Here is a 57,473-nt window from a genome sequence, read left to right as displayed (position 1 = left end):
GCCAATTGGGTCGCAGCCCTTGCCGCGGCCCCGGATACCCCCGCGCAGCAATTGGATGCCCTGATCCGGGCCGATTTCAACCCCGAGATCTGCACCTCCGCCCGCTTGGCCGCATGGTGCGCCTACTGGGGCGAAGCGCAATGCCGGCCGCTTTACCAGGAACACTGCGGGTCGAATGACGCAGAATATTTCCGCGCCATGCTGGGCATTTGCGAAAGGCTCGCCTCGGAAGGGCGCTACGGCTACAACCCCACGCTGGCGGCCCGCGTGCTGCGGGTGACGCTGGAAGGCGTGTGGCTCGACATGATGACAATGAACACGCCCTACAGCCGGGCCGAGGCACTGACGACGGTCTACGCCTGTGCGGCCGCCTTCTTCCCCCATCATTTCACGCTCGATGGCCCAAAACCCGCCGAGGGCGCTTGACCCCCGCCAACGCTTGACGGACCTTCGCCCGCGGGACGCACTGCCGCGCCCCGCGGCGCCCAGTTGCCCGAGGTTCTCATGCGTACGTCAAAGGTCATCCACACCATCAGCTGCCACGCCGAGGGCGAGGTCGGCGACGTGATCGTTGGTGGGGTGGCGCCGCCGCCGGGTGAAACGCTATGGGAACAGCGCCGCTTCATCGCGCGCGACGAAAACCTGCGCCAGTTCATGCTGAACGAACCCCGCGGCGGTGTGTTCCGGCACGTCAATCTGCTGGTGCCGCCCAAGCACCCCGAGGCGCAGATGGGCTTCATCATCATGGAACCGGAAGATACGCCCCCCATGTCTGGGTCGAACTCGATCTGCGTGTCGACGGTGCTTCTTGACGCCGGCATCCTTCCGATGACCGAGCCCGTCACCGAACTCACGCTGGAGGCGCCGGGAGGGTTGGTCCGCGTCCGCGCCGAATGCCGTGATGGCAAGGCAGAGCGGATCACCGTTCGCAACCTGCCTTCCTTCGCGGACAGGATGGGCGCCACGATCGAGGTCCCGGGGCATGGCACCCTGACCGTCGATACAGCCTATGGCGGCGACAGCTTCGTGATCGTCGACGCAGCCAGCCTTGGCTTTTCGATCCGGGAAGAGGAAGCCCATGACATCGCGTGCCTTGGCGTCCGAATAACCGCCGCCGCCAACGAACAGCTTGGCTTTTCCCATCCGGAGCAGCCCGACTGGGACCACATTTCGTTTTGCCTTTTCGCTGGTCCGCTGGAAGAGACCGAGAACGGCTATGGCACCAGTTCCGCCGTCGCCATCAGGCCGGGCAAGATCGACCGCTCCCCCACCGGGACGGCCGTTTCGGCGCGCATGGCGCTGCTGCATGCGCAGGGCCGCATGCGGGAGGGGCAGACGCTGACGTCGCGCTCGATCATCGGTTCGCAGTTCACTGGCCGCATCGCGGGTCTTGCCGACGTCGCCGATCGTCCTGCGATCGTGCCTGAAATTTCCGGCCGCGCCTGGATCACGGGAACGCACCAGCACATGCTCGACCCCTCCGATCCCTGGCCCAAGGGCTACCGGCTTTCGGACACCTGGGGCGCGCGCGGGTAACGGCCCGCTTCAACCCGCGATGGGCACCGGTCGATTAATCGACGTGGCCGCGCCAAGGCACGCGGCGTCCGATCAGCCGTTCCGACCCTTATGGCCGATGTTGTAGTAGTTGCCCGTCCGCGTCGCGAGGTAGGGCGTGAGCGGGATCTCTTCCTGCTTGAGGAAGCCCTTGGCAGGCAGCGCGCCGCCGCGAACCATCTCGATCACCGCCACGACCGAGGCCGAGGTCGTCCACGCGATCGCCGTGCGCCGCCTGCCGCCGATTTCCAGCGGGTAATAGGCGCGCACGAATTCCCTGCGCTTCAACTGCCCCTCGACCCAGCCTTCGGCCGCGACGTGGACATAGACCACATCCTCGTCTACCGGCGGCTTCGCGTGCGTCAGGATCTTCCCGGCCATCTCCCGGTTTTCCCGCATCAGAAGCTCGTGGAAGAAGAAGTTCATGAGCTGCACGTGACCGGGATAGCGCATGGTCTTGTAGTCGATGTTTTCCACCCGCCCTGCATAGGTCTCGCACATGGTGCCCAGCCCGCCGGATGTGGTGAAGGCCTCAAGGTGCACCCCGTCGATGTAGATCGTCTCGATCCACTCCATCGCCGAAACGCTCTTGTGCACGCCCTCCTCGATCACCTCGCAGTCGTTGAGGTATTCGTTGACGACGCCTTCGGGCGACCAGTTGAAGGCATAGCCCAGAAGCCCCGTCGGGTTCTGCGGCAGCGCGCCCACGCGCAACCGGATCGAGCGGACCTTTTCGAACTGTTCCGCAAGATGGGCGCCGACGATGCCCACGAAACCCGGGGCCAGCCCACACTGCGGGGCCATGATGCCCTTCGCGGTCGTGGCGAGTTCGCGGATGTGCTGGGTGGTGGGCACGTCCTCGGTCAGGTCGAAGTAGTGCAGGCCAAGGCCGTGGGCAACGGTCGAGACGCCGATATTGAGGTGATAGGGCAGGCAGGACAGCACGGCCTCCTGATCCTTCAGGATGGCCCGGAGTGCGTCCTGATCGGAAAGGTCGGCAGTCTTGACCGGGAACGGGCAGCCCGAGACCTCACGCGCATCGATGCCGGTGACTGCAAAGCCTGCCCCGGAAAGGAGTTCGGCCGCGAGGTGACCGACCTTGCCCAGACCCAAGACCGCGACCCTGGTGAACGACATTGCTGAATTCCTTTCTTCTTGCGGGATCTCCGGGCAAACCCCGGCTGCGCCCAGATTGACCTGCGCGCCGGGCGATTTCGCCAATCATTCCGGCGGTTTCGCCGCCCGAACGAAACAAAGTGACGGCCCGGTCGATCATTCTGCCGGTGGGGGCGAATATAGGGTTGGAACCTTGGGTCAGTAGTCTGGTTCGAGCCCAAATTGGACCTTCTTCGCCAAATATTCCGAGGAAAACCTCGGACTCTCTTCGCGTTGGTCCAAGTTCAGTCGCGGCTCTCAAACTTGACTGGCGGCATCTTGCTTCTGTTGACCGAGAGTTGGAAAATATCCGGCCTTGAATAGTGCCCCATCACATCAAACGCACGTCTCGCCTCTCGGACCCGCCCAACATCAATATCTGCCGTCAATAAGCCTTTCTCCTTTGGCATTGGACCCGCAATTATATCCCCCATAGGATCGCAGATAATTCCGTTGCCAGTCGCCACCCAATCATCATCTCCTGCGTACTCAGCATAGGATGGAAGGTCTTTGGGTAAGTCTGAGACTTCAACCGTTGGCGCCACGCTCACGACAAAGCATGACCCCTCTCGACCGATATGGCGCATTGCCGAATGCCAGACACCACCCTCAGCGGCAGTTGGCGCACAGTATATTTCGACATTTTGTGCATACACGGCAGCCCGAGCAAGCGGCATGTAGTTTTCCCAGCAGAGCAAGCCTCCTACACGTCCAACTGCCGTATCAACAACATTGATACCGGTAGCATCGCCAAACCCCCAGACCATGCGTTCCGGACCTGTAGGCATTACCTTTCTATGGACATTCAGTATTTTTCCGGTGGCGTCTATAATCACCATAGTGTTGTAAAGTGTACTGGCGCTCATCTCGCTTTCGCGTTCGTTGACAGCCATAACGACAACGATCCCATGCTCCTTGGCTGCGTCACAAACTGGTTTCAGGTCGTTTCTGGAAAGATCAACGGAGTTTTCAAACATCCTTCGATAAATATCGCTCAAAATACCAAAGCCGTTTGTCGGCAGGTAATTCCAGACGAGAATGGGATAGCCAGTCAGCCAAGCCTCGGAAAATACAAGGCATTCAATTCCGTCCGATGCGGCCTCTTCAATTATTTCAACGGCACGCTCGATGCCTTTGGCAAGGTCGTAATAGACCGGTGGATACTGAACTGCAGCTATCTTGGTCATCTAACTGTCCTGCGGCTTGTTAACCATGTCCGACAGTAGCATTTTGGCCACCCGCCGGGAAGTTTGGATCGCTTGAGCAGCTTGCCCGATGTGAAGCCGGTTCAGTTGGGAGTCGTGATCAGGAATCGTTTCTTCCACAATGGCCGACGAAGTTGGGAAAAAATGGAACCAGCCAAAGGCAGCTTTGTCCGCAAAGCGGACGTTGACAATTTGGCAATGGTATTGCGTCAACGAGTTGTCACTCTCATCATACGACGAAGCCCCGGACTTGGTCCGGGGCCTCGTGTTTCGGCAGAGGTCCCGGATCAGGTCCGGGATAACCTCAAAAGTCGAACTTCACCCCCTGCGCCAGCGGCAGTTGCGCGGAATAGTTGATCGTGTTGGTCTGCCGCCGCATGTAGCCCTTCCAGGCGTCCGAGCCGCTTTCGCGGCCGCCGCCCGTCTCCTTCTCGCCGCCGAAGGCGCCGCCGATCTCGGCGCCCGAGGGGCCGATATTGACGTTGGCAATGCCGCAGTCGGAGCCTGCGGCCGACAGGAACGCCTCGGCCTCGCGCATGTTCAGCGTGAAGATGCAGGATGACAGCCCCTGCGGCACGTCGTTCTGGATCGCGATCGCCTCCTCCAGCGTGTCATAGCCCATGACGTAAAGGATCGGCGCGAAGGTCTCGGTCCGAACGGTGTCGGTCTGCTTCGGCATCTCGGCGATGGCCGGTTCGACATAGGCGCCCCCCTGCGGCACGCCTTCGGCCACGACCTTGCCGCCGTGAACTGTGCCGCCCTCTGCCTTGGCCTTCTCCAGCGCCGCCTGCATGCGGTCGCGCGATGCGTGGTCGATCAGCGGGCCGACGAGCGTCGTCGACTTGCGCGGGTCACCAACAGGAAGCGACGCGTAGGCCTTGGTCAGCTTCGCGACGAGGTCATCCTTGATCGAGTTGTGGGCGATCAGGCGACGCAGCGTGGTGCAGCGCTGTCCCGCGGTTCCGACCGCCGAAAAGACGATCGCGCGCACCGCCATGTCGATATCCGCCGAGGGTGCGACGATCATTGCGTTGTTGCCGCCAAGCTCCAGGATCGGCTTGCCGAACCGGCCCGCCACCTTCGGCCCGACGATGGAGCCCATCCGGGTCGAGCCGGTCGCCGATACGATCGGCACGTCCTTCGAGTTGACCAGCGCCTCGCCGATGGCGGGACCGCCGATCACCAGCTGCACCAGCCCCTCTGGCGCGTCGCCGAAACGCTTGAGCGCGCGCTCCATGATCTTCATCGAGGCCATGGCGGTCAGCGGCGTCTTTTCCGACGGCTTCCAGATCACCGGGTCGCCGCAAACCAATGCCAGCGCGGTGTTCCACGACCAGACCGCGACCGGGAAGTTGAACGCGGTGATCACGGCGCAGGGGCCCATCGGGTGCCAGGTTTCCATCATCCGGTGGCCCGGACGTTCGGACGCAATGGTCAGCCCGTAGATCTGGCGGCTGAGGCCCACGGCGAAGTCGCAGATGTCGATCATCTCCTGCACCTCGCCAAGTCCCTCCGAGGTGATCTTGCCCGCCTCAAGCGTCACCACCGCGCCAAGTTCAGCCTTGGCCGCGCGCAGTTCCTCGCCCAGAAGGCGCACGAGTTCGCCCCGGCGGGGCGCTGGCATCTGGCGCCACGCCTTGAAGGCGTCTTGCGCTTTCGCGATGATGGCGGGCATGTCCGACGGATCGGTTTCGCGGATGCGCGCAATCTCGGCCCCGTCGATGGGCGAATGGACGGCGAGCGTGCCGCCCGACAGTTCGCCCCCGGTCAGGCCCGCGGCCTTCAGGATGTCTTCGTGGTTCATCTTTGGTCTCCCTTCGTGACAGCCGCCCGCTGATCCTCCATGCCCATGGAGACCAGCACTGGCCCTGTCTGTTGCCGTGTCTGGAAATCGGTCTTCGACCCCATGCCCCGCCAATCCGACAGGATCAGAGACTGGGCCACCGCCCCGCCCAGCGTCGTGCCGGGGCCGGTGACGATGAACAGGTCCGGCGCGAATTCGCGCGCGGCGATGCGCATGGCATGGGTAAAATCGTAGGTTTCGGTCACCTGGTGTCCAAGTGTGTAGTCCCAAAGCGCGTGGGTGTCCGTGGCACCGGGCCACCAGATCGCGCCACGCCCGTCGATCATCGGCAGAGCCGGCTGGCCGAAAAGCGACGGCGACAGCAGAGCGCGGCCGCGCTCTGCCACCGGCGCCTGCAGGGTCGAATGGAAGGCGGCATGGTTTGCCAGCCGCATCGGGAAGCGCCCTTGCACCACGGGAACGGCGGCCTCGAACGCGTTCAGCCCCTCTTCGTTCCCTGCAAGCACCAGCATCCCGCCCAGGTCGATCGACAGGGTCAGCACATGACCCGCCGTGGCTCCGATCCTGCCGACAAGCGCCAGAAGGTCGGCCTTGCGCGCAGGATTCGGACGCCAGTCCTCATCCACGAAGGGGTAGATCAACTGCCCGCCGATCAGCGCCTGCTGCATCAGCGTGCCCATGGTGTTGACGACCTCGAATCCCGCCTCGGCAGTCAAGGCCCCGCCGCAGGCAAGGGCGGAATACCAGCCCATGGAGTTCCCCGTGACGGCGACAACCTTGACCTGTTCGCCGTCAATGGCGCGAAAATCGCCCAGCGTAGCGGCGTAGATCAGCGCAGAGGCATTGTCGCCACGGGTATGCTTCGATACCGAATAGCTCGAAGCCCCGTCCAGCGCGCCCAGCGTTTCCTGCCCCAGCGATGCTCGCAGCCCGTCGAACGCGTTCAGCAGCGCGCGGTCGCGGAAGTGCCTGCCCAGATAGCCAAGCTCGGTCTTGGTATAAGTTCCGCGACCGGGGCATACGACGACGGCAGTCTTCATTTCGCCCCTCCGATCAAGGCCATCGCCGCATCATGGATGCCGTCCGCCGATGGCATCGTCGCGGCATAGGCAGGTCCCGTCGCGATGAAACTGTCCTCGGCGGTCAGGCGTGCCGTCGGCACATCCGTGCGTTCGGCAAACAGCGCCATCAAAGCCTCGGCAAGCCCCCCCGACCGGCGGGTTTCGTCCACGATCAGGATGCGCCCCGCCCCACTGACCGCCTCGACCAACGCGTCGCCCGGCAGCGGCGACAACCAGCGGATGTCCACCACCCGCGCATTCACCCCCGTCTCGGCCAGGCGCCTTGCCGCCTGACGGGACAGGTAGGTGCCGTTGCCGAACGTTACAATGGCGACATCCTGCCCGTCCCCGTGCACGCCGACCTCGCCCAATGCGATCGTCTCGGATGGATCGGGGTAGCGGCACATCCAGCCGCCGTCCTTTTCCCCGTGCAGGTCGCGCATCGGGTATAGCGCGATCGGCTCAAGGAACACGACGACCCTTTGTTCTTCCCGCGCCAGGCGCACGCATTCGCGCAGCATCTTTGCCGCGTCCGCCCCGTTCGATGGGCAGGCAAGGATCACGCCCGGAATGTCGCGGATGACCGCGACCGAGTTGTCGTTGTGGAAATGGCCGCCGAACCCCTTCTGATACCCCAGCCCCGCTATCCTCAGCACCATCGGGTTCGTGTATTGCCCGTTGGAAAAGAAGCTGAGCGTCGCGGCCTCGCCCCGGATCTGGTCCTCGGCATTGTGCAGGTAGGCCAGGAACTGGATTTCCGGCATCGGGATGAAGCCGTTCTGCGCCATGCCGATGGCCAGGCCCAGGATCGACTGTTCGTCCAGCAGCGTGTCGATCATCCGGTCCGGCCCGAACCTGTGGATCAGTTTTTGCGTGACGCCGTAAACGCCACCCTTGCGGCCCACATCCTCGCCCATCATGACGATTTCGGGGTGTTCGAGCATCAGGTCGGTCAGCGCCCAGTTGATCAGCCGCGACATGATCTGCGGCTCCTCCATCGCCTTCGCGTCGCCGCCGAAGGCCGCCGCCCGCGCTTCGGCTGAAGGGCCGTTCGTGGGTCGGCAGGCGCGCTTCGGCGGAATGAGCGAGGCCATGACATCCGAAGCCGTCTTCAGCCTTGGCCGCTTCACCGCGTCGGCGGCGACGCGCGCAACCCGGTCGCAGGTTTCCTCGTAGATCCGGAGCGCCGCATCGGGCGCCAATGCCCCCGCCTGCTCAAGAAGCCGGACCGAGTGCAGAAGCGGATCGTTCGCCTCTTCCGACTCGACCTCTTCACGGGACAGGTAGGTTGTCGGCACGTCCGCGCCGGCGTGACCGTAAAGCCGGATCGTCCCCATATGCAGAAAGGCGGGCTTGCGGCGCGTGCGCACGTAGGCGGCCGCCTCCTGCGCGACGCGGTAGGTGTCGTAGATGTCCAGGCCATCGCAATGGAAATACTTCAGCCCCGCTCGGTTCCGGAACGTCGCCGCGATCCAGCCCTTCGGCGTCTTGGTCGAGATGCCGATGCCGTTGTCCTCGCAAACGAAAAGCAGCGGCAGAGGAATCGACTGATAGGACGTCCACTGCGCAGTGTTGAAGGCCCCCTGTGCTGTCGAATGGTTGGCCGAGGCATCGCCGAACGAACAATAGACGATCGCATCATCCGGCAGTTCCCGATGCTCGGGCCGATGACGGCGCGCCGCGCCGATGGCATAGGCCGCGCCCACTGCCTTGGGCAGATGCGATGCGATGGTGGATGTCTGCGGCGGAATGTTGAGACGCTTCGACCCAAGAACCTTGTGCCGACCGCCAGAGATCGGATCCTCGGACGAAGCCGCGAAGCTCAGCAGCATGTCCCAGGCGATCGACTGCCCCGGCACCTGCCCGGCGCGCGCGATCTGGAAGGCCGCGTCGCGGTAGTGCAGGAAGGCCATATCGGTGGGGCGAAGCGCAAGCGCCACCGCCGCCAATCCTTCGTGCCCCGAAGAACCGATGGTATAGAATCCCTGGCCTGCCTTCTGCATCGCCCGGCTCTGCCGATCCAGCGCCCGCGTCAGGCATCCCGCGCGGAAGGCCGCCACGGCATCCGCCTGTGCAAGCGGCCCGGTGGGGGCTGCGCCGGCGGGCAGGTCGTGCGCCGCAACCCGGCGGAGGAAATTTTCGTGAACGATTTCGGCCCGATCCATCGCCAGTCTCTCACTTATCCCTTCTTCTTTTTCCAAGTATCCCCGCCGGAGGCTCCCGGTCGATCCGCTGGAAGCCTCCGGCGGGGATATTTTCGAAAAGAAGAAACTAGAAGAACGCCTGAAGCCCGGTGACGGCACGGCCCAGGATCAGGGCATGAACGTCATGCGTTCCTTCATAGGTGTTCACCGTTTCCAGGTTCACCATGTGACGGATCACGTGGAAGTCCTCCTGGATGCCGTTGCCGCCGTGCATGTCGCGGGCCCAGCGGGCGATGTCCAGCGCCTTGCCGCAGTTGTTGCGCTTGATGATCGAGATCATCTCGGGCGCGGCCTTGGCCTCGTCCATCAACCGGCCGACGCGCAGCGATCCCTGAAGCCCCAGGCTGATATCGGTCAGCATGTTGGCAAGCTTCAGCTGGAACAACTGCGTCTGCGCGATCGGGCGGTTGAACTGTTTGCGATCCAGCCCGTACTGGCGCGCGGCGTGGAAGCAGGCCTCGGCCGCGCCCATCACACCCCAGCTGATCCCGTAGCGGGCGCGGTTCAGGCAGCCAAAGGGGCCCTTCAGCCCTTCGACATTGGGCAGAAGCGCATCCTCGCCCACCTCGACGTTGTCCATCACGATCTCGCCGGTGATCGAGGCGCGCAAGGACAACTTGCCGCCGATCTTCGGCGCGGAAAGCCCCTTTGTGCCCTTGTCCAGAACAAAGCCCCGGATCTTGCCGCCATGCGCGTCGGATTTCGCCCAGACAACGAAGACATCGGCGATCGGCGCGTTCGAGATCCACATCTTGGATCCGTTCAGGACGTAGCCGTTCGCGGTCTTCGTCGCACGCGTCTTCATACCCGCCGGGTCCGACCCTGCATCCGGTTCCGTCAGGCCGAAACAGCCGATGAATTCACCCGAGGCAAGCCTGGGCAGATATTTCTGCCGCTGCTCCTCTGAGCCGTAGGCATAGATCGGGTACATCACCAGCGAGGACTGCACCGACATCATCGAGCGGTAGCCGCTGTCGACCCGCTCCACCTCGCGCGCGACAAGGCCATAGGTGACGTAGGATGCGCCCAGTCCGCCGTATTCCTCGGGCACCGTCACGCCCAGAAGCCCCATTTCGCCCATTTCGCGGAAGATCGCGGGGTCGGTATGTTCCTCGCGGAAGGCGGCGGTGACGCGCGGCATCAGCTTTTCCTGCGCGTAGGCGCGGGCGCTGTCGCGCATCATGCGCTCATCCTCCGACAACTGGTCATCCATCCGGAAGGCATCCTCCCAGTCAAAGCGGGACAGGTCGGGGGCGTCTTTGGGTTTCAGGGCCATGGCGGTCTCCTCAGGCAAGCGATTGGCAGAAGCGGGCGATGCGGGCGCAGGCTTCGGTCAGGGAAGTGCGCGAATAGGCGTAGGACAGGCGAAAATGGCCGGGAAGCCCGAAGGCGCGTCCCGGCACAAGGGCCACGCCCTCGGCCCGCAGAAGCGCGGCGGTGAAATCGGCGTCCCGTTCGATCCGCGTTCCGTCCGGCGCCGTCTTGCCGAAGGTCGCCGTGCAGTCGGGAAACAGGTAGAATGCGCCGTCGGCTGACCCGCAGCGGATCAGGCCGGTCGCGTTCAGTGCAGCCTGCACGATGTCGCGGCGGTCGCGGAAGTCGTCGTTGCGTTCCGCAAGCAACTGCTGGTCGCCCGAGATAGCCGCAAGCGCCGCAGCCTGACTGACCGAGGACGCGCCAGAGGTCACCTGCCCCTGAACCGCCGCCATGGCGTCGATCAGGCGCCGCGGCCCGATGCCCCAGCCGATGCGCCAACCGGTCATCGCATAGGACTTGGAAACCCCGTTCACGATCAGCGTGCGTTCCGCAAGGTCCGGCGCGACCGTGCGGAACGAAGCGAAAGGAACGTAGCAGATGTGCTGGTAGATTTCGTCCACGAGGATGCCGACGTGCGGCGCATCGCGCAGCACCCCGGCCAGCGCCGAAAGCTCGGCGGGCGAATAGACCGCGCCCGAGGGGTTTCCGGGCGAATTCAGCAGCACCCATCGGGTCCGCTCCGTGATCGCCCCGGCAAGCGCGGCGGGCGTCAGCTTGAACCCCGCCTCCGCCCCGGCAGCCACGATGACCGGCGTGCCGCCGCAGACGCTGATCATGTCCGGGTAGCTGGTCCAGTAGGGCGCGGCCAGGATCACCTCGTCCCCGGCGTCGAGCGTGGCGAAGAAGGCGTTGAAGATGACCTGTTTCGCCCCGGCGGAAACGATGACCTGGGCCTGTTCGGGGCGGTAGCCGTTTTCGCGTTCGCAAGCCGCGGCGATCGCCGCGCGCAGGACGGGCGTGCCGGCGGTGGGCGTATAGGTTGTCTCCCCCCGCATCGCGGCCTCATGCGCGGCGGCGACAACATGCTGCGGCGTCGGGAAATCAGGCTCCCCAGTCCCCAGGGAGATCACGTCACGACCTTCGCGCTTCAGGGCTGCCGCAGCCTCGGAAATCTGGATGATCTCCGACAGCTCCACCTCGGAAATCCGGGCGGCGCGGCGAAAGGGGTCAAGCGACATGAACCGGCTCCGTTTGTCACGTCTATGCTTTATGCGCCTTTATTGCCCGGCTGAATACTGATATTGCTGCTGCATAATATGCATGGAGCGCATACATGGCGATTCCCCGCCGGCTTATTCCCTCGATCAGCCTGCTGACCGCGTTCGAGGCGGTGTGCCGCACCGGATCGACGCTTGCCGCGGCGCGCGATCTTGACCTGACGCAGGGCGCCGTCAGCCGGCTTATCCAGAACCTCGAGGCGCAACTGGGTGTGCAGCTGTTCCTGCGCGAAGGGCGCAGGCTGCGCCCGACGGACCGGGCGCTGGCCTACGCGCGCGACGTCGGCAAGGCGCTGGACCTGATCTCACGCGGGTCCATGCGCCTGCGGGCGGGAACGGGGGGGGGCACGCTGGCGCTGGCGATACTGCCCACCTTCGGCACGCGCTGGCTGGCGCCCAGACTGCCGCGCTTTCTGTCCGCGCATCCCGGCATAACGATCAACCTCGGCACGCGACTGCGTCCCTTCGACTTCGAGGAGGAAGGATTCGACGCGGCGATTCACTTCGGCGCCGACAGCTGGCCGGGCGCGGGCGCGATCAAGCTGTTCGACGAACGGCTGGTCGCGACCTGTTCGCCCGAATTCCTGGCGGCCAATCCGGCAGGCGACGCCACCGAACTGACGCGAATGCCGCTCTTGCAGCTTGAGACGCGACCGAACGCCTGGGCAAGCTGGTTCCGCCAGCATGGCGTGGACGGGACGCCCGCTCAGGGCATGCTGTTCGATCAGTTCGCCCCAATGATTCAGGCAACGATCCACGGACTTGGGGTCGCCCTTCTGCCCGAATTCCTGGCCAAGGCCGAACTGGCGGACGGCCGGCTGGTCGCGGCCTGGGGCGCGCCGGTCGCCGGCGAAGGCAGCTATTATCTTGTCTGGCCGCGCGTGGGCGAATGGTACCCGCCCTTGCAGGCCTTTCGCGATTGGCTGTTGTCGGAAGCAGCCGATCCAGACGGCGAAGACATGCTGCCCCGTTGACCTTTCGCGCGCATCGCACCACCTTCGAGGCATGAACACGCGCCCCGACATCCACGACCGCCTTGCCGCCTCGCTCAAGCAGGCGCGCCGCGCCAAGGGGCTCAGCCTTGATGCCGTCGCGAAGCTGTCGGGCGTCAGCCGCTCGATGGTCAGCCAGATCGAACGCGGCGAATCAAGTCCGACCGTCGCGACGCTTTGGAATCTGACACAGGCGCTGCAGGTCGATTTCGCGGGGCTGCTTGAAGGACGAACCGCGCCGGGGATCGAGGTCATTCGGGCCGAGGCCGCGCCGGTCATCGCCGGGCGCGGCAAGGGTGTGCGCATCCGCATCCTGTCGCCCGCCGAAGCCGTGGGCGAGACCGAGGTCTATGACCTGAGTTTCGACGCGGGCGGCATCCTTGACAGCGACCCGCACGGGCCTGGATGCCGGGAAAGCCTGACTGTTCTGGAAGGGACATTGGGGGTCGTTTCCGGTGAAGACAGCCAGCTGCTGCAAATAGGTGACACGGCCCGCTACTTCGCCGACCGCCCCCACCGCATCGCGGCCGAAGGTGCTGCGTCGCGGGCGATTCTGATCGTTCAGAATTCCTGAGCGCGCTAACTGAAAGGGCACCGGGAGCCAGGAACAAGGATGCGGATATTCCGTGATTTTGGATCAATATCCGCTATGTTGACTTTTCCGTAATCGCGGATATGTTTCCGCCATATAGGAATGGAGTCTGTCATGTCGGACACGCGCGGGTTTCTGGACCACATCAAGGGCACCCTTGAAACGATCGAGGCCGACGGGCTGATGAAGCGGGAACGGCTGATCACCTCGGCGCAAGGCGCGCATGTGACGGTTGCCGGGCGCGACATGCTGAACCTTTGCGCCAACAACTATCTGGGGCTGGCCGATCACCCGGCGCTGATCGCCGCCGCGAGGACGGCGATGGACGATCATGGCTACGGCATGGCCTCGGTCCGCTTCATCTGCGGCACGCAGGACCTGCATCGGGATCTTGAGGCACGCATCGCCCGCTTCCTGGGCAAGGACGACGCGATCCTGTTCGCGGCCTGTTTCGACGCAAACGGTGGGCTGTTCGAGCCGCTTCTGGGTCCCGAGGACGCGATCATCTCAGACGCGCTGAACCACGCGTCGATCATCGATGGCATTCGGCTTTGCAAGGCGCGGCGCTACCGTTACGCGAATTCCGACATGGCGGATCTTGAGGCGCAGCTGCAGGCCGCGCGTGCGGATGGCGCGCGCTTCGTCATGATCGCGACGGACGGCGTCTTCTCTATGGACGGCTATCTGGCCAAGCTGCCCGAGATCGTGGCGTTGGCAGAGAAATACGGCGCGCTCACCATGGTCGACGACTGCCACGCGACGGGCTTCATGGGCCCAAAGGGGCAGGGCACGCCGGCCCACGCGGGTGTTGCTGTCGACATCCTGACCGGCACGCTTGGCAAGGCCCTTGGCGGGGCGCTTGGCGGTTACATCGCCGGTCCCCAGCCCGTCATCGACCTCTTGCGCCAACGTGCGCGGCCCTATCTGTTCTCGAACGCGCTGCCACCCGCCGTGGTCGCCGCCGGAATCGCGGCGATCGACCTTGTCGAGGCCGCGGATGACCTGCGCGCTGCGCTGTTCGACAACGCCCGTTACTGGCGCGCGGGACTGACCGACGCGGGCTTCACCCTTCTGCCGGGCGAACATCCGATCATCCCGGTCATGCTGGGGGATGCCAAGCTGGCGCAGGGGATGGCATCGGCGCTTTACGAACGCGGCGTCTATGTCTCGGGCTTCTTCTTCCCGGTGGTGCCCAAGGGGCAGGCGCGGATCCGGACGCAGATGAACGCGAAGTTGACGAGGAACGATCTGGATATCGCGCTCGACGCCTTCCGTGGCGCGGGCAAGGCTGTGGGGGCGATCTGATGAGAAACGACATGAAGGCACTGGCGAAGTCGAAACCCGAGATCGGGCTCTGGATGGAGCACCGCCCCGTGCCCGAGATCGGGCCGGACGACGTGCTGATCCGGATCCGCAAGACCGGGATCTGCGGGACCGACATCCACATCTGGAACTGGGACGACTGGGCGGCGAAGACCGTGCCGGTGGGCCTTGTCACCGGGCACGAGTTCGCGGGCGAGATCGTCGAGATCGGCCGCAACGTCGAAGGTTTGACCATCGGCCAGCGCTGTTCGGGCGAAGGCCACCTGATCGGCAAGCAGTCGCGCCAGAGCCGCGCGGGCAAGTTCCACCTTGACCCCGCCACGCGCGGCATCGGCGTCAACGAACAGGGTGCCTTCGCGGAATATCTTCGGCTCCCCGCCTTCAATGTCGTGCCCCTGCCCGACGAGATCGACGATGAGATCGGCGCCATCCTCGATCCTCTGGGCAACGCGGTCCATACCGCGCTGTCCTTCGACCTGGTGGGGGAGGATGTGTTGATCACCGGTGCGGGCCCGATCGGCATCATGGCGGCCGCGGTTGCCCGCCATGTCGGGGCCCGGCACGTCGTCATCACCGACGTGAACCAGGACCGGCTGGACCTGGCAGCCCAGGTCACCGACGTCGTCCCGGTCAACGTCGCGAAACAGGACCTGCGCGAGGTCGAGGGCGTTCTGAAGATGAAGGAGGGCTTCGACGTCGGGATGGAGATGTCGGGCAACCAGGTCGCACTGGACCAGATGGTCGAAAACCTGGTCATGGGCGGGCGCATCGCGATGCTTGGCATTCCTCCGGGCAAGTCGCCGGTGGACTGGTCGCGCATCGTCTTCAAGGCGATCACCATCAAGGGCGTCTACGGACGAGAGATCTTCGAAACCTGGTACAAGATGATCGCGATGCTGGAAAACGGGCTCGACGTTCGGCGGGTGATCACGCACCGTTTCAGGGTCGAAGACTTCCGCGACGGTTTTGAGGTGATGCGCTCGGGCAAAAGCGGCAAGGTTGTGCTGGATTGGGGCTAGCGGGCTTCCCTTGCCGCGCGCCGGTGATAGGCTTTCGCGAAAACGGGGGTGATCGGTGGCGCGCGGCCTGAAGCATCTGTTTACGCTCGATCCATCGGTCACATTCCTGAATCATGGCTCCTATGGCGCCTGTCCGCGGCCGGTGATCGCGGCACAGCGCGCCTGGCAGGACGCGCTGGAACGTCAGCCTGTGGCGTTCATGGACCCGCGACATCTGCGTGAACGCTTCGAGGATGTGCGCAATGCGCTCGCAGGGGAACTGGGCGCGCGCGCGCAGGACCTGTTCTGGTCGACGAACGCCACCGAGGCGCTGAACCTTGTCGCACGATCCCTTCCCTTGGGTCCGGGGGACGAGATCCTGACCTCCGATCACGAATACGCGGCGTTGGACAAGACCTGGGACTTCGTCTGCCGGCGTACGGGCGCAGCGCTGCGCCGCGTCACCGTGTCCTTGCCCCTGTGCTCCGAGGCAGAGCTCACCACGGCCATCCTGGACGGCGTCAGCGACCGGACACGCGTCCTGTTCCTGAGCCACGTCACCTCACCGACCGCGCTTGCCCTGCCCATCGCCCGCGTCGTCGCCGAAGCGCGCGCACGCGGGATCATCACCGTCATCGACGGCGCGCATGGTCCGGGTCTGATCCCCCTGGCACTGGATGCGCTTGGCGCGGATTTCTATGCCGGCAATTGTCACAAGTGGCTGATGGCGCCCAAGGGCGCGGGGTTCCTGCATGTCCGGGATGAGGCGAAACGGTGGCTTGCACCCGGCGTCATCAGCCACGGCTGGGCGCCCGATCTGGCGCCGGGGGATCCCGGTCCTCTGGGCGACGACGCCTTCCTGGACGCTTTCCAGTTCCGGGGAACGCGGGACGCCTCGGCCTGGCTCTCGGTCACGGCGGCCCTCGCATTCCGGCAAGACCAGAATTGGCCGAAGATCGGCGACGACTGCAGGTCGCTCGCCTTGGCAACGGCCCGCATGATCGCCGGGTCGTACGGACAGGTGCTGCCGGGCGCCGATGAGTTTCTGACGCAGATGGTCGCAATTCCCATCCCGCCCTGTGACCCGCTTCGACTGCACGATGCGCTTCTGGCCGAGGATGGGATCGAGGTTCCGGTCATCCGTTGGCGGGACAAATGCTTCGTTCGTCTGTCCGTGCAAGGCTACAACACGCCGGAAGAGGTGGACCGGCTTGCACGGGTACTTGCCCGCCGCTTCCCGCCACGGCGTCACGCGCGCATTCGTTTGCCTTCGGGATCGTAAAGCGGGCGGGGTTGCAGGGCGGCCGCGCGGTGGCGCCCCAGCACCTCGACCGTGTAGGGGGCGTCGTGGTGCCAGGCGTCAGGCAAGACATAACCCATGGCGATGTGCTGCCCGACCGCCGGACCCCAACCGCCCGAGGTGACATATCCCACCGGCTCACCCTCAAGAAAGATCGCCTCTCCGCCCCAGACGGCATCTGCGCCCGCATCGACGGTGAATGTGGCGATGCGCTCGCGCAGGACCGGCCCCGCACTTAGTGCCGCGCGGCCGACGAAGTCGCCCTTGTCCACGGCGACATGGCGCATCAGTCCCGCTTCTTGGGGCGTATAGTCGGCCGAAAGCTCCAGCCCCCAGGCGGGGAAGGACTTTTCCAGCCGCGTCATCATCAGGCTGCGGCTGCCGACCAGCGCCAATCCGCGCCCGCGCCCCGCGGCCAACAAGGCATCGAAGACCCGCGCCTGCCGGTCGCGTGGCATGTAAAGCTCATACCCGCGTTCCCCCGTGAAGGACACGCGCAGCACGATCACATCCGGCACCCCCGCGACGGTCATTTCTGCTGCGGACAGGAATGGAAAACGCGCGCTGTCCAGGTCGCCCTCGGTCACCTCGGTTAGCACATCGCGCGACAGAGGCCCGCACAGGTGCAGGCCCGCCAGATCGACCGAGCGGTTGACGATTTCGACGCCGGTCGCCGGCAGGTCGCGCCTGAACCGGCGCAGGAAGGCAAGTTGCATCGCGTCCGATCCAAGCAGCACGAACCGGTCGGGTCCAAGCCGCGCGGCGGATAGATCGCCCGCGATGCGCCCCCCTTCGGTCAGCATCGGGTTCAGGGTCAGGCGACCGATTGCCGGCAGTCGGCCCGCAAGGATCCGGTCCAGCCAGGCGGCGGCGCCCGACCCCCGGACCTCGAATTTCGACAGGGCCGTGTACTCCATCAACCCCGCCGCCTCGCGAATACGTCGCCCCTCGTCCGCGACGGGCTGCCACCAGTTCGGCTGGCGGTAGGTCAGGGTATCACGCTGCCCCGGACGTGGCGCGAACCAGTTCGCATGTTCGTTCCCGAACGAGAAACCGAACACCGCACCGGCCTCGTGAAGCCGGTCTTGGATGGGCATCGGCCGGACCGGGCGCCCCGCGTCGACTTCCTGTAAGGGATACCCGCGCTCGCACCTGTGTTCGTAGAAGTAGCGCACCCGCGCCTCGGTGAAGGCGCCCGGAGCCCAGTCTCCGAAGCGGGCGACATCCCAGGACAAGGCGTCGACACCGGGATCGCCCTCGGTGATCCAGTCTGCCAGGATCTTGCCGACGCCGGGTCCCTGGTTGAAGCCGGTCATCACGCCGTTGGCGCAAAAATAGTTGCGAAGCGCGGGATGCGGACCAAGAAGCGGGGCAAGGTCGGGGGAAAACATCATCGGCCCGTTGATCGCGCGCTTGACGCCCGCCGTGGCCAGGCACGGCATCATCCCGACCGCTTGTTCGAAGTTCCAGTCCATGCGCGACAGGTCGTCGGGCAGAAGCTCATGCCCGAAATCGGCGGGCGTGCCCTCGCGCGACCAAGGGGTGCAGCGTCCCTCGTAGGCGCCGAACAACAGGCCCCTGCCCTCCTGCCGGGCATAGCAGCCGATCTCGTTGTCGTTGATCTGCGGTAACTCGAAGCCAAGGGCGGCGATTTCGGGGATGGTCTCGGTCACGAGGTAGTGATGCTCGACCGGCATCAGCGGCAGTTCGACCCCCGCAAGCCGGCCCACCTCCCGCGCCCAAAGCCCGGCGGCATTGACGACATGTTCCGCATGAATCGTGCCGTGCGGGGTTTCGACGTCCCAGGATCCGTCCGCGCGCGGCCGGGTTGCGGTCACGGGCGTCTGCCGTTCTATGACCGCGCCCAGCTTTCGGGCGGCGGCGGCAAAGGCCTGTGTCGCAGAGGCCGGATCGACGTGGCCGCCCTCCTCTTCCCAAAGCGCGGCGGTCATGCGGCGGGCGTCAAGGATCGGGCAACGCGACGCGGCTTCTTCGGGCGGCAGGAAATGGCTTTCGATGCCAAGCCTGCGGCAGGCGGATTGCAGCCTTGTGTGGGCCAGGACCTCGTCTTCGCTGCGGCAGATGCTGATCCCGCCCGTCAGGTGAAACCCGACGGGCTGGCCGCTTTCACGCTCGATGTCCCTGTAGCTGCGGAAGGAATAGAGCTGCATCTGGGCGGCCAGGTTCGGCTGGGTCAGCGTGAACAGGCTTCCCGCCGCGTGCCAGCTTGATCCCGATGTAAGCTCCTGCCGTTCCAGAAGCACGAGGTCCCGCCAGCCCGCCCTGGCAAGATGATACAACACCGCGCAGCCGACGATCCCGCCCCCGATCACCACCACCCGCGCGACTTGCTGCATGACGCTTCCCCGGTCGATACCCTTGTGTAAGTCGTGCCGCCCGTCATCCCCGGATGACGGAGAGCGCCCTTGCATGAAGTTCTGCCGACGCCGCTGCGACGACCGGAACATTCTGGCCCATGCCCAGGGGGCGTCCTTCCCAATCCGTCATCACGCCCCCGGCTTCTTCCACCAGCAGGGCGACGGGGTGATAGTCGTAGGGCTGAAGGTCGAAATCGATGACGACATCGGCGTGACCCATCGCCAGAAGACCGTAGGGATAGCAGTCATAGGACAGCCGCCGCGTCTTTCCAAACTCCATGATGCGGGCAAAGACGCCGCGATTCGCGCGCCAGATCTTTTCGCCCTCGTTGATGTAGACCGACGCTCCCTCGGCATCCGTGCGGCCCGAGGTGCGAATGGGCGCGCCGTTCAGGAAGGCGCCCTGCCCCTTTTCTGCGGCAAAGACCTCGCCTGTCGGCGGGATGGAAACAACGGCAAGCTGCGGCTTGCCCCGGTGCAGCTTTGCCAGAAGGAAGCCGAACAGCGGATGGCCCGTGATGAAGCTGCGCGTTCCGTCGATCGGATCGACGATCCACAGGTCATCGCGTTCCGCGCCCTCGATTCCATGCTCTTCCCCGAAGATGCCGTGGCCGGGAAATCTTTCGGCGATGATCGTGCGCACCTCTGCCTCGACAGCCCGGTCTGCGACGGTCACCGGGCTTTCATCCGCCTTGAACTCGACCCCGAGGCGGGTACGGAAATGGGACAGCGCCACGGGCCGGGCCGCCCTGGCGATCGCGATGGCATCTTCCAGTGTCGCGCGGGCAACCATGGGCTAGTCCTTCCTGCGGGCGATCAGGGTGACGACTTCAGCCAGCGCGAGCGCGCGGGCGATCGGCTCTGGCGGGGCGCGGTCGCTGACCATCAGATCGACGTCTTCGGCCGCGACCGTCGCCACCGGGGCCTGCCGACCGAACTTTTCATGGTCGACCCCGACGATTCGGCGGCGCGCGCGGCTGGCGGCGAGCCGCGCGATGCTGGCCTCTGCCGGATTGAAGACCGTGAAGCCCGTCCGTTCCGTCAAGCCGTTCGCGGACAGGATCACCGCATCGAAGGAAAAGCCGCGAATGGCGGCCTCGGCCAGCGGGCCATAGTTTCCGCGCTCTTCACCACCCAGTTCGCCGCCGGTCAGGAACACCCGGTTGTCGTTGTGGTTTGCCAGGACCTGCGCCGCCATCAGAGAATTGGTGACGACCATCAGGCGATGCCGCTCCCTCAGCGCCTCGGCGGTCAGGCTGGTGGTGGTCCCCACGTCCAGGAACACGCACATTCCGTCCTGGATCTCCTCTGCGACAGCGGCTGCGATCTGCCGCTTGCCATCGGTGTTCTGGGCGATGCGCTGATGAAACCCCGGCTCTGCGCCGACAAGCAGCGTGCCGCCGTGCATGCGCTCGGCGCGCCCCTCCCGCTCAAGCTGCTTTGCAAGCCGGCGCACCGTTTCCTCGGATACGTCCAGCGCGCGCGCGATTTCGGCGTTGCGGGCCGATCCGCCGTAACGCCGCAGGACTTCCAGAAACTCATGTTCGCGATGCGTTGCCTTGACCGGCTTGCTTTTCGGCATGGAATCCCTCTGGGAAAACACTTACACATATTTCCACACATAAAACCACACGATAAATCGCGAGGGGAACCCGTGATGACGCAGCCGGACAATGTGCTTTTCGTGGTGATCGACCAGTTGCGCGCAGACTGTCTTTGGGGCGCGCTTGCCGATCATGCAGTGCTTCCCAACATCCGTGCGCTCGCGGCGGACGCGATGGCGTTCCGCAATCACCATTCGGTCGCCAATCCCTGCGGACCCGCGCGGGCTTCGCTGCTGACCGGGCAATATGCGATGAACCATCGCTCAGTCCGCAACGGAACGCCGCTGCCGCACGACAAGCCAAACCTGGCGACCGAGGCGCGCAAGGCGGGCTATCAGCCGCTGCTGTTCGGCTATACCGACATTGCCAAGGATCCCCGCATCCATCACCCCAACGACCCGGCACTGAAATCCTATGAGCAGGTGATTCCCGGTTTCGACGAGGTTGTCGAAATGCGGATGGAACTGAGCACGCCGTGGCGCGCGCACCTGATCAGCCGGGGCTACGACGTGCCGGACTATCCCGACATCTTCCGCCAGAGCGGCCCGAACCTCACCGACCCCGCCCTTTACCGCGCCGAGGACAGCGACACCGCCTTTTTGACCGATCAGGTGATCAGCCACCTTCGTGCCACCCGTCCGGGCTGGTTCGCGCATGTGACCTATCTGCGGCCCCATCCCCCGCTTGTCGCGCCAGAGCCGTGGAACCGCCTGATCGATCCCGCCCGCCTTCCCTTGCCTCTGGTGACCGAAAGCCGCAGCGCGGCGATGGCCTCGCACCCCTTCGTCGCCCCGGCGCTTGCGGCCGCGACGGCATCCGACATGGTCGAGGGCTTCCCCGGCCTGGAACCAACGGACGACACGGTCCGTACCCTGCGCGCGCTCTACCTTGGCCTTGCCGCCGAGGTGGATCATCACCTTGGGCGGATCCTGACCTGGCTGAAGGACAGCGGGCAATACGACCGAACCCTGATCGTCGTGACCGCCGACCATGGCGAGATGCTGGGCGATCATCACGGTTGGGGAAAGATGCACTATCACGCGCCAGCCTGGCACGTTCCCCTGATCCTGCGCGACCCAAGGGCCAGACGCGCGCGCGGAATCGCGACCGATCTGCCGACCGAGTCGATCGACATAACGCCGACGATCCTTGACTGGATAGGCCAGGCGCGCCCTCCGACGATGGACGGGCGCAGCCTTCTGCCGCTGCTGACGGGCGCGGCGCCGGATGACTGGCGCGCGCATACGGTGTCGGAACTGGATTACGCCGACCCTGTGAAGCCGACGGTGTGGGAAGCTTCGCTCGGCCTGGGCGCCGAGCGATGCAACCTGGCGATCCTGCGGACCGAGACGCATGTTCTGGTCCATTTCAACGGCGGCCTGCCACCCCTGCTGTTCGATCGGCGCGAGGGACCGCACGCGCGCAACCTCGCAACCGATCCGGCGCAGGTCCCGCTGCTTCTTGCGCTGACGCAAAGGCTGCTGGACCACCGGATGACCCATGCCGAAGGGCTGTTCGCCCGCACACGGGCAACCCATGACGGGTGCCTGACGGCCTGAGCGCCGTTTGCCGCAATCAGCCCACAGCGATGCGCGGACGCCCCTGGGCGGTGACCCTCAACCGTGCTTCGATGAACATCGGTTGGCCCTCGATCTCGATCTCCCGGATGTCGCGGTCGACGGTCAGCCGCAGCTCCTCGACCCCCGAGGCGCGGGCGCGGCTGGTCGCCTCTTCCGACAGCGCCGCCTCAAGTGCCGCGATGGCCGCCGATTGATCGGCAAAGCGGGCGGGGCCGGCGGGCAGATGCGCGGAAAATATGCCAGGGCCGGGGCTGGTCACAATCCCTTCGGAATGCATCGCGATCTGGCCCACGACGGCGCCGATGGCGTTCGCGACGCCCGCGTGCTCTGGCAGGATCATGCGGGCACCGACACGCTCGCCCACCGCGCCGTAGTAGGACGGCGCAGAAGCGCCAAGCCCAATGACCGGAACGCCCAGGCTGGCGTTCAGCCGAACCACGCCGGAATGCACGGCGAAAGCGGCCCGCGTCAGCGCGTGGCGGGCCAGAACCTCGGGCGCCTCCTGCGGCCAGGCTGCACCGTCCTCGGCGAAGGCTGCCTCAAGCAGGCACTCGACCGTCTGCTGCGTCAGCTGATCGACGATGCGGCCCGCCAGCGCCTCGGGCGCCGGGGCGATCCGGTCGCCGCGCCCATTCCGCCGCCTGGCGAACAAGGTCAGCCCCTTGCGCGCCGCGTCGGCATCCCAGCTGTCGAGCCGGCCAAGGACGTGGGCCGCGTCCGAGGGCGTGACGCCCGCGATCATCACTGCGCCCCGCGACACGAGCTTCATCAGCGCGGGAAACTCAAGCCGGGTGCGAACCGCGTCGACAACCCGCATCGGACCGGCAAGCAGACGTTCGGCGACCGCCGCCTCGCGCGGGGCCAGACCCGCGGGCGGGCCGTCCTTCCACATCGGGATCGCGAACCGGCCATCCTGTTCGCTGGCCATATCGGTGCCCAGCCAGGAATCCAGCGCGCCGTGGACCAGTTCGGGCCAGTCGCGCGCCGCAAGGGACAGCGGCATCAGGCGGCGCGGACCCAGTCTCAGGCTGGTCTCCAGACCGTCGATCAGGTGCACCTCGCTGTCGCCCCCCAAACCCGTCGTCCGCATCGCCACGGCCTCGACCATGGTGCGGTAGGGACCGACCCGCGCGCCCAAGGGGTCGATTTTGGGTTTGCCGTCCTGCAGCAGGCAGACATCCGTCGTCGTTCCGCCGATGTCGGAGACCAGCGCCTCGGTTTCGCCGGACAGCCAGCTTGCCCCCGCGATCGAGGCCGCGGGACCGGACAGGATCGTCTCGATCGGCCGCTCGCGCGCGAGGTTCGAGGACACCAGCGCGCCATCGCCCCGGACGACCATCAGCGGCGCTATGATTCCGCGTGCGGCCATATGCGCCTCGCACGCCGTGATAAGCCCGTCGATCATCCCGATCAGACGGGCGTTCAACACCGCCGTCAACGCGCGCCGGGGCCCGTTCAGGCCCGCGCTCAGTTCATGCGAACAGGTGACCGGGCGATGCGCCAGACTGCGGATGGCATCCCGCGCCGCGATCTCGTGCGCGGGGTTGCGGGTCGCGAAGGCAGACGCGACGGCAAAACCCGTGACCTCCGGCCCAAGGCGCAGTGCGGCGGCCTCGACCGCGACCATGTCCAGCGCCGTGGCCTCGGCGCCCGCATGGTTGTGGCCTCCGGCGATGCGCACGACCGGGTCGCCCTTCATCGCCTCTTCCAGACCCGCGCGTGCAAGCTCTGCCGCCTCGAATCCGATGAAGATCAGCGCGACGCGACCGCCCTGCCCCTCGACCAGCGCGTTCGTCGCAAGCGTGGTGGAAAGCGAGACCATGCCGACCTGTGACGCATCGATGCCGGCCTGACCCAAGGCGGCGTCAATGGCACGTCCGACCCCCAGCGACAGGTCCGGCCGAGTCGTGAGCGACTTTGCCGAGGCGATCACGCGGTCCTCTGCCTCGTTCAGGATCACCGCGTCGGTGTAGGTACCGCCGGTATCGACGCCCAGAAGATATGCCATGCCTTTTCCCTCAACCGGCGTCCCTGAGGATCCGCCCCGCCCCGATCCATCCCGTCAGAATCGACGGCGCATTTGTATTCCCGCCGATCAGCGTGGGAAAGACCGACGCGTCACAGACCCTGAGCCCCTCGACACCCCGGACCTTCAGATCGGGATCGACCGCCGAGGCCGCCGGATCGCGGCCCATGCGAACGGTGCAGGACGGATGGAAGACCGTGCCCGATCGCGCACGGAAATCGGCGATAAGATCCTCGTCCGTGTGCACCTCGGGACCGGGTCGCAGCTCTTCGGCAATCAGGCCGCGGATCGGATCCTGCGCCGCGATGTGGCGCAGGAACTTCACCGCAAGCAGCATTTCGTCGACATCGTGATTGGTCGAAAACGCGTTGGCGACGATCTTGGGCGCCGCGAAGGGATCGCCCGAATTCAGCGTGATTTCACCCCTGCTGGTCGGACGGCAATTCGAAAGTCCGATCGACAGCCCCGAGAACGGATCGGGCGTCAGCAGCGGCCGTTCCCCGTCGCGGGGGATCAGCGTCGAGAACGCCTGGAAGTAAAGCTGCATGTTCGGGCGCGGCAGGTCAGGCGAGGTGCGGAAGAACCCGCCCGCGTGGTTGATCGACTTGGCCAACGGACCCGCGCCGCCCATGAAGTACTTCATCCCCGCAAACGCCTTGCCCCACCACGGGCGCAGAAGGTCGTTGTAGGTCGGCACCTTCATCCGCCAGGTGTAGTTGATGCCCTGGTGGTCGTTCAGGTTCTGTCCAACCGCCGGAAGGTCGGCCAAGACCTCGATGCCGTGGTCCTTCAGGTGCCCGGCCGGGCCGATGCCCGACAACATCAGCAACTGGGGCGAGTTGATCGCGCCGCCCGACAGGATCACCTCACGACCGGCGCGGACCTTGTGCAGCTTGCCGGCATGGTAGTACTCGACCCCGACCGCGCGCCGCCCCTCGAACAGGACGCGCGTGGCGTGTGCATGGGTCCGCACAGTCACGTTCTTGCGCTTCATCGCGGGGCGCAGGAAGGCACGCGCCGTCGAATTGCGGCGGGCCCCCTTTATCGTCATCTGGTAGATACCGACGCCTTCCTGTTGGCCGCCATTGAAGTCCTCCGTCCTCGGCAGACCGGCGGCCTCGGCGGAACGGACGTAGCTGTCGACCAGCGGATGCAAGTCGCGCCGGTTGGCCGAGATGAAAAGTGGGCCACCTGCGCCGCGCAACTCGTTCCCCCCGGCCTCGTTGTCCTCGATCGCGCGATAGGCTTCGCGCGCCGCGTTCCAACCCCAGTCGGCGCCCGCCTCTGCCTCCCAGTCGTCGTAGTCGCTCTGATGTCCGCGGATCCAGACCATCGCGTTGATCGAGCTCGATCCGCCCAGAATCTTGCCACGCGGCCAGAAATCGCGGGTTCCCGCCAGCCCCGGATCGGGCTCGGTCCGATACATCCAGTTGACGTCGGGGTTGAAGAACAGCTTGCCGTAGCCCAACGGAAGGTTGACATAGAAGCGGCGGTCCGATCCGCCGGCTTCCAGCACCAGCACCCTGTGGCGCCCGTTCGCGGACAGCCTTTCGGCCAGCACGCAACCCGCAGATCCCGCGCCGACAATGATGTAATCGAACCCGTCCAACTCAAACTCCCCAAGGCGTGGCAAAAGCCCTGATGCACCCGGCCACGCCCGGTTTCAGTCCGATCCGCGACGAAACATGTCGCTTCGGGATTACTCAAGCCGGGCGGGAAAGCCCGGCGCGCGAAGATCGGTGCCCAGAAGGTCCTCAAGCAGCTTGGCGATCATCGGGGACTGGGCCTTGCCGCCATATGCCGCCTTGGCCGCCACATAGGTCTGGTTCGTCATGCTGGCGAGGTCGAGCGGCACGCCGAATTCCTTGCCGAACCCAAGCGCGAAGCCAAGATCCTTGAGCGCAAGGTCAATGTCGAAGGCGATGTCGTAGGAGCCGTTGAGGATCAGCGCGCCCTCGGTTTCGTGCACGAAGGAATTGCCCGACGACGCCTGGATCGCGTGCCAGGCCTGTCCCAGGTCCAGCCCGCCGCGCTTGGCCAGCATCAGTGCCTCGGAGCAGGCTTTCAGGTGGATGAAGGCCAACATGTTGGTGATGACCTTGATGATCGAGGACGACCCCAGCGGCCCCATGTGGAAGATGCGATTGCCCATCGCCTCGAACGCCTTCCAGTGCAGGTCGACAAGTTCCTTGTCCCCGCCCGGAAGCATCGTGATCTCGCCCCGCGCGGCCAGGTGCACGCCGCCTGTGACAGGCAGTTCCAGCATCCGGATGCCGCTGGCCTCGGCGATCTTGGCAAAGGCCAGAACGTCGTCGCGGCCAAGTGTCGACATCTCGATCCAGGTCGCGCCGGGCTTCATCACGGGCAGGATCTGGGCAAGCACCTTTTCCGTAACGGCGGGCGAGGGAAGGCAGGTGATGACGTGATCCGCGCGTGCGGCGGCATCGGCGGCGCTGTCGGCCCACTGTGCGCCCGCCTCGATCAACGGATCCGCGGCGGCCCGATTCAGGTCGAAGACCGTAAGCTCGAACCCCGCCCGGAGCAGACAGGCGGCGCAGTTCGCGCCAAGGTTTCCAAGGCCAATGTAGGCGTAATGCATTTCGCGCTTTCTCCTTCGCCGTCGAGGCGCAGGCCGCGCCCGCGCGGCCCCGCACCGGCGTTTGCGTGACTAGTCGTTGAAGTACATGTTGAATCTGGTGCGGATCGCACGGTCCAGATCGGGCGTGATCTGGCATCCCGAGGCCGCCAGGATCTCGTTCTTGCGCCGGATCGCCTGGTCCAGCAGCATCGGCCGCCCGGCCTCGACCCATTCCTTCGGGCTCATCCGGTTGCCGATCGCCGGGTAGACATACTCCGTCTGCATCAGGCTGAGCGTCTGGCCCGATCCAAGATAGTGGCCCGGCCCGCCCAGGCAAACTTCCTTCATCGCCTCGATCGAGGTCGAATCCTCGTTCACGTCGATGCCGCGCACGCAGCGCAGGACCTGGCCCAGGATGTCGTCGCCCAGCACCAGCGATTCCAGGCAGAACCCCAGCAGCGAGGCGTGCATGCCGACCGATTCGTAGACCATGTTCAGGCCCGACAGGCCGGCCAGCGTGTTGGTGATGGCCTGTTCCCAGCCCGCCTGCATGTCGGGCAGCTTCGCGTCCGAAATCCCCGCGGCGGCGCCGCCGGGCAGGTTGTAGAACCGATGCATCTGCGCGCAGCCTGCGGTAAGAAGCGCCTGTTCCGCGCTGCCGCCCGACATCGCCCCGGTGCGCAGGTCGCTGACGAAGGGCCAGGTTCCGAAAACGGCCGGATGCCCCGGCTTGATCGCGTTGACATAGACCACGCCGGCAAGGCATTCGGCCACCGCCTGCACGATCGCCAGCGCGATGGGCGCGGGCGCCGTCGCCCCCGCCTGCCCCGCCGACAGAAGCAGAACCGGCATGCCCGCGCGGATCAGCTTTTCCATCGTGACGCAGCTTTCCTCGGCGAATTTCATCGGCGGCACGACGAAGCAGTTCGAGTTCGAGATGAACGGGCGCGCGCGCCACTGCTCTTCTCCGCCGGCGATCATGTGGATCAGCTCCATGCAGCCCTCGACATGGGAGGGGTCGCTGAACGAAGTGCCGACATGCTTCGTGGTCCCCGAACAGCAGGCATAAAGCGTGTTCAGGTCCATTTCGTAGTTGTCCAGGACGTCGCGGCAGACCATCGCGCGCTGGAAGAAGTGCACGTTGTCAAGCTGATGGGTGATCCGCGCCGCGTCGTAAAGGTCCTGCGCGGTGGAATCGCGATAGGTGTTGGTCTCGAGGTCAACGATATGAACGGCAGCCCCAGCGGTGCCGAAATGCACCTTGGTGCCGGACAGATGCAGGTCGTGCCGGGGATCGCGCCCGTGAAGCGTGATGTCGCGCGCGGCGACCGCCAGCATGTCCTCGACCAGCGCGCGGGGGAAGCGCAGCCGCCCGTCGTCGCCCAGGATGGCCCCGGCCCGTGTCATCGCCTCGACACCCGATGCGGGGGCGTTCGCCAGACCGATGACCTCAAGCGCCTCAAGCGCAGCCTGGTGGATGCGAGCGATCCCGGCTTCGGTCAGGGGCCGGTACTGCCCGCCGTCAAGCCCCGCCCGCACTGGGCGGATGTTTTCCGCAAGCGGCGCGGCCCTCAGGGCGCGACGCGCCTCGCGCCCGCCCGCCCGTGCCGCCCGCCGCGGCTCGCAATTCAGCGCATCATCCGACATCTTGTCTCTCCCGAAAGCGGTCTGCTTTCACTTTGGTTCACGTCTTCCGAAGGCCGGGGCTGTCCCGGTCCCTCGTATCAGGCCCGCACGCGTTCGCCCTTGGGATCGTACATCGGTGCCAGCGACACCTCGGCCTTCACCCGCCGCCCGGCAACCTCGATCTCGTAGCCAGAGGCCAGGATCTCGTCGGTGCTTTCGCCCTTGCAGGGCAGGTACCCCATGCCGATCGCGCCCCCCAGGTGATGTCCGTAGGCACCGGAGGTAAGGTGGCTGACGATCCGGCCGTCACGGATCACCGGTTCGTTGTGGTAGACCATGACTTCTGGCTCCAGCAGGCGGAACTGCACCATCCGCCGGTCAAGCCCGGCCTCCTTCTTGCGCAGCACCGCATCGCGGCCGATGAAGCCGGGCTTCGTGGTCTTGACCGCGAAGCCCAGCCCCGCCTCGAGCACGTTGTCTTCGCATGTGATGTCGTGGCCGAAGTGGCGGAACGCCTTTTCGATCCGGCAGCTGTCCATCATGTGCATGCCGCACAGTTTCAGCCCAAAGTCCCGGCCCGCATCCCATAGCGTTTCGAAGACATGCGCCGCCATGTCGGAGGAAATGTAGATCTCCCATCCCAGCTCGCCGACGTAGGACACGCGATGCGCGCGCGCCAATCCCATGCCGATCTCGATCTCCTGCGCGGTGCCGAAGGGATTGGCGGCGTTCGAGAAGTCGTTCGGGCTGACGGCTTGCATCAGCTTGCGGGCGTTCGGCCCCATCACGGCCAGCACGCCCTCGGCCGCCGTGACATCGGTGATGACGACGTTGAAGTCACCGATGTTGCGGCGCATCCATGCCTGGTCCTTTGGTCGGGTCACGGCGGGGGTGACGACGAGATAAGCCGTTTCGCTTAGTCGCGTCACGGTCACGTCCGCCTCGATCCCGCCCGCCGCGTTCAGGAACTGGGTATAGACGATCTTGCCCGCCGGGACCGACATGTCAGCGCCGCAGATAAGGTTCAGATAGGCCTCCGCGTCGCGCCCCTCGACCCGGATCTTTCCGAACGAGGACATGTCGTACATGCCGACATTGGTGCGCACCGCGTTGTGTTCCGCCGCCTGGTTCGAGAACCAGTTCTGCGGACCCCAGCTGTAGCGGTATTCGCGCTCCTGGCCCGGTGCCGCGAACCAGTTGGCGCGCTCCCATCCTCCGATTTCTCCGAAGACCGCGCCCTGGGCTTCCAGATGGGTGTGGAAGGGCGTTCGGCGCACACCGCGCGCGGTGTCCTTCTGGCGATAGGGGAAGTGGTCGGCGTAAAGCAGGCCCAGCGTCTCCTTGGAGCGTTCGAACAGGTAGTGGCGGTTGCCCTGGAAGGGCTGGTTGCGCGCCACGTCCACGTCGCCAAGGTCGAAGGGCTTTTCACCCGTCTCCATCCACTGCGCGAGCGCCATTCCCGCGCCTCCCGCCGACTGGATGCCGATGGAGTTGAAGCCCGCCGCGACCCAGCAGTTGTCCACCTCAAGCGACAGGCCAAGGTTATAGGCGTCGTCGGGGGTGAAGCTTTCGGGTCCATTGAAGAAGGTGTGGATGCCCGCCTCCGCCAGCATCGGCAGGCGGTTCACGGCACGCTCCAGGATCGGTTCGAAATGATCGAAGTCCTCGGGCAGTTGGTCGAAGCAGAAGTCCTCGGGGATGCCCTTCATGCCCCAGGGCTTGGCGTTCGGCTCGAATGCGCCCAGAAGGTACTTGCCCGCGTCCTCCTTGTAATAGGCGCATTCGTCGGGCACCCGCAGGACCGGCATCTGGCTGAGGCCCTCGATCGGCTCGGTGACGATGTAGAAGTGCTCGCAGGCGTGCAGCGGCACGTTTACACCCGCCATGCGGCCGACCTCATGGCCCCACATGCCGGCGCAGTTGACGACGTGATCGGCCACGATCGTGCCGCTTTCCCCGCCCTGTTGCCAGGACACCGATTTCGCGCGGCGTCCCTCGACCGCGATCCCCGTGACCTTGACGCCCTCGACGACCAGCGCGCCGCGCTGGCGTGCGCCCTTGGCCAGCGCAAGCGCGATGTTGGCCGGATCGCCCTGCCCGTCGGTCGGAAGCCAGACGCCTGCCTTCACGCCCTCTATGTTCAGATGGGCGTAGCGCTCCTTGACTTCCTGCGGCGACATCTCCTCGACCGGAACGCCGAAGGCGCGCGCCATCGAGGCGGAGCGGAACAGTTCCTCCTTCCGGGCGTCCGTCAGCGCGACCGAGATCGAGCCCACGGTCTTGACGCCTGTGGCCAGCCCCGTCTCGGCCTCAAGTCCACGGTAGAGGTCGGCGGAATATTTCGCGAGCCGGGTCATGTTGGCGGAGGCGCGCAACTGCCCGATCAGCCCTGCGGCGTGCCATGTCGTGCCACAGGTCAACTGCTTGCGTTCAAGCAGAACCACGTCCTTCCAACCAAGCTTGGTCAGATGGTAGGCGACCGAACATCCGACGACGCCGCCGCCGATGATGACGACACGCGCCTGGGTGGGAAGGGAAGTCATTGCACAGGCTCCTTGCTGGCGGAAACGGTGGCGTGCGCGCGCCGAGCGCGCGCCTTAGGATGATCGGGATCAGGCACGGATCCGCTCATTTTCCGGATCCCACAGGGGTTGATCCGGCTGCACGACCGCGCGGCGACGCTCGCCATAGATTTCGACCTCGATTTGGGTTCCGGGTGTCGCAAGGTCCGATCGGACCATCCCGAACGCGATCGACTTGCCCACGCGGTAGCCCCATCCGCCCGAGGTGGTTTCGCCGACGACCGCGCCGTCGTGCCAGAGCGTCGACATGTAAGGCGCGTCAGCCTCGCCCGCGTCGACCACCAGCGTCACGAAGCGCTTTTTCGAACCGCGCTGCTTTTCTGCCAGCAATGCCGCCTTGCCCGGGAAATCCTGCGGCTTGTCGAACTTGATGAATCGCTCGAGACCACCTTCCAGCAGGCTGTAGTCCGTCGAAAGATCGCCCTTCCACGCACGGTAGCCCTTTTCCAGGCGCAGCGAATTCAGCGCCCACATGCCAAAGGGTTTCGCCCCCGCGCCCAGGACCGCGTCGTAGATCGCGGGCATGTCGGCCACCTTGGCGTGAACCTCCCATCCCAGTTCTCCGGCGAAGCTGACGCGCGCCAGCATCGCAGGCCGCCCCGCGACGGTCGCGGACTGGATCGAGAGCCAGGGCAGCGACAGGTCGGCCTCGCCGATCGCGGCGAAAAGATCGCGCGCCTTGGGGCCCGAGACGATCAGCGTGTCGAACTCGACCGTGCGGTCCGTCAGCGACAGGCCGGGCGCAAGGTTTCGGCGCAGATGCTCGCCATCGTGCCACTGCGCGGTCGCGGCGGTGATCAGGGTAAAGTCGTCCGCGCCGTGGCGCAGGATCGACATCTCGGTCAGGATGCGGCCGCGCTTGTCGGGGAAGTAGCCAAGGTTCATCCGCCCGATCTTGGGCAACGCGCCCGAGATCATTCCGCGCAGCCAGTCTGCGGTGCCCGCACCGGACAGGTCGAAGCGCGAGAAACCGGGCAGGTTCAAGACGCCAACCCCGTCGCGGACCGCCTCGCATTCCTCGCGGATGCGGGCCTCCCACGGGCCCGCGCGGTTCCAGGTCTGGGTCGCCTCCTCGGAGGTGTCGTCGCCCGGTTTCGCGAACCAGTTCGCGCGCTCCCACCCGTTGTAGGGACCGAACTGGCCACCCAGTGCCTTGACCTTGTCGTGCACCGGGGAAAGCTTGCGATCCGGCGCTGCGGGCCAGCGGTGCCAGGGGAAGTGCATGGCGTATTCGTGCCCATACACCTCCTTGCCCTTTTCCACGCAGTATTCCGGGTCGGTGTAGTCGGTGAAGCGGCGCGGGTCGCAGGACCACATGTCCCACTCGGTGCAGCCCTCAGTAATCCACTCGGCCAGCACCTTGCCCGCGCCACCGCCCTGGGCGATGCCGAAGGTGAAGACGCAGGCCTCGAATGCGTTCGGCACGCCCGGCATGGGTCCGATCAGCGGATTTCCGTCCGGCGCATAGGGGATGGGGCCGTTGATGACCTTGCTGACCCCCGCCTCACCCAGCACCGGCACGCGCGCCAGGGCGTCTTCGATGTAGAATTCCAGCCGATCCAGGTCGTCAGGGTACAGCTGGAACGAGAAGTCGTCAGGCATCGGGTCGTTGGGCGTGGCCCAGTGCGCCTTGCAGTTGCGTTCATACGGGCCAAGGTTGAAGCCGTACTTTTCCTGCCGCAGGTAATAGGAGGTGTCGACATCGCGCAGCAGCGGCAGCTTTTGCCCGGCCGAGGTCGACCAGTCCTTCACCGCGTCGACCTCCTCGAACAGCAGGTACTGGTGCGACATCACCATCATCGGCACCGTGCGCCCTCCGTAGGGCTTGAACCACTCGCCGACGCGCTGCGCGTAGTAGCCGGCGGCATTGACCACGTATTCGCAGCGAATGTCGCCCTTTTCGGTGTGAACGATCCATTCCCCGTTCTCTCGGCTGACGCCCGTTGCCGGGGTAAAGCGCAGGATCGTGGCGCCCATGTCGCGCGCGCCCTTGGCCAACGCCTGGGTCAGCTGCGCCGGGTCGATGTCACCGTCGGCCGGATCGTAAAGCGCGCCCTTCAGGCCGTGGGTTTCCATGAAGGGATACTTGCCCTTGATCTCATCTGCGCCCAGGATCTCGATGTTCATGCCCTGGTAGCGGCCCATGCCCTTGGCGCGTTCGAATTCCTGCATCCGTTCGTTCGAATGGGCCAGGCGGATCGATCCGGTCACGTGGTAGTTCATCGGGTAATCGACCGCCGCGCCAAGCCCGCGATAAAGCTCGGTCGAATAGCGCTGCATGTTCATCAGCGACCACGAGGTCGAGAAGGTCGGTACGTTGCCCGCCGCGTGCCAGGTCGAACCCGCCGTCAGTTCGTTCTTTTCCAGAAGCACGCAGTCCGTCCAGCCCGCCTTGGCCAGGTGGTAAAGCGATGAAACGCCGACAACGCCTCCGCCGATGATCACAACTCGCGCTGTCGAAGGTATGCCGCTCATGCTTTGCTCCCAAGGTCTTGTCGGGCGCGAGTATCGCGATCTGGCGCGCCGCTTTCAATTCGCTCGTAGCGCGGTTATTAATCGGATATTCCGATAAGGAGCCGCCCATGAATGAGCCTCTGTTTTCCCGCGACACCTCGGTTCTTGCGGTCATCGACGTCCAGTCCGTCTTTCTGGACAAGTTGCCCGAGGCGGAGCGGACGCCGCTTGTCGGTCGCATCTGCTGGCTTGTGAGGGCGGCGGACGCGCTTGGCGTGCCCATCATCGCGATGGCCGAGGACATCGCCGCGAACGGGCCGCCGGTTCCCCCCATCACCGCCGCGCTGCCCGAGGGGACGCTTGTTCACGACAAGCGCGTCTTCGGGCTTGCCGGGCAGCCGGACATCCTTGCGGATCTCACGTCGCGGGGCCGCGGCGACGTCGTTCTGGCCGGGCTTGAGACTGACGTTTGCGTGGCGCAGTCCGCCCTTGGGCTGATCGGCGCCGGCTTTCGGGTCGCCGCTTTGTCGGATGCCACCGGTTCGCCCGGCGCATGCCACGCGGCGGGGCTTGAGCGGATGCGCGGCGGCGGGGTTCATATCTCGACGGTCAAGGGCATCTACTACGAATGGGTCCGCGACCTTGAAACCTTGGCGCGTGTGAAGGCGCAGATCGGGACCACGCTTCCGGCCGGGCTGACGCTCTGATGCAGATCGAGCTGATCGAAACATTCCTGGACCTGTGCGAAACCCGCAGCTTCAACCGGACCGCCGAACGGCTGGGGGTGACGCAGTCCACCGTTTCCGGCCGCATCCGGGCGCTGGAAACCGCCTTGGGCCAGCGGCTGTTCCTGCGCTCGCGCGCGGGCACGTCGCTGACGCTTCAAGGCATGCGGTTCGAGCCGCATGCGCGCAGCCTGCGCCTGGGTTGGGCCGAGGCGCGCCACGCCATCAGCCAAAGCGGGGGCCGCGCAGCGACCGTTCGCATCGGAATCCAGCACGATCTTGTAGGCGGCCACTTTTCCGAGCTTATCCGGGCTTTCCGCGCGGCGTTTCCCGACACGTCCTTTTTCTTCGAAGCCGACTATTCCGCCCAGATGTGCGCGGACCTGACGACGGGGGCCGAAGACCTTGCCATCCTGTTTTCGCCCCGCTTCCATCCGGACCTCTATTTCGAACCACTGGGGGAAATCACCTACGAAATGGTCTCGACCGAGGTCGACCGGCTAGAGGAGGTGCGCCGCGAAACCTATATCCTGCCGCATTTTTCCGACGCGATCCCGCACGCCCACGCGGCGCTGCATCCGGCGCTGGCCACCGCGACCCTGTCGATCGGCCAGAACGCTGCGATGGTCAGCCTGATGCGCACGATGGGCGGCACCGCCTATGTCCTGCGCGAATCCGCCGGCGCCCTGTTGGGCGAGGGCGTCTGCCGCCGCGTGGCCGATGCTCAGCCCATCCCCCAGGCAGTGTTCGTGGGGGTCAACCAGCGCCAGCGCCACCGCCCCGTTCAGCGCCGCCTGTTCCAGATCCTGAGGGATCACTTCCGCGCGCCCGCGCCAAAAGCTCAGGTGAAGGGTGCCTGAGGAACGGGCCAAGAATTGCCACAGCTCGGGAAATACGACCACGCAGTCCCCGGTTTCCCATCGATCACCCTTGACACGACGGCGCCGAGCGCGCATGTGCCGCGTGTTCGCTGCGCTGCCGCGTGAGACAGCCGCGCCCAAGAACCGGGCGCACCGGCGACACCAACTTCCGGTTCCCCATCACGCAGGGTTCTGAACGTCAGGCAGGACAGGCGCATGCGGCGCAGGTCCGGCAGCCCGGCGAAACCCTCGCTTGCCACGACTTTCGTGGCCCCAATGTTGCTGCGCCCGCATTGGCGCGGCCCGAAAGGAATACCTTGTTCGACTTTGACATGCTCGGCCTTGCGCCGACCCTGACCGCCGCCGTGAAGCGCGCGGGCCTGACCCAACCGACGCCGATCCAGAATCAGGCGATCCCGCTTGCGCTGCAAGGCGACGACATCCTTGGCCTTGCCCAGACCGGCACCGGCAAGACGCTGGCCTTCGGCCTGCCGCTGATCGATCAGCTTCTGGCGCAGCCCGGCAAGCCCGAGCCCAAGACGGTCAAGGCGCTGATCCTGGCGCCGACGCGCGAGCTGGTGAACCAGATCGCCGACAGCCTGCGGGTGCTGACCACCGGCACAAAGGTCCGCATCGTGACCGTCGTCGGCGGCCAGTCCATCAACAAGCAGATCGAGGTCCTGAAGCGTGGCGCCGACATCCTTGTCGCGACGCCCGGCCGCCTGATCGACCTGATGGATCGCGGCGCGGTCGATCTTTCCACCGTGCGTCACCTCGTCCTGGACGAGGCCGACCAGATGCTTGACCTCGGCTTCATCCACGCCCTGCGCAAGATCGCGCCGCGCCTGGGCACACCGCGTCAGACGATGCTCTTTTCCGCCACCATGCCCAAGCAGATGGAAGAACTGAGCCGCGCCTACCTGACCAACCCCAAGCGCGTGCAGGTTTCGCCTCCGGGCAAGGCTGCCGACAAGATCACGCAGTCGGTCTATTTCCTGGACCGTGCGCGCAAGCCCGACATGCTGCGCGATATCCTGACGCGCGACCTTGGCGCACTGACGCTGGTTTTCTCGCGCACGAAGCACGGCGCGGAAAAGCTGATGAAGGACCTTGTCGCGGACGGATTCAACGCCGCCTCGATCCACGGCAACAAGAGCCAGGGCCAGCGTGACCGCGCGATCAAGGCCTTCCGTGACGGCACGGTGTCGATCCTCGTGGCGACCGATGTCGCCGCGCGCGGCATCGATATTCCGGGTGTCGCCTATGTCATCAACTACGACCTGCCCGAGGTGCCCGACAACTACGTCCACCGCATCGGCCGCACCGCACGCGCCGGGCGCGAGGGCGAGGCGATCGCGTTCTGCACCCCGGACGAGGCCGATCAGCTGCGCGACATCCAGAAGCTGATGAAGATCGAAATTCCGGTCGCGGGCGGTCAAAGCCCGATGTTTTCAGCAGAGCGCACAGCGCGCAAGCCCGGCCCGAAACGTCATCGCGGCCCGAAGCCGGATTTCGCCGCCGGTGAAAAGAGCGCGCCGAACAGCAACCGCCGGCGTCAGCGCCGCCGCCGCGCGGCCTGAGGCGCAACGACGTTCAGGGTCGTGGATCCACGGGTCCGCGACCCTGAAAAGCGCTTGGTCCAAGGGCCGCAACCTTGCTGGCGGATCAGGCGCCCGGAGGCAAGGGGAATCGAAGTTCGAACCGCACCGCGCCCTGACCAACGGTTCGGCTGACCTGCACGCCCATCGCCTTGGCCAGCGCTTCAACGATGGACAGCCCAAGCCCAAGTCCGGATGATCCGCGCCCGCGATCAAAACGCCCTTCGGGCAGCGCGTCCCGGAGGCTTGGGTTCTCGATGGACACGATCCCGTTCGGGGACAGGCGCAGACGCACTTCGCCGGTGCCATGCTGAAGCGCATTTTCGATCAGGTTGCGCAACAGGATGGCAATGGCGTCGGCATCGGCCGCAACCGTCAGGCCATCCAGATCGCCATCATCGAACCGGATCGGGTGGGACGCAAAGGGCCGCAGTTCGTCGATCAGCAGACCGATGATCCTGACCAGATCGGACGGCCCGCGGCCAAGGCCGACCCCGGCGTCGAGCCGCGCAAGCTGCAGCAGCCGCTCAAGCCTGCGGGTCAGGGCATCGATCGTTTCCACGGCCGCGACGGTGTCGGCATCCGACGAAAGCTCCAGCCGTCCTCGCAGCGCCGCGAGAGGCGTGCGCAACTCGTGCGCGGCGTTGGCGACAAAGTCCTTCTCTGCCTGGCGCAGCTGACCTATCCGCGCAAGATAGCCGTTGAAGGCCTCGGCCAGTGGCCGCAGTTCTTTCGGCAAACCGTCGGCGGCGACCGGCGAGAGGTCGTCGGGATTTCTCCCCGATACCGAACCCGCCAGGCGCGCCACGGGCGCCGTCGCCTCGGACACGGTCCGGCGCAGGCCCCAGACGATCAGCAGCACCAGCGGCAGCGCGAGCATCAGGAACGCCGAGGCCGCCTCGATCACCTCTTCGCGGCGCCACCCGGTGGAATGCGCGGCTTCGATCACGGCGCCTTCGGCGCTGCGGCGCAGGATCCGCCAGCCCGGCGCGTCGTGGAAACCGTCGCTGATTAGTTCGGGCCAGGGCGCGGTCGCACCGGTGCCTTCCGGAGAAAGGATGCGCAGCACGCGCTCGCCATCGTTCGTCTGCACGCCGATCGTGCGGGGAATTCGCCCACCCTGCGCGGTGTCCAGATAGAGAACCGTGGTTTCGACCAGCGCCCGCAGTTCCTCGTCGAACATCTCGTTCATCTCGTGGTCCAGCACGAGGGCAGACAGCGCGATCGTCGCAAGCCAGCCGCCCAGAACCAGCCACAGAACCCGAAGCGTCAGTTTCCTGCGCAGCGACCAGGGGCGGAAGGATCCGGTCATGGCAAGACGTATCCCAGGCCGCGCCGCGTCTCTATCACCGCGGGGCCAAGCTTGTTGCGCAGACGCGAGACATAGACCTCGACCGCGTTGCCTTCGATCGCGGTATCGAAACTGCCCAGCACATCTTCCAGCACCGACTTCGACACGACGCGCCCGCGCGCGCCCAGCAGGGCGTCGAACACCGCCCATTCCCGCGCCGTCAGCCTGATTTCCGCGCCGTCCCGCCAAAGCCGCGCGGCGGCGCGATCGACCTCCAGATCCGCGACGGCGATCCGGGTTTCCGGCAGGCCCTGCCCGCGCCGCGCATGGGCCCGGATGCGGGCCGACAGTTCGCTGAGATCGAAGGGCTTGACGACATAGTCATCGGCCCCGGCATCCAGTCCCGCGATCCGGTCGCTGATCTGGTCGCGCGCGGTGGCGATCAGCACCGGCGTCCGGTCACCCGCCCGGCGGCGTGCCCTCAGCACATCCAGCCCGGACCCGTCGGGCAGGCCAAGGTCGAGAATCACGCAGGCGTAGGTCGCCAGCGCCATCGCCTCCTCGGCTGTTGCGGCATCGGCGGCGTGGTCGACGGCATGTCCCTCGGCCCTGAGAAACCTCAGGATCGACTGGGCAAGCTCATCGGTGTCTTCGACCAGCAGCAGGCGCATGACCCCTTGTAGCCTGCTCCAGCAGGTGGTGCGAGTGGCAGTTTCATCGCCTCTGTAAGGCTGCCGCAAGGTTCCCCTGCAATGGCAGTCTCGCAGGCCCGCCAGGGCCTTGCGCGGACCGCAAGTCCGATGACCGCCCCGGTTTTTCATGCCGGGCCTGCCCTGCACCAGAGAAAGACAGATGACCGAGCAGAACGCGTGCTTCGCAAACCGACTGAAACTCCCTCGCCCGGTGATCGGGCAGACCGCATTGAACCTGATCGTGGCTGTCTACATCCTCGCGATCCTCAACACCGGTTTCTGGAACCGTCTGATCGACATCTTCGGCGACAGCCCGTTTCAGGCCGCCTTGTTCGCGACCTCGATCTTCGCGCTGACCGTCCTGACGCTTGAATTCCTCGCCCCGGGCCGGCTGCAAAGACCGGTCGCCACGGTCCTGATCCTGGTGTCTGCGAGCGCGCATTACTATGAACGGGCCTTCGGCGTTCTGATCGACCGCGAAATGGTGCGAAACGTGCTTGAGACGACCGTCACCGAATCGCGCCACCTGATGACCATGGGGGCGGTGTCGTCGATCATTCTGACCGGCGTCCTTCCCGCGGCGCTTCTTTTCTGGCCGCGCGTCGCCCGCGTGAAGCGCTGGCATCACCTCTGGCGCTGGCCGCTTGGGGTGACGCTGTCCCTTGCGGTGCTGGTCGGCGGGCTTTTTGCCGACTTCAAGACATTCTCGGCGGTCCTGCGCGAAAGAAAGGACCTCATGGCCTCCTATCAGCCGGGCGCGACCATCGCCGCCGTGACGCGCTATGCCAAGCAGCAGTTCAAGGCCGAGGCCGGGGCGCTGCGCGCTATCGCGACGGATGCGGCACCCGGCCCCTTCCTGGCCGCGGCGGACAAGCCCGTGCTTCTGGTGCTGTTCGTCGGCGAAACCGCGCGCGCACAGAACTTTGGCCTGAACGGCTATGCGCGCCAGACGACACCCGGCCTGGCCGAGCGCGACGTGATCAACCTCCCGGACGTGTCGTCCTGCGGCACCTCGACCGCGGTGTCGCTGCCCTGCATGTTCTCAAACCTGTCGCAGGTGGACTACACGCGCGACAAGTTTCTGGCGCAGGAAAACCTGTTGGACGTGTTGGCGCGCGCTGGCTTCGCCGTCCGCTGGGTCGACAACAACACGGGCGATCAGCATATCGCCGCACGCACCGGGTGGGATCGGGTGGACGCGGCGCTGGACGCCGCCGCCTGCGCGGTGGAATGCACGGACGAGGCCTTCCTGCCGCTGATCCGGCAGACGCTGGACACGATCACGCAGAACACGGTCCTGGTGCTTCACATGATCGGCAACCATGGCCCGGCCTATCACCTGCGCTATCCGCGCGATCGCGCCGTCTTTGCGCCCGACTGCCAGACGGCGGAGTTCGCCGACTGCACCGTCGATGAAATCGTCAACGCCTACGACAACGCGATCCTGGAAACCGACTACGTCCTGTCGCAGACCATCGACATGCTGTCGGGCAGCGACCGGGCGCTGACCGCGATGCTGTATCTGTCGGATCACGGGGAATCGCTTGGCGAAGGCGGGCTCTACCTTCACGCCGCCCCGATGTTCATGGCGCCCGAGACGCAGACGAAGGTTCCCATGGTGCTCTGGCTGGATGACGGCTACAAGCAGGCCATGGGCCTGGACGCGGGCTGCCTGGCCAAGGCCGCCGCGCGGCCGGCAAGCCAGGACAACCTCTTCCACAGCGTTCTTGGCCTGCTTGACGTCGCGACGACGGCGCGCGACCCAGGGTTCGATCTGACGCAGGGTTGCCAGGAACAAAGGGCAAGCTGATGAGTGCTCCGGAAAGCGAAACGCCCCGAACCGTGGTGCCCCCCAGGGGCGGGCTGATGCATGTCGTGGATGCCGCCGGTTATTCGCTGCACGGCCTGCGCCGCCTGTGGGCGGAAACGGCGGCCCGGCTTGAGATTCTGGGCGCATTCGTCGTTGCCCTGGCCTTCCTGTGGCGCGGCGTCGAGCCGTGGCACTGGCTGATCGCGGGCGTCCTTGCCGGGCTTGTGCTGGCAGTCGAGGCGATCAACACCGCGATCGAGGTTCTGACCGATCGCGTGTCGCCCGAGTGGTCGCAGATGGCAAAGGATGCAAAGGATCTCGGCTCTCTCGCGGTCGGCCTGATGCTGGTCGTCTTCGCGGGGTTCTTTGCAACGGTGATGACGGGGCTGCTCTGAGGGTCCGTCCGGACCCGCCGGGGCCGCATATCTGCAAGACGGGGATTCGCAGCACCCGTCCCGTCCTTGACGGAGCGGGTTTCAGCGCGCGCCATACCGGCACCACGCAGCCATGCCCGGCAGGGACCCTAGAATGACGCCGACCGTTCCGAAAATTCGGACCGGCCCGTCTACGATATCAAGGGGATGGGTGGTAGCGGAGGAGGGATTTGAACCCCCGACACAAGGATTATGATTCCTCTTTGGAACATTGAACTCTCATGAGAATTTTCCCAACCAAGTCGATTTCGCGTCTAAGAAGATCAATAGGTTAGCTCGGCTTTCCTAACCGGCACGATGCCTGGCCTCTCACCCAGCTCCCACGATCTCCCCAACTTTACGTCGCTATAGATCACGCAAGCAGAACGATCTGCGAGCGATGAGAAAGGTGACGATGATGGCAAGAAAGCCCTATGAAGATTCCCGGCTGGCGAAGTTCCTCGAGAAGCGCGTTCTCGAGCTCCGGCCCCGCAAGACTCAGGCCGAGATCGCCGAGCAGGCCGGCTTCGTGAACCCCAACATGATCGCGATGCTCAAGAGCGGTGCGACCAAGCTGCCCCTCGACCGCGTGCCGAGCCTCGCTGTCGCGCTCGAGTGCGATCCCCGGTTTCTCTTCAACCTCGCGCTTGAGCAGCTCGGTGGCGACACCACAAAGCGCGCGATCGAGGAGATCTTTGGCGTCGTTGCGACGAAGAACGAGGCCGCCTGGACCCATGAGATCCGCGATGCCTCTGGTCATACGGACCCAAGCTTGACCTCGCGGGGGCGGGCGGCGATCAGGGGGATCTTCGGAAAATGACCGAGGCCGGGACAAGAAGTGACGTTACGGCAAGGAGGGATCCCGGTCGCCTGACAGAGAACGAATTGGCTTGGTTGGACTTCCTGCGGCTAGTTACAGCAGGGCAAGATCCGGCGCCACGGCTCAGGGATGTGCAACTGATCCGGCGGCTGCTACGGCGGCGGCAAGGCAACGCCAGCTGGCGCGTCAGGTGCGGGTTCTGAACTCCTGGACCGCGTCCTTCGCCAATCCTGCGGGATCTCCATCCTTGAACGGCCGGAGCGCCGCAAGGAACACCTCGTGGATCGGTGTCGGAACCCCGTGCTTGCGCCCCAGACGCACCACGTCCCCGCTCAGGTAGTCGACCTCCAGCCGCTTGCCGGCGTTAAGGTCGTCGAGCATCGAGGCATGCATCGTGTCGGGCAGGGTTTCGAGGATTTCCCATTCCTTGCGGACCAGTTCTCCGGGCAGGTCCGGAACCGCCACCCGGCCAACCCGCTCGGTCTCTTCCATCGCGGCGGTAAAAAGCGCCCGGCTGTCCGGATTGGTCCGCAGCGGGCCGAGATCGAGCCGCGTCAGCGCGGTCATGCTCGCGAGAGTGGCCTGCGAGACGAACTTCCTCCAGAGGTCGTGCAGGATATTGCCAGGAAGCACGGCCGTCGCGCCTGCCGCCACGATCGCATCGCGGAACCCTTCGACGCGCGCCGTCACCTGTCCGTCCGCCTCGCCGAACACGAGCGTATCCCACATGGCCGAATGGTTGATGACGCCGGGCTCTGGCACATCCGCCGGGATACGCGCCACGCCCGGCACCACGCGCCCTGCGCCGATGATCGCGCCGAGACGCTCATGGGCGCTGACCCCGTTCTGGCAGGTCACCACCATCGTCTCAGGGCCAAGCATCGGTGCAATCGCGCGCGCACCGCTTTCCACGTCGTAGTTCTTGACCATGAACATGATCACGTCGACAGGCCCGACCGTTGCGGGATCATCGGTCGCCGGGATCGCAGGCACGTGCAGGTTCCCGCGCGGGCTCAGGATTTTCAAACCCCGTTCGCGGATCGCCGCGAGATGCGCCCCGCGCGCAATGAGCGTTACCTCCTGCCCTGCCGCCGCCAGACGCCCTCCGAAGTAGCCGCCGAGCGCACCTGCGCCCATCACTGCGATTTTCATGCGCCCTCCGACTTCCCCATTTCCACAAGCCTAGCATGCCCGGAGACGGGCGCCGAATTCTACATGCGCAAAAGCGACGACGCTTGGTCCCGCGTGGCAGGCGCCGTTCCCGCCCGCTGAGAAAGGCTGGGTGCCGCAAACGAGGGCAAGGCGAAGCAGACAGGAGCCGATCCGCCAGATCCAGAGCCGGAGGTCGTCGCCGCGAGGAATGGCTTCAGGTCCGCGTAGAGCCGGGCAGAGCGTCCCATGGTCGAGGAACCAAACTTCAACTTTCAGGGCCGCAGTACGTCAGCCTCGGGACTCGTGGATGACCTGGCGCCAACTTCTACAACCATATTTCGAGGGGACCTGACTGGGATGACGATCGGCAACCCAACTGCCAGCCTCGGAGACGGGTGCCCAGCCATCAGCCGACAACTCACCTGCCGCTTCTCCAAGTGCGCGCACGATTCCTGCGGCAGGCCAGTCCACGACCCCGTTGGGACCCATTCCATCAAACACCAGATCGCGGACCATACCCGACAGCAGGTCTGCAAGTGGTCAGGGGCACGCTGGAGGTTCTGAGGATGTGCCGCTTGGGGCGTGCTGGCGGCAGTCAGACAGGCCGGGCGTCACGGTGCAACCGCCGCAGGAACCCCGGTGATCCGGCCGCCTGAATCGTATCGGCTACATTCTTATGGGTAAGTGGCGGGGAACATGGTCCCCAAGGTCGGCTGTCCCCAACTCCGCTCCGGGTAGCGCAGCAGCAGTCGATCAAACTGGCTCTGTGCCTGCTGGCGGGCGGCCGCCATGTCCATTCCAGCCACCTGACCGTCACGCATCGACAGGCGGCCATCAACGAACACGGCCTTTGTCACCCGCCCCGACGCCCCAAAGATCAAACTTTGGACAGGATCGATGCGTGGCGCGAAATAGCTGTCCGCCATGTCAAAGATCGCCATGTCGGCCTTTGAGCCCGCTTGCAGGCGCCCCAGATCGGGGCGCTTCAGCGCATCGGCGCCGCCTATTGTGGCGGCATTGAACACCTCGGCCGAGGTCAGGCCGCGATCATTGCCCTCTGCGGCGCGGCCCATCATGAGGGCTACTGCCATGTTCAGCACCATATCGGCAGGGGCCGTATCCGTGCCCATGCCGATGGTGATGCCCATGTCGAGACAGCGCCGGACGGAACGCAGCATCTCGCCGTCGCGGGCATAGACCAGCGGGCAATGCGCTATGGTGACATTGTGCTGGGCGTAAAGTGCCAGATCCTCTGGCTCTGCCTCGACAGCATGCGGCGCGATCAGCCGATCATTCAACAGACCATGCCGCGCAAGCCATTGGGGGCCGGTCGTCCCATGCAGGGCCTGAACCGTTCGCCTTTCCATCTTGCCCTGCGCCATGTGCAGACGGACAGGCAAACCCATGTCCCTGGACGCCGCCATCGTGCGCTTCAGCAGTTCAAGGGTGCAGGTCTCGACCCGGTCGGGTGCCAGCATGGCCTGCACCAGTCCGCCATGACTGCCGCCTATACGGCTGGCGAAATCGATGGCATCTGCAAGGCCCCGCAGGCCGCGGGCTTCGTCAAATCGGGGTTCGAGAACGCCGGGCGCGGTGCAGACCATTCCCCCGGACCGGTAAGCGGGGCCAAGCCAGACCCGCAGCCCAAGATCGGCTGCGGCTTCGGCTGCGGCCTCGAACTCGGCGGTGGTTTCTCCCCATTCACGATAGAAAAGCGATGCAATCGGCAGGGCCGTGGTTATGCCATGGCGCAGGAGTTGGGCGAAGGCATAGCGTTTCTGAAAGGCCAGTTCGTCGGGCGTATACATCTCATAGGGGCCACGATCGACGTAGGATTGCGGCCAGACGCGGCCGGTGGCCCATCCCGGGCCGTTTTCCACCGTCAACAAGGTGGTATCAAGGTCGGACAGGGCATCCAGATCGACGAAACCGGGCGAAACCAGCACATCCCCCAGATCAAGGCGCCGGACCACCGGGCCGTCAAAGGGGCCGCCGACATGGATCACGCGATCGTCTTCGAAGACGATCTCTGCCTGCTCCAAGAGCTTGTGACGGCCATCAACATACCCGACGATCCAGCGCGCCGCCAGCGCGGTGCGCCCTTTCGGACGCTGGCCAATGGTCAGCAGGTCAAGGCCCATCACGCCGCACCGGGTAGCAGGTCTGCGGATTTGTCACGCGGATAGGCATAGGCGCCCAGTTTCGAGGTGCGATAGCCCGCACCTGCCAGAGCTTCGGCCAGACGGACGGCGGCGATGACATGGGCATCCGCCCCTCGCGCTTCGGCGGCCATGATCGCAGCCAGCATGCCCGGGACCGCCATCGCCTCGCGTCGGTAGCCTTCGATCGAGGCGGGGGTGCCATGGCCGGTGTCAGCGTCAAACTCGGTGCCGGGCGAGGCCGCAGCCTGCGCCACTTCGGCAATCATGCGGGTCATGGGGGCGGTTGAATTGGGGTTGATCACGTGAATGCGCATCAGACGGCACCTTCATTTGTGCGCGGAGTGATCTGCGCCAGTTCATAGGGAAGCAGGGCCTTGGGCTTTTTCAGTTCAAACTGTCGGTCCGAGGTGATGTAGTTGTCGGCATGCAGCCGCGCGATCGGTTGATAGGTTTCCGGGTTAACATAGCGCCGGCCTGCATCCATGCAGTGGTCTTCGACGTGCATCTCAAGGACCTCGCCCACGATCAGAACCCGTGAGGGGTATTCAAGAATCCGCTCCACCTGGCATTCAAAGGAACACGGGCTTTCGCCGATGCGGGCGACATCAATCCTTTTGCAGGGCACCGGGGTTAACCCGGCGAAGGCCAGCTCATCCACGTCGTTTGGAAAGTTCACGCTGCAGGTGATCATGGCATCGGCCAAGGCCATGTCGACCATATTGACCACGAATTCGCCCGTTCGCCGGATATTCGCGACGGTATCCTTCTCGTCGCCATTGCCACGGTTCTGAATGCCCAGAACCACCAGCGGAGGTTCTTGCGAGAAGACGTTGAAAAAGCTCATCGGAGCCGCGTTGTTGTGGCCCGCCAGTGATTTGGTGCCGACAAGGGCAATTGGGCGGGGACCGATAAAGTTGGTGAGCAGGCGATAGCGGTCTTGCGCCGAAAGGGCGGAGAAGTCGAAATCCATGAGTCTGGTCCTGTCACGCAACGCGTTTTCCGCGCCGCACCACTTGCCTGTCCAAGGGCCGTCGACAAAGGGCATCGCCCGCACAACTGGCTGCAATCATTACGAAATCGGCGCGGTTTCCGGCTGCGAGGCCGTAATCTTTCAGACCGATCGCCTTGGCCGCCGCGTGCGTCGCGCAGTTCAGGGCAAGGGCGAAGTCCTCGTCCCGGTTCCAGTCAAATCGGTAAGCGGTCAGAAAGGCGCGCTCCAGCATGTCGCCATTGCCGAAAGGTGACCAGCTGTCCCGAATGCCATCTGACCCGCAACAGACCGTCACGCCCATCCCGGTCAGTTCCTCGACCGGGGGAACGGCGACATCGGCAGGAGCCGAGGTCATGAGGGAAATACCGGCATCGGCAAGCCTGAGACCGATCCGCTCCAACCGGTCGGCGGGGATCATGCCGAGGCAGTAGGCATGCGAGATCATCACTTTCCCTGACAGGCCCGAGGCTATGGTGTAGTCAATGATCTGCTCGACCTGCCAAGCACCGAGATCGCCTTTGTCGTGCAGATGAATGTCGACTCCCGCTTCTTTTTTGACGGCAAGATCAAAGATGAACCGCAACTGACCATTCGGATCACCGTCGATGCCCGCGGGATCAAGCCCGCCAACGGTTTCCACCCCCATATCCATCGCGGCACGGATCAGGTCAGCGGTGCCCGGCCGGCAGAGCAGGCCCTGCTGCGGGAAGGCCACAAATTGCAGATCCACCCGATCAGACCAAGCGTCGCGCAGCCGCATCATCGCCTCGACATGGGTCAACCCCATGTCGGGTGCGATGTCGATGTGCGAGCGCACTGCCGTGGTGCCGCAGGCCAGCATCTGGCCCAGCAACCGCGCCGCGCGATCTTCGGGCGGGGTGGTGTTGGCCGACAGGACGCGCCGTTCGTTTTCAATGTAGTCGCGCAGCCTTGCGGTGCGCTTGCCCGGCTGCCACGCCTCGCCCCACAGGGTCTTATCCAGATGGACGTGCGGTTCGACGAAGGCTGGCAGAACCAACCGCCCCGACCCATCCACCGCATCAGCTGCGGTGACATCCGGGCCGACCGCGTCGATAAGTCCGCCGCTGCAACGGATTCCGACGGTTTGGCCGTCGATATCACGCAGATTGGTGTAAGTCGTCATCCTGCCGCTCCGCTGTTTTGGGGTGTGGCCCCCGAGGACGGGGGCCGCAGCATGGTCAGCCTTTCAGGCGGGTCCAGATCTTGTCGCGCAGATCACGCGCAGCCGGACCACAATCCAGTGTCGGAACCAGACGGGAGGCATACTCCTCTGGCATGTTGATGGCGTCCATGGCGCGCCACTTTGGATCAAGAAACTCATCCGACTTGATCGCATTGGCATAGGCAATCGCATTCGATACCGCCGCCGCATTCTCGGGAGCCATCATCCAGTTGATGAAGATCTTGGCGTTTTCCGGATGGGGCGCATTGGCCGGGACCGCGAAATTGTCGCGGAACATCGGCGTGCCTTCCTTGGGATAGACGAAGCGAATCGTGTCACGCTGAGCGGTCGCCCGCGCCGTCGCGCCGTTCCAGACATGATACATCGACACTTCGCCCGAAGCCATGCGGTCCACAGTGCTGTCGGACGAATACATCTTCAGCTTGGGCGCCTGTGCCTCAAGCAGATCAAGGATGCGCTTGGCATCATCGTTGCTTTCCGTGCATTGCGGTATGCCCAGATAAAGCGAGGCCGTGAGGATCACGTCGCTTGCGGTATCAAGCTCGGCAATCTTGCCCTCGAACTCGGGACGCGGCTCGAACAGTTCCTTCCAGCTGTGTTCGATCTCGGCCCCGCCGACCGCGGCGCTGTCATAGGCAAGACCGGTGACACCCCACAGGTAGGGGGCGCTGTATTCGTGGGTGGGGTCGAAATCGGGGTTCTTGAAGGCGTCTTTCATGTGGACGTAGTTCGGCATCGACGGGGTGTCGATCTTCAAGAGAAGGCCGTCCTTGATCATGCCCGGGATCACATAGTCCGATGGCACGATCACATCATAGGCCGCCCCGCCCGACTGCAGCTTGGCCAGCAAGGTGTCATTGCTGTCGAAGCCGTCAAGGATGACCTTGATGCCTGTTTCGGACTCGAATTTGGCAAGTAATTCAACCGGGTAGTAATCTGTCCAGTTGTAGAAGTAGAGCGTCTTTTCTTCCTCTTGTGCGAAGACGGGCAGTGCCGTCATTGCGGCAAGGGCGAAGGCGGTTGTGATCTTTCTCATTGGGTCATTCCTCTGTTGAGTGGTTTTTCGGGCATCAGCGTCGCAGGCGGCCAAGGAAGAAGGAAAGCGATACAAGCAGGACCGAGATCACCAGCATCACAGTGGAAATCGCATTGATCTCGGGCGTGATGCCCGCCTTGATCGAAGAGAAGATGTAAACCGGCAGCGTGGTGGTGCCGGGGCCGGATAGGAAGAACGAGGTCAGGAAATCGTCCAGGCTGGTCACGAAAGCCAGCGTGAAACCCGCCATGATGCCAGGCCACAAAAGTGGCAAGGTCACGCGCCGGAAACTGCGAAAGCGATTGGCATACAGATCCTGCGCGGCCTCGCCATAGCCTTGGTTCAAGCCTTCAATCCGCGCACGAATGGGCAGATAGGCGAAGGGGATGCAGAACGCGGTGTGCGCAAGGATCATGGCGCCAAGTCCCAGTTGCACGCCCAAAGCGACGAACAGCATCAGCGTTGCCACTGCGACCACGATTTCCGGCAGTATCAGAGGCATTTTCAGCACCGCCTCGACGCCGTCACGGCTAGGAAAGGCCCGAGCGGTTGCCAACGCTGCCAGAAGAGCAATGACCGTGGCGGCCGTGGCGGCGCAAAGCGCCAGCACCAGCGAGTTCTTCGCCGCAGACTGGATCGACGGGTTGGCAAGGATGCGGGCATACCAATCCAGGGACGCATGTGACCAGACGGTTGCGGTTCGGTTGGCGTTGAAGCTGTAGCCGACCAGAACCACGACGGGCACATAGAGATAGACCAGCACCAGCAACGAAATCTCGCGCGTCATGGGGAAGTGGCGGATGTTCATCTGACCCTCCGGTTGCGCCAGATGGCCATTGTCACCATCGCGATCAACATGAGGGACAGGAGCACCACCGCCAGCGTCGCTCCAAACGGCCAGTTGCGCGATGCGCCGAACTGCATCTGGATGATATTGCCCAGCATCAGGGTCTTGCCCCCGCCCAGCAGGGCGGGCGTCACAAAGGCCCCAAGGCACGGAATGAACACGAGCAGCGAACCCGCCGCGATTCCGGGCATGGCGATGGGGATCAGGACCCGACGGATGGCGCGTGATCGCGGGGCGCCCAGATCATGCGCGGCTTCCAGCAACCGCCAGTCGAACTTTTCGAACACGGCGTAAAGCGGCAGGATCATGAAGGGCAGGAAGGAATAGGTCAGGCCGATGACCACTGCCAGATCGTTGTAAAGCAACTGGATCGGCCCCACTGGCGATATGAAGTCGACCATCTGCGAGAACCAGCCATCTTCGCGCAGGATGATCAGCCAAGCGTAATTGCGCACCAGAAGGTTGGTCCAGAACGGGATGGTGATCAGCAACAGCATCAGGTCACGCTGCCCGCGCGACAGCCCGGCCATCCAAAGGGCGACGGGCAGGCCAAACAGCAGGCTCAGCCCGGTCGTTACGGCCGCCTGCAGGATCGATCGCAGCAAGATCACCAGGTAACTGGTGTTGAGGATCATCGTGCCGTCAAAATCCTCCTCCCAAACCAGTCGGATGTAGTTGGCCAAGGATGGGACAGAGGCCCAATCCACCCCACTGCTGCCGCCCTTCTGCAAAAGCGATATCCAGAAGAGCAGCGTCAGGGGCACACCGACCAGCACGGCGATAGTCACCAGCGCAGGGGTCAGCAAACCAAGGCGGCGCAAGGCGGGGCTGCCGGTCATTGCACCAGCACTCGCAGACTGTCGGCAGGAAGGCTGAGCCCGATCTGGCTGCCAAGGGAGGGCTGGGCGCCATCCAGATCGGATTGCCGCAGCAGGAAGGTGCTGCCATCGGCCAACGCCAGTTTGTGCACCAGGGCCGTTCCCAGATAGGCTGTGTGCACCACGCGTGCCTGCAAATGGCTTGCGTCCAGGGCCACGATACGCGCCCGTTCCGGACGGATCGCCAGAGTGACCCGTCCGTGAGCCTGATGCGGATGTGTGATTTGTGCCCCGCCGATCAGGCGGATCGTATTGCCCGGCAATGCCTCGGCTTCGATCAGGTTGATGTCACCGATGAAGTCGGCGACGAAGCGGTGGGTCGGCGTTTCGTAGATCTCACGCGGAGCACCCATTTGCAGGATCCGGCCGCCTTGCATCACCGCCACGCGATCTGACAATGTCAGCGCTTCTTCCTGATCATGGGTGACGAACAAGAAGGTGATGCCCGCTTCGGCCTGCAACAACTTGAGCTCGATCTGCATTTCCTTGCGCAACTTCAGATCCAGCGCCGACAGCGGCTCGTCCAGCAAGAGCACCTTGGGACGTGGGGCCAGCGCCCGCGCAAGAGCCACCCGTTGCTGCTGGCCCCCGGAAAGCTCGGCCGGGCGGCGGCGCGCATAGGATTGCATGCGAACCATTTCCAGCGATTCACCGACACGTGCGCGGATCTGGGCAGCAGGCATCTGCTGTTCGACCAGCGCGAACCCCACGTTCTGCTCCACCGTCAGATGCGGGAAAAGTGCGTAGTTCTGGAACACCGTATTGACCGGACGGCGAAACGGGGGGGCCTGTGTGACATCCTGCCCCTCGATCGCGATCCTTCCCTGGTCGGCGGTCTCAAAACCGGCAATCAGCCGCAAAAGCGTGGTTTTTCCGCAGCCAGACGGACCAAGCAGGGTGAAGAATTCGCGCTGGCCGATCTCGACAGAGACATCTTCCAGAACCCGGACGGCGGCGGACCCCCGGCCAAAGCTTTTGCTGACGGCTGTTATGGAGACAGCGGAAGAATCGGTCATCTCATCCTCGTTTTCCAGTGCTCGCAGCCTCGGTTGCATTTAATTCCATGTCAAGATTGCATGCGATCTTTTTTTGCTATGCATGCAATCTTCTTGGTTGTCTGCCTTTCGTGCACAAGGGAAGACCCGTTCCTGAAGGCTGTTCCGTCAGATCTTCAGACAAGACTGGGGGTCAGGCGAGGAAAGGCCGGACCTCTATCGAAAAGCATTGACCCCGACATTGCATGCGATGATCTATTCAATTGCCGACCGCTGAAGGAGCCAGAGATGCCCAAGGCCGACGATCCCAACCAGACCACGCCAAAACCCGGACAACGCAAGGCGGGCGCGGCGACGAAGACGCCAACCCGCACGGAAATGGTTCATGAGGCATTGCGCCAAGCGATCATTGAACAGCAGCTCAGCCCGGGTGCGCGTCTTCCCGAGGACATGATCGGCGACTCGTTCGGCACCAGCCGCACAATCGCCCGTGAGGCACTGTTGCGCCTGTCGGTCGAGGGGTTGGTTGACCTGAGGCCAAACCGCGGGGCGTTTGTCGCCAACCCAACCCTGGACGAGGGGCGCGACATCTTTGTGGTGCGGCGGGGACTGGAGCGGATGGTGGTGCTGCAACTGGCTGGACAGCTTAACGCGGATCAGATTGCCGAACTGCAGCGGATGCTGGATCATGAGGAAATGACCGGTGCGCGTGACGAGCGCGAAGCGATCCGCCTTGCAGGTGAGTTTCACCTTCGCCTTGCCGAAATGACCGGCAACAAGCTTCTGGTCCACTACCTGAGGGAAACGGTATCGCGCTGCTCATTGGTGCTGACGATCTATGGCCGACCACATTCGGTGGATTGCGGGATCGACGAGCATCGCCAGATCATCGAGGCGCTGATTGCAGGTCAGGGCGACCAGGCCGCTGACCTAATGGAACACCATATAGAACAGGTCGCAGGGCGAGCACTTCTTGAAACACGCAAGCCACGCAGCGTTCAGGAGGTTCTTTCCTCTTACGCGACACGGATTGCGCAAGACTGACGATGATGGAGGCCTGACCCTTCCGTATCCAGGCTCTGCTAGCTGGGAGTGGGCAAAACATGGGGGACGTTGTCACGGTAACTCGGTAGGGGTCGAGTGCCGGAGGGGACAGGATCATTAGACTGGTCCTGTTCACGACCTCCGGGGGACAGCAGTCACGCGGCTTGCGCTTGCCGGCTGCTCTGCTCCTGAAATCGCTTCGATCACCGGACACGCCCTGAAGGAAGTGAAAGGCATCCTTGACTCACACTACTTGAGCCGTGACTCAGGTCTCGCTGCTCAAGCGATACGAAAACGCGAAGCGCATGAAGCAGGAGCAATTTTCCCAACTGCACTCCCAACTGACGATGACCGTTCCGAAAACTCGGACCGGCCCATCAGCGATATCAAGGGGATGGGTGGTAGCGGAGGAGGGATTTGAACCCCCGACACAAGGATTATGATTCCTCTGCTCTAACCAGCTGAGCTACTCCGCCAGAGCGAGCGCGTAGGTATGCGAGCATGACCGGGCCGTCAAGCCGAAAATCGACTTTCGCTGCGACGATCTTTGCGGTCGTCTTTCCGTTCCCGGCAGGATAGCAAGATCGCGAGGGAGCCGATCATGCAGCCACAGATACCCCTGACCCGCGATATCGTCTTCGTCGGCGGCGGACATGCCCATGCGCTTGTCCTGCGGATGTGGGGCATGAAACCCCTTCCGGGCGCGCGTCTGACCTTGATCAGCCCCGATCCGACGGCCGCCTATTCGGGGATGCTGCCGGGCCATGTCGCGGGGCATTACCCGCGCGCGGCGCTGCAGATCGACCTTGTGAAACTTGCCCGCCACGCCGGCGCTCGGCTGATACTGGGCCGGGCAACCGGCATCGACCGTGCGGCGCGCCGCGTCCAGATCGACGCGCACCCCGCCGTGGCCTATGACGTTCTGTCGCTCGACATCGGAATCTCGTCGGAAATGCCCTCGCTGCCGGGGTTCGCGGAACACGCGGTCCCCGCCAAGCCGCTGGATGCCTTCGCCGATCGTTGGGAGGCCTTCGCAGACACGGCCGCCGCCGGCGCGAAGCTGGCGGTCATCGGTGGTGGCGTCGCCGGCGTCGAGCTTGCCCTTGCCGCCGCTCAGCGGCTGGGTCCGCAGGCGCAGATCACGCTGATCGAGGCCGGCACAGCATTGTCCGCCGTCGGACAGGGCGCGCGGCGCGCGCTTTTGCGGCATCTGCGGCGGGCGGGAATCGCCCTTCTGGAAGGGGTCGCCGTGGCCGCGGTCGAACAGCACGGCGTGCGGCTGGACGACGGGCACATGGTACCGTCGGACTTCACGCTTGGCGCCGCGGCGACACGGGCGCAGGGATGGCTGGGCGACACCGGGCTTTCGCTGCACGATGGCTTCGTCAGGGTCGACGAATACCTGCGCTCGCTCACCGATCCGGCCGTCTTCGCCAGCGGCGACATCGCGCACCTGACGCATGCGCCGCGCCCCAAGGCGGGCGTCTTCGCCGTGCGGGAGGCCCCGGTTCTGCTGCACAACCTGACCGTCGCGGCAACGGGCAGCGGCGCTTTCAGGCCATACCGTCCGCAGCGCGACTACCTGAAGCTGGTGTCGGCTGGGGCGGGCCACGCCGTCGCGGACAAATGGGGTTTGCCGCTGGATGGCGCCTGGCTCTGGCGCTGGAAGGATCGGATCGACCGCAAGTTCATGGCCAGGTTCGACCCGCTTCCGGCGATGCCACGTCCGGCCCTGCCGGACCCGGTCGCCGCCGGCGTGGCCGAGGAACTGGGCCGCGGAAAGCCGCTGTGTGGCGGCTGCGGGGCCAAGGTGGGGCGCGCGGATCTTTCTGCCGCGCTGGCCGAGCTGCCGCCGCCCCGGCGGTCGGACGTGATCTGGGGCGCGGGCGACGACTCGGCGATCCTGAAACATGGAACCGGCGCGCAGGTTCTGACAACCGACCATGTGCGCGCCTTCACAGAGGACCCGTGGCTTCTGGCGAGGATCACGGCGGTACACGCGCTTGGCGACGTCTGGTCCATGGGCGCCCGTCCTCAGGCCGCTCTGATCCAGGTCATCCTGCCGCGCATGTCGCCCCGGCTGCAGACGGAGACCCTGCGGGAAATCATGGCCGCCGCGGCGGAGGTCTTCGGCGCCGAGGGGGCGGACGTCGTCGGTGGCCACACCAGCCTGGGGGCCGAGCTGACAGTCGGCTACACCGTGACCGGTCTTTGCGACGAAGCCCCCATCACGCAGGCGGGCGCGCGTGCTGGTGACGCGCTGATTTTGACCAAACCCATCGGGACCGGTGTTATCCTTGCGGCTGAAATGGCGAAGGCCGCGCCGGGCGGGGTCGTCGCAGCGGCGCTGGCGTCGATGGCGCGCCCCCAGGGATTGGCGGCGCGTGCGCTTGCTCCCCATGCCCATGCCATGACCGACGTTACGGGCTTCGGCCTGGCCGGACACCTGATGGGACTGCTCGAGGCTTCGGGCGTCGCCGCGACGCTTGATCTTGCCGCTGTTCCCGTCCTTGCGGGGGCCGAGGCGCTGTCAGCCGCCGGGCACGGCTCGACGCTGCTGCCCGCGAACCGGCAGGTCATGGCGAGGATGTTCCTGACCGAAGGCGCACGCGCCGATCTGCTGTTCGACCCGCAGACGGCGGGCGGGCTGCTGGCCTCGGTGCCTGCGGACCGGGTGGCGGACGTTCTGGCCCGGCTCGCAGACAGCGGCGAGCGTGCGGCCGTGATCGGAACTGTCACCGACGGCGTCCCGTTCCTGACGGTCGAAGGCTAAACCCGGCCCGACACGCGTTCTATCGCCGCCACCACCCTTGCGGCCAGCGCGTCCAGCGCCTCGGGCATCAGGCTGTCCGTCGCGATCACCGCTCCGGGCGCGTCGTCGAAGCGGGCGCGGTGCTTTTCATAGCGCGGGTCGTAGTGGCGCCGCATCAGATCCTCGGCCAGCGCGACATGGTCGCCGGCGGCGGCAAGCGCATGCCAGGTCTCGATCACGTCGGCCGGATGCAGATGGCGCAAGAGCGCAATCGTCGCGTCCAGGCGGTCGCGATCCTCGGTCAGGTCCGCGTAGGCGCGCGCCAGGTAGGCCGCCCGCGCCGCGACCGGGGCCGCGATACGGATGCGGGGCGCTTCGCCCATCGCCGCCCAGAGTTTCTTCGGTAGGGCAAGGTTCCCGACCTTTGAACTCTCGGCCTCGACAACGACGGGCCGCGAGGGGTCAAGCGCGGCAAGCGCCATCGCCAGGCGTCCTTCGAACGCCTTCTGCGAGGGCTGGCCGCCCGCGCGGTGCCCGAAAAGCGAGCCGCGATGGTTTGCCAGGCCTTCCAGGTCGATCACCTGGACGTCCCGCCCCGCGAGCAGCCCGAGGATCTCGGTCTTGGCGGATCCGGTGTTGCCGTCCAGGATCACGACGGGGGATCGAACCTCCCGGTCGTGCAGTTCTTCGACCACAAGCCGTCGCCAGGACTTGTAGCCGCCCTGGACCAGTTCGACCCGCCATCCGACCTGGGACAGAATCGTGGCGAAGGATCCCGACCTTTGCCCCCCGCGCCAGCAGTAGACCAGCGGGCGCCAGCCCCCGCCCATGCCGGCCAGAGCGCCTTCAAGATGGGTGGCGGCGTTGCGCGCCACCAGCGCGGCCCCGATCTTGCGCGCAAGGAAAGGCGACTGCTGCTTGTAGATCGTGCCGACGCGCGCCCGTTCTGCATCATCGAGCACCGGCAGGTTGATCGCGCCGGGCAGGTGATCCTCGGCGAATTCCGAGGGCGAGCGGACATCGATCACGGAGTCGAAACCGAGCCGGTCAAGATCAAGAAGGGACGAGAGCGTCAGGGGCATGGCGCCCTCTTACCCCGGCAGCCTGGCTGACGGAAGGGCCGCCAGGCGTTTGACAAACCGGCAGGCGCATAGCCATCTAGGCGCGAAAGGAGCCCCCGACCATGCCCTCAGCAAAATTCGTCGTCGAAGGAATGTCCTGCGCGTCCTGTGTCGGGCGGGTGGAACGGGCGCTCAAGGCGGTGCCGGGTGTTTCGGATGCCCAGGCGAACCTGATGGCGGGAACGGCGCTGGTCGACTACGACGCCCCCGCAGATCCGCAGGGCCTGGCGCTGACCTTGAGCCGGTCCGGCTATCCCCCGGTCGAGTCCGAATTGCACCTGGACGTCGAGGGCATGACCTGCGCGTCCTGCGTCGGCCGCGTGGAACGGGCGCTCAGCGCTGCGCCCGGCGTCGTTTCGGCCGACGTCAATCTTACGACCCGTTCCGCCCATGTCCGCTATCTGTCAGGTCTGACGGATGCGGACAGCCTTGCAGCGCGCGTCACCCGCGCGGGATATGAGGCCAGCCCGCACAGGGACAGCGCTCAGCGCGCGACTGACCGACAGGCCGAGGAAGCCGCCGCACTGGCCCGCCGGGTCATGGTTTCGGGCGCGCTGGCCCTTCCGGTCGTTGTGCTGGCGATGGGCGGTCACATGGTTCCGGCGTTCCATCACTGGATCGCCGGAACGATCGGGATCCAGACCTCCTGGCTCGTTCAGTTCGCTCTGACCACGCTCGTGTTGTTCGGCCCCGGCCGGATGTTCATCGCCCAGGGCCTGCCCGCGCTTTTCCGGGGCGCGCCCGAGATGAACGCGCTTGTCGCGCTTGGAAGCCTTGCCGCCTATGCCTATTCCTCGGTCGCGACCTTTGCCCCATCGCTTTTGCCGGCCAACGCGCGCGACGTCTATTTCGAAGCCGCGGCGACAATCGTGACGCTGATCCTTGTGGGCCGGTTCCTCGAAGCCCGCGCCAAGGGCAGGGCAGGCGAGGCGATCCGCCGACTGATCGGCCTGCGTCCAGCCACGGCGCAGGTCGAACGAGACGGGACGGTGATCGAAACGGCGGTCGAGACTCTGAAGTCCGGCGACATCATCCGGCTTGCGCCGGGAGAACGGGTAGCCGTCGACGGCGTCGTGACCGAGGGTGAGGGCTGGATCGACGAAAGCATGCTGACGGGGGAACCCGACCCGGTCCGGAAATCCGAAGGCGCGGTCGTGACGGGTGGCACCATGAACGGCGCCTCGGCGTTGTCCTACCGCGTCACCGCGACCGGTTCCGACACCGTGCTTGCCCGCATCATCCGTCTGGTCGAGCAGGCGCAGGGCGCCAAGTTGCCCGTGCAGGCGCTTGTCGACCGCATAACGCTGTGGTTCGTGCCCGCGGTGATGACGCTGGCGGTGCTGACCTTCGCGCTTTGGCTGGCGTTTGGACCGGACCCCAGGCTGACCCACGCGCTTGTCGCGGGGATTTCGGTGCTGATCATCGCCTGCCCCTGCGCGATGGGGCTCGCGACGCCGGTATCGATTCTGGTGGGCACGGGGCGCGGCGCGGAAAAGGGCGTGCTGTTCCGTCGCGGCGACGCCCTGCAACGC

The 57,473-nt window shown here is 65.1% G+C and carries 45 protein-coding genes, 2 tRNA genes and 1 pseudogene (2 of these 48 cut by a window edge); 17 read left to right on the top strand and 31 right to left on the bottom strand.

The features are described 5' to 3' along the window. Positions 1–426: the 3' portion of a TetR family transcriptional regulator gene (locus OEW28_RS03650; RefSeq protein ID WP_263733355.1), read on the top strand. Its footprint begins 246 nt before the window's first position; the window shows 426 of its 672 coding nt (coding positions 247–672); the start codon falls outside the window, past its left edge; it ends in the stop codon at positions 424–426. Between the two features lie 78 nt (positions 427–504). Next, positions 505–1,536, top strand: coding sequence for a trans-3-hydroxy-L-proline dehydratase (locus OEW28_RS03645; RefSeq protein WP_263733354.1), 1,032 nt, complete (start codon positions 505–507; stop codon positions 1,534–1,536). Positions 1,537–1,608: 72 nt separating this feature from the next. Here the strand turns inward: OEW28_RS03645 and OEW28_RS03640 are convergent, their stop codons facing one another. The 7 genes from OEW28_RS03640 to OEW28_RS03610 form a co-directional block, all read right to left on the bottom strand. Further along, positions 1,609–2,691 carry a saccharopine dehydrogenase C-terminal domain-containing protein gene (locus OEW28_RS03640; protein WP_263733353.1) on the bottom strand — a complete coding sequence of 361 codons (1,083 nt, stop codon included), beginning with the start codon at positions 2,689–2,691 and terminating at the stop codon, positions 1,609–1,611. A 263-nt stretch (positions 2,692–2,954) separates the two neighbouring features. Then, positions 2,955–3,896: a carbon-nitrogen hydrolase family protein gene (locus tag OEW28_RS03635; RefSeq protein ID WP_263733352.1), complete on the bottom strand. Its 942-nt coding sequence runs from the start codon at positions 3,894–3,896 to the stop codon at positions 2,955–2,957. A 322-nt stretch (positions 3,897–4,218) separates the two neighbouring features. Beyond that, positions 4,219–5,718 carry an L-piperidine-6-carboxylate dehydrogenase gene (gene amaB / locus OEW28_RS03630; RefSeq protein ID WP_263733351.1) on the bottom strand — a complete coding sequence of 500 codons (1,500 nt, stop codon included), beginning with the start codon at positions 5,716–5,718 and terminating at the stop codon, positions 4,219–4,221. Beyond that, positions 5,715–6,758: an ACP S-malonyltransferase gene (locus tag OEW28_RS03625; RefSeq protein ID WP_263733350.1), complete on the bottom strand. Its 1,044-nt coding sequence runs from the start codon at positions 6,756–6,758 to the stop codon at positions 5,715–5,717. The genes amaB and OEW28_RS03625 overlap by 4 nt, the downstream gene beginning before the upstream one ends. Next, on the bottom strand, positions 6,755–8,944 hold the full coding sequence (locus tag OEW28_RS03620) for a dehydrogenase E1 component subunit alpha/beta (protein ID WP_263733349.1): 2,190 nt from the start codon (positions 8,942–8,944) through the stop codon (positions 6,755–6,757). Before OEW28_RS03620 ends, OEW28_RS03625 begins: the two co-directional genes overlap by 4 nt. Before the next feature lie 106 nt (positions 8,945–9,050). Then, on the bottom strand, positions 9,051–10,259 hold the full coding sequence (locus OEW28_RS03615; protein WP_263733348.1) for an acyl-CoA dehydrogenase: 1,209 nt from the start codon (positions 10,257–10,259) through the stop codon (positions 9,051–9,053). A 10-nt stretch (positions 10,260–10,269) separates the two neighbouring features. Continuing rightward, entirely contained in the window at positions 10,270–11,478 is a 1,209-nt protein-coding gene (locus OEW28_RS03610; RefSeq protein ID WP_263733347.1) for a pyridoxal phosphate-dependent aminotransferase, read from the bottom strand. 95 nt (positions 11,479–11,573) lie between these two features. Between OEW28_RS03610 and OEW28_RS03605 the strand changes: the two genes are divergently transcribed. The 5 genes from OEW28_RS03605 (at position 11,574) to OEW28_RS03585 (ending at position 16,704) form a co-directional block, all read left to right on the top strand. Beyond that, positions 11,574–12,491 (top strand): LysR family transcriptional regulator, encoded by a 918-nt coding sequence (locus OEW28_RS03605; RefSeq protein ID WP_263733346.1) that lies wholly within the window; start codon positions 11,574–11,576, stop codon positions 12,489–12,491. Positions 12,492–12,522: 31 nt separating this feature from the next. After that, positions 12,523–13,083: a helix-turn-helix domain-containing protein gene (locus tag OEW28_RS03600; protein ID WP_263733345.1), complete on the top strand. Its 561-nt coding sequence runs from the start codon at positions 12,523–12,525 to the stop codon at positions 13,081–13,083. A gap of 132 nt (positions 13,084–13,215) precedes the next feature. Next, complete coding sequence (locus tag OEW28_RS03595) at positions 13,216–14,406, top strand: glycine C-acetyltransferase (RefSeq protein WP_263733344.1); 1,191 nt, start codon at positions 13,216–13,218, stop codon at positions 14,404–14,406. An 11-nt stretch (positions 14,407–14,417) separates the two neighbouring features. Next, entirely contained in the window at positions 14,418–15,443 is a 1,026-nt protein-coding gene (gene tdh / locus OEW28_RS03590) for an L-threonine 3-dehydrogenase (protein WP_263734366.1), read from the top strand. A gap of 55 nt (positions 15,444–15,498) precedes the next feature. Beyond that, entirely contained in the window at positions 15,499–16,704 is a 1,206-nt protein-coding gene (locus OEW28_RS03585; protein ID WP_263733343.1) for an aminotransferase class V-fold PLP-dependent enzyme, read from the top strand. Here the strand turns inward: OEW28_RS03585 and OEW28_RS03580 are convergent. The 3 genes from OEW28_RS03580 to OEW28_RS03570 are packed head-to-tail and all read right to left on the bottom strand — an operon-like array spanning position 16,671 to position 20,682. Then, positions 16,671–19,079 carry an FAD-dependent oxidoreductase gene (locus tag OEW28_RS03580; protein ID WP_263733341.1) on the bottom strand — a complete coding sequence of 803 codons (2,409 nt, stop codon included), beginning with the start codon at positions 19,077–19,079 and terminating at the stop codon, positions 16,671–16,673. The genes OEW28_RS03585 and OEW28_RS03580 overlap by 34 nt on opposite strands. A 43-nt stretch (positions 19,080–19,122) precedes the next feature. Then, a complete protein-coding gene (locus tag OEW28_RS03575) occupies positions 19,123–19,893 on the bottom strand; it encodes an inositol monophosphatase family protein (RefSeq protein WP_263733340.1) in 771 nt (256 codons plus the stop codon). A 3-nt stretch (positions 19,894–19,896) separates the two neighbouring features. Then, on the bottom strand, positions 19,897–20,682 hold the full coding sequence (locus OEW28_RS03570; protein ID WP_263733339.1) for a DeoR/GlpR family DNA-binding transcription regulator: 786 nt from the start codon (positions 20,680–20,682) through the stop codon (positions 19,897–19,899). Between the two features lie 75 nt (positions 20,683–20,757). Between OEW28_RS03570 and OEW28_RS03565 the strand changes: the two genes are divergently transcribed. Next, positions 20,758–22,263 carry a sulfatase-like hydrolase/transferase gene (locus OEW28_RS03565; RefSeq protein WP_263733338.1) on the top strand — a complete coding sequence of 502 codons (1,506 nt, stop codon included), beginning with the start codon at positions 20,758–20,760 and terminating at the stop codon, positions 22,261–22,263. A gap of 16 nt (positions 22,264–22,279) precedes the next feature. Here the strand turns inward: OEW28_RS03565 and OEW28_RS03560 are convergent, their stop codons facing one another. The 6 genes and pseudogenes from OEW28_RS03560 to OEW28_RS03535 all read right to left on the bottom strand — a co-directional run bounded on the left by OEW28_RS03560 (position 22,280) and on the right by OEW28_RS03535 (position 33,571). Beyond that, on the bottom strand, positions 22,280–24,292 hold the full coding sequence (locus OEW28_RS03560; RefSeq protein WP_263733337.1) for a hydantoinase/oxoprolinase family protein: 2,013 nt from the start codon (positions 24,290–24,292) through the stop codon (positions 22,280–22,282). 10 nt (positions 24,293–24,302) lie between these two features. Next, positions 24,303–25,919, bottom strand: coding sequence for a GMC family oxidoreductase (locus tag OEW28_RS03555; protein ID WP_263733336.1), 1,617 nt, complete (start codon positions 25,917–25,919; stop codon positions 24,303–24,305). Positions 25,920–26,009: 90 nt separating this feature from the next. Further along, positions 26,010–26,915 (bottom strand): annotated as a pseudogene (locus OEW28_RS03550) (NAD(P)-dependent oxidoreductase); the annotation flags it as partial. Positions 26,916–26,978: 63 nt separating this feature from the next. Then, positions 26,979–28,535, bottom strand: a complete 1,557-nt coding sequence (locus OEW28_RS03545; RefSeq protein WP_263733334.1) for a trimethylamine methyltransferase family protein — start codon at positions 28,533–28,535, stop codon at positions 26,979–26,981. Positions 28,536–28,612: 77 nt separating this feature from the next. Next, positions 28,613–31,057, bottom strand: coding sequence for a GcvT family protein (locus tag OEW28_RS03540; RefSeq protein WP_263733333.1), 2,445 nt, complete (start codon positions 31,055–31,057; stop codon positions 28,613–28,615). A 69-nt stretch (positions 31,058–31,126) separates the two neighbouring features. Further along, the gene (locus OEW28_RS03535) at positions 31,127–33,571 is read right to left on the bottom strand and encodes a GcvT family protein (protein WP_263733332.1); all 2,445 of its coding nucleotides are present in this window, start codon (positions 33,569–33,571) and stop codon (positions 31,127–31,129) included. A 107-nt stretch (positions 33,572–33,678) separates the two neighbouring features. On the opposite strand from OEW28_RS03535, the gene OEW28_RS03530 reads away from it, so the two are divergent. The 3 genes from OEW28_RS03530 to OEW28_RS03520 all read left to right on the top strand — a co-directional run bounded on the left by OEW28_RS03530 (position 33,679) and on the right by OEW28_RS03520 (position 36,715). Continuing rightward, on the top strand, positions 33,679–34,257 hold the full coding sequence (locus OEW28_RS03530) for an isochorismatase family protein (RefSeq protein ID WP_263733331.1): 579 nt from the start codon (positions 33,679–33,681) through the stop codon (positions 34,255–34,257). Continuing rightward, positions 34,257–35,135, top strand: a complete 879-nt coding sequence (locus OEW28_RS03525; RefSeq protein WP_263733330.1) for a LysR family transcriptional regulator — start codon at positions 34,257–34,259, stop codon at positions 35,133–35,135. Before OEW28_RS03530 ends, OEW28_RS03525 begins: the two co-directional genes overlap by 1 nt. Positions 35,136–35,452: 317 nt before the next feature. Next, the gene (locus tag OEW28_RS03520) at positions 35,453–36,715 is read left to right on the top strand and encodes a DEAD/DEAH box helicase (protein WP_263733329.1); all 1,263 of its coding nucleotides are present in this window, start codon (positions 35,453–35,455) and stop codon (positions 36,713–36,715) included. 85 nt (positions 36,716–36,800) lie between these two features. On the opposite strand, the gene OEW28_RS03515 is transcribed toward OEW28_RS03520, so the two are convergent. Together OEW28_RS03515 and OEW28_RS03510 are read right to left on the bottom strand one after the other, a co-directional pair. After that, a complete protein-coding gene (locus tag OEW28_RS03515) occupies positions 36,801–38,045 on the bottom strand; it encodes a histidine kinase dimerization/phospho-acceptor domain-containing protein (RefSeq protein WP_263733328.1) in 1,245 nt (414 codons plus the stop codon). After that, positions 38,042–38,695, bottom strand: a complete 654-nt coding sequence (locus tag OEW28_RS03510) for a response regulator (RefSeq protein WP_263733327.1) — start codon at positions 38,693–38,695, stop codon at positions 38,042–38,044. The genes OEW28_RS03515 and OEW28_RS03510 overlap by 4 nt, the downstream gene beginning before the upstream one ends. Before the next feature lie 181 nt (positions 38,696–38,876). Between OEW28_RS03510 and OEW28_RS03505 the strand changes: the two genes are divergently transcribed. Together OEW28_RS03505 and OEW28_RS03500 are read left to right on the top strand one after the other, a co-directional pair. Continuing rightward, the gene (locus OEW28_RS03505; protein WP_263733326.1) at positions 38,877–40,526 is read left to right on the top strand and encodes a phosphoethanolamine transferase; all 1,650 of its coding nucleotides are present in this window, start codon (positions 38,877–38,879) and stop codon (positions 40,524–40,526) included. After that, on the top strand, positions 40,526–40,921 hold the full coding sequence (locus OEW28_RS03500; protein ID WP_263733325.1) for a diacylglycerol kinase: 396 nt from the start codon (positions 40,526–40,528) through the stop codon (positions 40,919–40,921). Before OEW28_RS03505 ends, OEW28_RS03500 begins: the two co-directional genes overlap by 1 nt. Before the next feature lie 191 nt (positions 40,922–41,112). Here the strand turns inward: OEW28_RS03500 and OEW28_RS03495 are convergent. Beyond that, positions 41,113–41,213, bottom strand: a tRNA-Leu gene (locus tag OEW28_RS03495). A 141-nt stretch (positions 41,214–41,354) separates the two neighbouring features. Between OEW28_RS03495 and OEW28_RS03490 the strand changes: the two genes are divergently transcribed. Continuing rightward, complete coding sequence (locus tag OEW28_RS03490) at positions 41,355–41,759, top strand: XRE family transcriptional regulator (RefSeq protein ID WP_318527513.1); 405 nt, start codon at positions 41,355–41,357, stop codon at positions 41,757–41,759. Positions 41,760–41,945: 186 nt separating this feature from the next. On the opposite strand, the gene OEW28_RS03485 is transcribed toward OEW28_RS03490, so the two are convergent. From OEW28_RS03485 to OEW28_RS03440, 10 genes are all read right to left on the bottom strand, one after another. Next, complete coding sequence (locus OEW28_RS03485; protein ID WP_263733324.1) at positions 41,946–42,911, bottom strand: ketopantoate reductase family protein; 966 nt, start codon at positions 42,909–42,911, stop codon at positions 41,946–41,948. A 288-nt stretch (positions 42,912–43,199) separates the two neighbouring features. Continuing rightward, positions 43,200–43,400 (bottom strand): OST-HTH/LOTUS domain-containing protein, encoded by a 201-nt coding sequence (locus OEW28_RS03480; protein WP_263734364.1) that lies wholly within the window; start codon positions 43,398–43,400, stop codon positions 43,200–43,202. A gap of 185 nt (positions 43,401–43,585) precedes the next feature. Then, on the bottom strand, positions 43,586–45,052 hold the full coding sequence (locus OEW28_RS03475; protein ID WP_263733323.1) for a chlorohydrolase family protein: 1,467 nt from the start codon (positions 45,050–45,052) through the stop codon (positions 43,586–43,588). Further along, complete coding sequence (locus tag OEW28_RS03470; RefSeq protein WP_263733322.1) at positions 45,052–45,387, bottom strand: aspartate/glutamate racemase family protein; 336 nt, start codon at positions 45,385–45,387, stop codon at positions 45,052–45,054. The genes OEW28_RS03475 and OEW28_RS03470 overlap by 1 nt, the downstream gene beginning before the upstream one ends. Next, a complete protein-coding gene (locus OEW28_RS03465; RefSeq protein ID WP_263733320.1) occupies positions 45,387–46,043 on the bottom strand; it encodes a flavin reductase family protein in 657 nt (218 codons plus the stop codon). The genes OEW28_RS03470 and OEW28_RS03465 overlap by 1 nt, the downstream gene beginning before the upstream one ends. A 13-nt stretch (positions 46,044–46,056) precedes the next feature. Beyond that, the gene (locus tag OEW28_RS03460; RefSeq protein WP_263733319.1) at positions 46,057–47,208 is read right to left on the bottom strand and encodes an amidohydrolase family protein; all 1,152 of its coding nucleotides are present in this window, start codon (positions 47,206–47,208) and stop codon (positions 46,057–46,059) included. A gap of 55 nt (positions 47,209–47,263) precedes the next feature. Then, positions 47,264–48,304: an extracellular solute-binding protein gene (locus tag OEW28_RS03455; RefSeq protein WP_263733318.1), complete on the bottom strand. Its 1,041-nt coding sequence runs from the start codon at positions 48,302–48,304 to the stop codon at positions 47,264–47,266. A 34-nt stretch (positions 48,305–48,338) separates the two neighbouring features. Beyond that, positions 48,339–49,112: an ABC transporter permease gene (locus OEW28_RS03450; RefSeq protein ID WP_263733317.1), complete on the bottom strand. Its 774-nt coding sequence runs from the start codon at positions 49,110–49,112 to the stop codon at positions 48,339–48,341. Then, on the bottom strand, positions 49,109–49,990 hold the full coding sequence (locus tag OEW28_RS03445; RefSeq protein ID WP_263733316.1) for an ABC transporter permease: 882 nt from the start codon (positions 49,988–49,990) through the stop codon (positions 49,109–49,111). The genes OEW28_RS03450 and OEW28_RS03445 overlap by 4 nt, the downstream gene beginning before the upstream one ends. Further along, positions 49,987–51,045 (bottom strand): ABC transporter ATP-binding protein, encoded by a 1,059-nt coding sequence (locus OEW28_RS03440; RefSeq protein ID WP_263734363.1) that lies wholly within the window; start codon positions 51,043–51,045, stop codon positions 49,987–49,989. Before OEW28_RS03440 ends, OEW28_RS03445 begins: the two co-directional genes overlap by 4 nt. A 267-nt stretch (positions 51,046–51,312) precedes the next feature. Here OEW28_RS03440 and OEW28_RS03435 point away from each other — a divergent pair, with 267 nt between their 5' ends. Continuing rightward, entirely contained in the window at positions 51,313–52,068 is a 756-nt protein-coding gene (locus tag OEW28_RS03435; RefSeq protein ID WP_263733315.1) for a GntR family transcriptional regulator, read from the top strand. Positions 52,069–52,467: 399 nt separating this feature from the next. Here OEW28_RS03435 and OEW28_RS03425 read toward each other — a convergent pair. Then, positions 52,468–52,544 (bottom strand) — tRNA-Met (locus OEW28_RS03425). Positions 52,545–52,669: 125 nt separating this feature from the next. On the opposite strand from OEW28_RS03425, the gene selD reads away from it, so the two are divergent. After that, positions 52,670–54,841 (top strand): selenide, water dikinase SelD, encoded by a 2,172-nt coding sequence (gene selD / locus OEW28_RS03420; RefSeq protein ID WP_263733314.1) that lies wholly within the window; start codon positions 52,670–52,672, stop codon positions 54,839–54,841. On the opposite strand, the gene mnmH is transcribed toward selD, so the two are convergent. Then, a complete protein-coding gene (gene mnmH, locus OEW28_RS03415) occupies positions 54,838–55,902 on the bottom strand; it encodes a tRNA 2-selenouridine(34) synthase MnmH (RefSeq protein WP_263733313.1) in 1,065 nt (354 codons plus the stop codon). The genes selD and mnmH overlap by 4 nt on opposite strands. A gap of 101 nt (positions 55,903–56,003) precedes the next feature. On the opposite strand from mnmH, the gene OEW28_RS03410 reads away from it, so the two are divergent. Next, positions 56,004–57,473, top strand: the 5' portion of a protein-coding gene (locus OEW28_RS03410) for a heavy metal translocating P-type ATPase (RefSeq protein WP_263733312.1). It continues 957 nt past the right edge of the window; 1,470 of the gene's 2,427 nt are visible here — the first part of the coding sequence; its start codon is at positions 56,004–56,006; its stop codon lies beyond the right edge, outside the window.

The organism is Albidovulum marisflavi (assembly GCF_025751435.1).
Taxonomy (GTDB): domain Bacteria; phylum Pseudomonadota; class Alphaproteobacteria; order Rhodobacterales; family Rhodobacteraceae; genus Albidovulum; species Albidovulum marisflavi.
Note: the sequence above shows the minus strand (reverse complement) of the source record. Positions and strands in the feature narration are given on the sequence as shown.

Excerpts from the sequence above, each read along its gene's own strand:
- OEW28_RS03645 (WP_263733354.1), top strand. The coding sequence starts at position 505 with ATGCGTACGTCAAAGGTCATCCACACCATCAGCTGCCACGCCGAGGGC.
- OEW28_RS03640 (WP_263733353.1), bottom strand. The coding sequence starts at position 2,691 with ATGTCGTTCACCAGGGTCGCGGTCTTGGGTCTGGGCAAGGTCGGTCAC.
- OEW28_RS03635 (WP_263733352.1), bottom strand. The coding sequence starts at position 3,896 with ATGACCAAGATAGCTGCAGTTCAGTATCCACCGGTCTATTACGACCTT.
- amaB (WP_263733351.1), bottom strand. The coding sequence starts at position 5,718 with ATGAACCACGAAGACATCCTGAAGGCCGCGGGCCTGACCGGGGGCGAA.
- OEW28_RS03625 (WP_263733350.1), bottom strand. The coding sequence starts at position 6,758 with ATGAAGACTGCCGTCGTCGTATGCCCCGGTCGCGGAACTTATACCAAG.
- OEW28_RS03620 (WP_263733349.1), bottom strand. The coding sequence starts at position 8,944 with ATGGATCGGGCCGAAATCGTTCACGAAAATTTCCTCCGCCGGGTTGCG.
- OEW28_RS03615 (WP_263733348.1), bottom strand. The coding sequence starts at position 10,259 with ATGGCCCTGAAACCCAAAGACGCCCCCGACCTGTCCCGCTTTGACTGG.
- OEW28_RS03610 (WP_263733347.1), bottom strand. The coding sequence starts at position 11,478 with ATGTCGCTTGACCCCTTTCGCCGCGCCGCCCGGATTTCCGAGGTGGAG.
- OEW28_RS03605 (WP_263733346.1), top strand. The coding sequence starts at position 11,574 with ATGGCGATTCCCCGCCGGCTTATTCCCTCGATCAGCCTGCTGACCGCG.
- OEW28_RS03600 (WP_263733345.1), top strand. The coding sequence starts at position 12,523 with ATGAACACGCGCCCCGACATCCACGACCGCCTTGCCGCCTCGCTCAAG.
- OEW28_RS03595 (WP_263733344.1), top strand. The coding sequence starts at position 13,216 with ATGTCGGACACGCGCGGGTTTCTGGACCACATCAAGGGCACCCTTGAA.
- tdh (WP_263734366.1), top strand. The coding sequence starts at position 14,418 with ATGAAGGCACTGGCGAAGTCGAAACCCGAGATCGGGCTCTGGATGGAG.
- OEW28_RS03580 (WP_263733341.1), bottom strand. The coding sequence starts at position 19,079 with ATGCAGCAAGTCGCGCGGGTGGTGGTGATCGGGGGCGGGATCGTCGGC.
- OEW28_RS03575 (WP_263733340.1), bottom strand. The coding sequence starts at position 19,893 with ATGGTTGCCCGCGCGACACTGGAAGATGCCATCGCGATCGCCAGGGCG.
- OEW28_RS03570 (WP_263733339.1), bottom strand. The coding sequence starts at position 20,682 with ATGCCGAAAAGCAAGCCGGTCAAGGCAACGCATCGCGAACATGAGTTT.
- OEW28_RS03565 (WP_263733338.1), top strand. The coding sequence starts at position 20,758 with ATGACGCAGCCGGACAATGTGCTTTTCGTGGTGATCGACCAGTTGCGC.
- OEW28_RS03560 (WP_263733337.1), bottom strand. The coding sequence starts at position 24,292 with ATGGCATATCTTCTGGGCGTCGATACCGGCGGTACCTACACCGACGCG.
- OEW28_RS03545 (WP_263733334.1), bottom strand. The coding sequence starts at position 28,535 with ATGTCGGATGATGCGCTGAATTGCGAGCCGCGGCGGGCGGCACGGGCG.
- OEW28_RS03540 (WP_263733333.1), bottom strand. The coding sequence starts at position 31,057 with ATGACTTCCCTTCCCACCCAGGCGCGTGTCGTCATCATCGGCGGCGGC.
- OEW28_RS03535 (WP_263733332.1), bottom strand. The coding sequence starts at position 33,571 with ATGAGCGGCATACCTTCGACAGCGCGAGTTGTGATCATCGGCGGAGGC.
- OEW28_RS03530 (WP_263733331.1), top strand. The coding sequence starts at position 33,679 with ATGAATGAGCCTCTGTTTTCCCGCGACACCTCGGTTCTTGCGGTCATC.
- OEW28_RS03525 (WP_263733330.1), top strand. The coding sequence starts at position 34,257 with ATGCAGATCGAGCTGATCGAAACATTCCTGGACCTGTGCGAAACCCGC.
- OEW28_RS03515 (WP_263733328.1), bottom strand. The coding sequence starts at position 38,045 with ATGACCGGATCCTTCCGCCCCTGGTCGCTGCGCAGGAAACTGACGCTT.
- OEW28_RS03510 (WP_263733327.1), bottom strand. The coding sequence starts at position 38,695 with ATGCGCCTGCTGCTGGTCGAAGACACCGATGAGCTTGCCCAGTCGATC.
- OEW28_RS03505 (WP_263733326.1), top strand. The coding sequence starts at position 38,877 with ATGACCGAGCAGAACGCGTGCTTCGCAAACCGACTGAAACTCCCTCGC.
- OEW28_RS03500 (WP_263733325.1), top strand. The coding sequence starts at position 40,526 with ATGAGTGCTCCGGAAAGCGAAACGCCCCGAACCGTGGTGCCCCCCAGG.
- OEW28_RS03490 (WP_318527513.1), top strand. The coding sequence starts at position 41,355 with ATGATGGCAAGAAAGCCCTATGAAGATTCCCGGCTGGCGAAGTTCCTC.
- OEW28_RS03485 (WP_263733324.1), bottom strand. The coding sequence starts at position 42,911 with ATGAAAATCGCAGTGATGGGCGCAGGTGCGCTCGGCGGCTACTTCGGA.
- OEW28_RS03480 (WP_263734364.1), bottom strand. The coding sequence starts at position 43,400 with ATGGGTCCCAACGGGGTCGTGGACTGGCCTGCCGCAGGAATCGTGCGC.
- OEW28_RS03475 (WP_263733323.1), bottom strand. The coding sequence starts at position 45,052 with ATGGGCCTTGACCTGCTGACCATTGGCCAGCGTCCGAAAGGGCGCACC.
- OEW28_RS03470 (WP_263733322.1), bottom strand. The coding sequence starts at position 45,387 with ATGCGCATTCACGTGATCAACCCCAATTCAACCGCCCCCATGACCCGC.
- OEW28_RS03465 (WP_263733320.1), bottom strand. The coding sequence starts at position 46,043 with ATGGATTTCGACTTCTCCGCCCTTTCGGCGCAAGACCGCTATCGCCTG.
- OEW28_RS03460 (WP_263733319.1), bottom strand. The coding sequence starts at position 47,208 with ATGACGACTTACACCAATCTGCGTGATATCGACGGCCAAACCGTCGGA.
- OEW28_RS03455 (WP_263733318.1), bottom strand. The coding sequence starts at position 48,304 with ATGAGAAAGATCACAACCGCCTTCGCCCTTGCCGCAATGACGGCACTG.
- OEW28_RS03450 (WP_263733317.1), bottom strand. The coding sequence starts at position 49,112 with ATGAACATCCGCCACTTCCCCATGACGCGCGAGATTTCGTTGCTGGTG.
- OEW28_RS03445 (WP_263733316.1), bottom strand. The coding sequence starts at position 49,990 with ATGACCGGCAGCCCCGCCTTGCGCCGCCTTGGTTTGCTGACCCCTGCG.
- OEW28_RS03440 (WP_263734363.1), bottom strand. The coding sequence starts at position 51,045 with ATGACCGATTCTTCCGCTGTCTCCATAACAGCCGTCAGCAAAAGCTTT.
- OEW28_RS03435 (WP_263733315.1), top strand. The coding sequence starts at position 51,313 with ATGCCCAAGGCCGACGATCCCAACCAGACCACGCCAAAACCCGGACAA.
- selD (WP_263733314.1), top strand. The coding sequence starts at position 52,670 with ATGCAGCCACAGATACCCCTGACCCGCGATATCGTCTTCGTCGGCGGC.
- mnmH (WP_263733313.1), bottom strand. The coding sequence starts at position 55,902 with ATGCCCCTGACGCTCTCGTCCCTTCTTGATCTTGACCGGCTCGGTTTC.